At 62.3% G+C, this 51,120-nt stretch carries 43 protein-coding genes and 2 pseudogenes; 19 read left to right on the top strand and 26 right to left on the bottom strand.

What is annotated here, in order from left to right; translation table 11 throughout:
• Positions 1-104 precede the first annotated feature (104 nt).
• Both GSQ89_RS21020 and GSQ89_RS21015 read left to right on the top strand, forming a co-directional pair.
• A complete protein-coding gene (locus tag GSQ89_RS21020; RefSeq protein ID WP_216856306.1) occupies positions 105-1,205 on the top strand; it encodes an amidohydrolase family protein in 1,101 nt (366 codons plus the stop codon).
• Positions 1,202-2,329 (top strand): amidohydrolase family protein, encoded by a 1,128-nt coding sequence (locus GSQ89_RS21015; RefSeq protein WP_158928857.1) that lies wholly within the window; start codon positions 1,202-1,204, stop codon positions 2,327-2,329. The genes GSQ89_RS21020 and GSQ89_RS21015 overlap by 4 nt, the downstream gene beginning before the upstream one ends.
• A 451-nt stretch (positions 2,330-2,780) precedes the next feature.
• On the opposite strand, the gene GSQ89_RS21010 is transcribed toward GSQ89_RS21015, so the two are convergent.
• Both GSQ89_RS21010 and GSQ89_RS21005 read right to left on the bottom strand, forming a co-directional pair.
• On the bottom strand, positions 2,781-3,680 hold the full coding sequence (locus GSQ89_RS21010) for a hypothetical protein (protein WP_158928855.1): 900 nt from the start codon (positions 3,678-3,680) through the stop codon (positions 2,781-2,783).
• Between the two features lie 104 nt (positions 3,681-3,784).
• Complete coding sequence (locus tag GSQ89_RS21005) at positions 3,785-5,455, bottom strand: reverse transcriptase domain-containing protein (RefSeq protein WP_158928853.1); 1,671 nt, start codon at positions 5,453-5,455, stop codon at positions 3,785-3,787.
• Between the two features lie 559 nt (positions 5,456-6,014).
• Here GSQ89_RS21005 and GSQ89_RS21000 point away from each other — a divergent pair.
• The 7 genes from GSQ89_RS21000 to GSQ89_RS20970 all read left to right on the top strand — a co-directional run bounded on the left by GSQ89_RS21000 (position 6,015) and on the right by GSQ89_RS20970 (position 12,366).
• Positions 6,015-6,962, top strand: a complete 948-nt coding sequence (locus GSQ89_RS21000) for a hypothetical protein (protein ID WP_158928851.1) — start codon at positions 6,015-6,017, stop codon at positions 6,960-6,962.
• A gap of 222 nt (positions 6,963-7,184) precedes the next feature.
• A complete protein-coding gene (locus GSQ89_RS20995) occupies positions 7,185-7,640 on the top strand; it encodes a MarR family winged helix-turn-helix transcriptional regulator (protein WP_158928849.1) in 456 nt (151 codons plus the stop codon).
• The gene (locus GSQ89_RS20990) at positions 7,637-9,187 is read left to right on the top strand and encodes a DHA2 family efflux MFS transporter permease subunit (RefSeq protein ID WP_216856305.1); all 1,551 of its coding nucleotides are present in this window, start codon (positions 7,637-7,639) and stop codon (positions 9,185-9,187) included. The genes GSQ89_RS20995 and GSQ89_RS20990 overlap by 4 nt, the downstream gene beginning before the upstream one ends.
• Positions 9,188-9,260: 73 nt before the next feature.
• Positions 9,261-10,190 (top strand): NAD(+) diphosphatase, encoded by a 930-nt coding sequence (nudC, locus tag GSQ89_RS20985; protein WP_158928847.1) that lies wholly within the window; start codon positions 9,261-9,263, stop codon positions 10,188-10,190.
• Positions 10,190-10,633, top strand: coding sequence for a DUF488 family protein (locus GSQ89_RS20980; protein ID WP_158928845.1), 444 nt, complete (start codon positions 10,190-10,192; stop codon positions 10,631-10,633). Before nudC ends, GSQ89_RS20980 begins: the two co-directional genes overlap by 1 nt.
• Before the next feature lie 57 nt (positions 10,634-10,690).
• The gene (locus tag GSQ89_RS20975) at positions 10,691-11,911 is read left to right on the top strand and encodes a Rieske 2Fe-2S domain-containing protein (protein WP_158928843.1); all 1,221 of its coding nucleotides are present in this window, start codon (positions 10,691-10,693) and stop codon (positions 11,909-11,911) included.
• A complete protein-coding gene (locus tag GSQ89_RS20970) occupies positions 11,908-12,366 on the top strand; it encodes a nuclear transport factor 2 family protein (protein WP_158928841.1) in 459 nt (152 codons plus the stop codon). Before GSQ89_RS20975 ends, GSQ89_RS20970 begins: the two co-directional genes overlap by 4 nt.
• Positions 12,367-12,548: 182 nt before the next feature.
• On the opposite strand, the gene GSQ89_RS20965 is transcribed toward GSQ89_RS20970, so the two are convergent.
• The 3 genes and pseudogenes from GSQ89_RS20965 to GSQ89_RS20955 all read right to left on the bottom strand — a co-directional run.
• Positions 12,549-13,454, bottom strand: coding sequence for a hypothetical protein (locus GSQ89_RS20965; RefSeq protein WP_158928839.1), 906 nt, complete (start codon positions 13,452-13,454; stop codon positions 12,549-12,551).
• Between the two features lie 196 nt (positions 13,455-13,650).
• Positions 13,651-15,759: a sodium-translocating pyrophosphatase gene (locus tag GSQ89_RS20960; RefSeq protein ID WP_158928837.1), complete on the bottom strand. Its 2,109-nt coding sequence runs from the start codon at positions 15,757-15,759 to the stop codon at positions 13,651-13,653.
• A gap of 367 nt (positions 15,760-16,126) precedes the next feature.
• Positions 16,127-16,300 (bottom strand): annotated as a pseudogene (locus GSQ89_RS20955) (Rdx family protein); the annotation flags it as partial.
• Positions 16,301-16,438: 138 nt separating this feature from the next.
• On the opposite strand from GSQ89_RS20955, the gene GSQ89_RS20950 reads away from it, so the two are divergent.
• Positions 16,439-17,863 (top strand): mannose-1-phosphate guanylyltransferase/mannose-6-phosphate isomerase, encoded by a 1,425-nt coding sequence (locus GSQ89_RS20950; RefSeq protein ID WP_158928834.1) that lies wholly within the window; start codon positions 16,439-16,441, stop codon positions 17,861-17,863.
• Positions 17,864-18,274: 411 nt separating this feature from the next.
• Complete coding sequence (locus GSQ89_RS20945) at positions 18,275-21,145, top strand: NF038122 family metalloprotease (RefSeq protein ID WP_158928832.1); 2,871 nt, start codon at positions 18,275-18,277, stop codon at positions 21,143-21,145.
• Positions 21,146-21,350: 205 nt separating this feature from the next.
• Here the strand turns inward: GSQ89_RS20945 and ltrA are convergent, their stop codons facing one another.
• Positions 21,351-22,571, bottom strand: coding sequence for a group II intron reverse transcriptase/maturase (gene ltrA / locus GSQ89_RS20940; protein WP_216856304.1), 1,221 nt, complete (start codon positions 22,569-22,571; stop codon positions 21,351-21,353).
• Between the two features lie 643 nt (positions 22,572-23,214).
• Positions 23,215-24,522 carry an amidohydrolase family protein gene (locus GSQ89_RS20935; protein ID WP_158928827.1) on the bottom strand — a complete coding sequence of 436 codons (1,308 nt, stop codon included), beginning with the start codon at positions 24,520-24,522 and terminating at the stop codon, positions 23,215-23,217.
• Positions 24,523-24,862: 340 nt separating this feature from the next.
• On the opposite strand from GSQ89_RS20935, the gene GSQ89_RS20930 reads away from it, so the two are divergent.
• A complete protein-coding gene (locus GSQ89_RS20930; RefSeq protein WP_158928825.1) occupies positions 24,863-25,240 on the top strand; it encodes a cupin domain-containing protein in 378 nt (125 codons plus the stop codon).
• A gap of 13 nt (positions 25,241-25,253) precedes the next feature.
• On the opposite strand, the gene gmk is transcribed toward GSQ89_RS20930, so the two are convergent.
• On the bottom strand, positions 25,254-25,883 hold the full coding sequence (gmk, locus tag GSQ89_RS20925; protein ID WP_158928823.1) for a guanylate kinase: 630 nt from the start codon (positions 25,881-25,883) through the stop codon (positions 25,254-25,256).
• Entirely contained in the window at positions 25,880-26,767 is an 888-nt protein-coding gene (locus GSQ89_RS20920) for a YicC/YloC family endoribonuclease (protein ID WP_254073300.1), read from the bottom strand. Before GSQ89_RS20920 ends, gmk begins: the two co-directional genes overlap by 4 nt.
• Positions 26,768-26,863: 96 nt before the next feature.
• Between GSQ89_RS20920 and GSQ89_RS20915 the strand changes: the two genes are divergently transcribed.
• The 3 genes from GSQ89_RS20915 (at position 26,864) to GSQ89_RS20905 (ending at position 31,508) form a co-directional block, all read left to right on the top strand.
• Positions 26,864-27,484: a ribonuclease HII gene (locus GSQ89_RS20915; protein ID WP_158928821.1), complete on the top strand. Its 621-nt coding sequence runs from the start codon at positions 26,864-26,866 to the stop codon at positions 27,482-27,484.
• Positions 27,485-27,553: 69 nt separating this feature from the next.
• A complete protein-coding gene (locus GSQ89_RS20910) occupies positions 27,554-28,624 on the top strand; it encodes a site-specific DNA-methyltransferase (protein ID WP_158929315.1) in 1,071 nt (356 codons plus the stop codon).
• A gap of 58 nt (positions 28,625-28,682) precedes the next feature.
• Positions 28,683-31,508 carry a type I restriction enzyme HsdR N-terminal domain-containing protein gene (locus GSQ89_RS20905; RefSeq protein ID WP_158928819.1) on the top strand — a complete coding sequence of 942 codons (2,826 nt, stop codon included), beginning with the start codon at positions 28,683-28,685 and terminating at the stop codon, positions 31,506-31,508.
• A gap of 54 nt (positions 31,509-31,562) precedes the next feature.
• On the opposite strand, the gene GSQ89_RS20900 is transcribed toward GSQ89_RS20905, so the two are convergent.
• The 3 genes from GSQ89_RS20900 to GSQ89_RS20890 form a co-directional block, all read right to left on the bottom strand.
• The gene (locus tag GSQ89_RS20900) at positions 31,563-31,928 is read right to left on the bottom strand and encodes a hypothetical protein (RefSeq protein ID WP_158928817.1); all 366 of its coding nucleotides are present in this window, start codon (positions 31,926-31,928) and stop codon (positions 31,563-31,565) included.
• Positions 31,894-32,448: a hypothetical protein gene (locus GSQ89_RS20895; protein ID WP_158928815.1), complete on the bottom strand. Its 555-nt coding sequence runs from the start codon at positions 32,446-32,448 to the stop codon at positions 31,894-31,896. The genes GSQ89_RS20900 and GSQ89_RS20895 overlap by 35 nt, the downstream gene beginning before the upstream one ends.
• Positions 32,449-32,663: 215 nt before the next feature.
• The gene (locus GSQ89_RS20890) at positions 32,664-34,124 is read right to left on the bottom strand and encodes a glycosyltransferase family 9 protein (protein ID WP_158928813.1); all 1,461 of its coding nucleotides are present in this window, start codon (positions 34,122-34,124) and stop codon (positions 32,664-32,666) included.
• Positions 34,125-34,292: 168 nt separating this feature from the next.
• Between GSQ89_RS20890 and GSQ89_RS20885 the strand changes: the two genes are divergently transcribed.
• A complete protein-coding gene (locus GSQ89_RS20885; protein WP_158928811.1) occupies positions 34,293-35,681 on the top strand; it encodes an MFS transporter in 1,389 nt (462 codons plus the stop codon).
• Between the two features lie 20 nt (positions 35,682-35,701).
• On the opposite strand, the gene GSQ89_RS20880 is transcribed toward GSQ89_RS20885, so the two are convergent.
• The 6 genes from GSQ89_RS20880 to GSQ89_RS20855 form a co-directional block, all read right to left on the bottom strand.
• The gene (locus GSQ89_RS20880) at positions 35,702-36,451 is read right to left on the bottom strand and encodes an SDR family NAD(P)-dependent oxidoreductase (RefSeq protein ID WP_158928809.1); all 750 of its coding nucleotides are present in this window, start codon (positions 36,449-36,451) and stop codon (positions 35,702-35,704) included.
• A 95-nt stretch (positions 36,452-36,546) separates the two neighbouring features.
• A complete protein-coding gene (locus tag GSQ89_RS20875; RefSeq protein ID WP_158928807.1) occupies positions 36,547-37,452 on the bottom strand; it encodes a LysR family transcriptional regulator in 906 nt (301 codons plus the stop codon).
• A gap of 25 nt (positions 37,453-37,477) precedes the next feature.
• A complete protein-coding gene (locus GSQ89_RS20870; RefSeq protein ID WP_158928804.1) occupies positions 37,478-38,218 on the bottom strand; it encodes an orotate phosphoribosyltransferase in 741 nt (246 codons plus the stop codon).
• Positions 38,169-38,825, bottom strand: coding sequence for a hypothetical protein (locus GSQ89_RS20865; protein ID WP_158928802.1), 657 nt, complete (start codon positions 38,823-38,825; stop codon positions 38,169-38,171). The genes GSQ89_RS20870 and GSQ89_RS20865 overlap by 50 nt, the downstream gene beginning before the upstream one ends.
• A 20-nt stretch (positions 38,826-38,845) precedes the next feature.
• Complete coding sequence (locus GSQ89_RS20860) at positions 38,846-39,253, bottom strand: hypothetical protein (RefSeq protein ID WP_158928801.1); 408 nt, start codon at positions 39,251-39,253, stop codon at positions 38,846-38,848.
• Positions 39,247-39,537 carry a hypothetical protein gene (locus GSQ89_RS20855; RefSeq protein ID WP_158928799.1) on the bottom strand — a complete coding sequence of 97 codons (291 nt, stop codon included), beginning with the start codon at positions 39,535-39,537 and terminating at the stop codon, positions 39,247-39,249. The genes GSQ89_RS20860 and GSQ89_RS20855 overlap by 7 nt, the downstream gene beginning before the upstream one ends.
• Before the next feature lie 214 nt (positions 39,538-39,751).
• Between GSQ89_RS20855 and GSQ89_RS20850 the strand changes: the two genes are divergently transcribed.
• Positions 39,752-40,036: a DUF2442 domain-containing protein gene (locus GSQ89_RS20850; protein ID WP_158928796.1), complete on the top strand. Its 285-nt coding sequence runs from the start codon at positions 39,752-39,754 to the stop codon at positions 40,034-40,036.
• A gap of 80 nt (positions 40,037-40,116) precedes the next feature.
• Here GSQ89_RS20850 and GSQ89_RS20845 read toward each other — a convergent pair whose 3' ends face one another.
• From GSQ89_RS20845 to GSQ89_RS20815, 7 genes and pseudogenes are all read right to left on the bottom strand, one after another.
• Positions 40,117-40,371: a type II toxin-antitoxin system RelB/DinJ family antitoxin gene (locus GSQ89_RS20845; protein WP_158928794.1), complete on the bottom strand. Its 255-nt coding sequence runs from the start codon at positions 40,369-40,371 to the stop codon at positions 40,117-40,119.
• Between the two features lie 61 nt (positions 40,372-40,432).
• Entirely contained in the window at positions 40,433-42,178 is a 1,746-nt protein-coding gene (locus GSQ89_RS20840; protein ID WP_158928792.1) for an ATP-binding protein, read from the bottom strand.
• On the bottom strand, positions 42,175-43,113 hold the full coding sequence (locus tag GSQ89_RS20835) for an SIR2 family protein (protein ID WP_216856303.1): 939 nt from the start codon (positions 43,111-43,113) through the stop codon (positions 42,175-42,177). Before GSQ89_RS20835 ends, GSQ89_RS20840 begins: the two co-directional genes overlap by 4 nt.
• A gap of 284 nt (positions 43,114-43,397) precedes the next feature.
• Positions 43,398-43,781: pseudogene (locus tag GSQ89_RS20830) on the bottom strand (isocitrate/isopropylmalate family dehydrogenase); the annotation flags it as partial.
• A 56-nt stretch (positions 43,782-43,837) separates the two neighbouring features.
• Positions 43,838-44,116, bottom strand: a complete 279-nt coding sequence (locus GSQ89_RS20825; protein ID WP_158928788.1) for a hypothetical protein — start codon at positions 44,114-44,116, stop codon at positions 43,838-43,840.
• 61 nt (positions 44,117-44,177) lie between these two features.
• Positions 44,178-44,699: a cytochrome P460 family protein gene (locus GSQ89_RS20820; RefSeq protein ID WP_216856302.1), complete on the bottom strand. Its 522-nt coding sequence runs from the start codon at positions 44,697-44,699 to the stop codon at positions 44,178-44,180.
• A gap of 514 nt (positions 44,700-45,213) precedes the next feature.
• Entirely contained in the window at positions 45,214-46,284 is a 1,071-nt protein-coding gene (locus GSQ89_RS20815) for a tartrate dehydrogenase (RefSeq protein WP_158928786.1), read from the bottom strand.
• A gap of 103 nt (positions 46,285-46,387) precedes the next feature.
• Between GSQ89_RS20815 and GSQ89_RS20810 the strand changes: the two genes are divergently transcribed.
• Both GSQ89_RS20810 and GSQ89_RS20805 read left to right on the top strand, forming a co-directional pair.
• The gene (locus tag GSQ89_RS20810; RefSeq protein ID WP_158928784.1) at positions 46,388-47,818 is read left to right on the top strand and encodes a lactate utilization protein B; all 1,431 of its coding nucleotides are present in this window, start codon (positions 46,388-46,390) and stop codon (positions 47,816-47,818) included.
• 14 nt (positions 47,819-47,832) lie between these two features.
• The gene (locus GSQ89_RS20805) at positions 47,833-48,489 is read left to right on the top strand and encodes an LUD domain-containing protein (RefSeq protein WP_254073314.1); all 657 of its coding nucleotides are present in this window, start codon (positions 47,833-47,835) and stop codon (positions 48,487-48,489) included.
• A 200-nt stretch (positions 48,490-48,689) separates the two neighbouring features.
• Here GSQ89_RS20805 and GSQ89_RS20800 read toward each other — a convergent pair whose 3' ends face one another.
• The gene (locus GSQ89_RS20800; RefSeq protein ID WP_158928780.1) at positions 48,690-51,026 is read right to left on the bottom strand and encodes a Hint domain-containing protein; all 2,337 of its coding nucleotides are present in this window, start codon (positions 51,024-51,026) and stop codon (positions 48,690-48,692) included.
• Positions 51,027-51,120 lie beyond the last annotated feature (94 nt).

Raw genomic sequence — 51,120 nt, 5'->3', positions numbered from 1 at the left:
CCATTGTCCTATCGTCATGGCCGGGCGTGTCCCGGCCATCCGCGCTTCGTCCGCCGGTGCGAAGATGGCTGGGACACGCCCGGCCATGACGGTAAGGAAACGGCATGGGCGAGGCCAACGGTGGGGACGATACGGCCATGGTGATCGCCCCCATCGATTGCGACATCCACCCCGTCGTTCCCAGCATCGCCGCCCTGATGCCCTATCTCGACGACCACTGGCGCGAAACCGTCGTGCGGCGCGGCATCGAGGACCTGACCACGATCGCCTACCCCACCCGCAATCCGCTCAGCTTCCGCCAGGACCTCCGCGACGAAACCGGCCGCACCGCCACGGACGTCGCAACGCTGGGCCGCCAGGCGCTGGACCCGTTCGGCACGCGCCTCGCCATCTGCAACTGCCTCTACGGCGTGCAGGCGCAATTCAGCGAGGACCTCGGCGTCGCGATGACCCGAGCATTGAACGACTGGGTGGCGAAGGAGTGGCTGGACCGCGATCCGCGGCTGCGCGCGTCCATCGTCGTTCCCATGCAGAACGCCGAACACGCGGTGGACGAGATCAACCGCTGCGCCCCCGACCGGCGCTTCGTCCAGATCATGCTGCTGGTGGGCAGTGAGAACACGCTGGGCCGGCGGCAATACTGGCCGATCTACGCCGCCGCCGAACGCCACGGCCTGCCCATCGGCATCCACGCCGGCAGCATGTATCGCCATCCGATGACGCCCGTCGGCTGGCCCACCAGCTTCACCGAGGAATACGTCAACCAGGCCACCGCCTTCCAATCTCAGCTCACCAGCCTGATCGCCGAGGGCGTCTTCGCGAAATACCCCGGCCTGACCGTGGTGCTGATGGAATCCGGCGTCACCTGGCTGCCGGCGTACCTGTGGCGATTGACAAAGTTCTGGAAAGGCCTGCGCAGCGAGATCCCCTGGGTCTCCGATCCGCCCGGGTCCATCGTCCGCGACCGCGTGCGGCTGACGTTGCAACCGTTCGATGCGCCGCCCGACCCGTCGTCGGTGATGCGGCTGATCGACCATATCGGGTCGGACGAGATGCTGCTGTTTTCCACCGACTACCCGCACTACCAGTTTGACGGCCAGCAGCCGATCCCCGAGGGCCTCGATCCGGACCTCGCTCGGAAAATCATGGCGGAGAACCCGCTGCGAACCTATGTTCGATTGAACGAAAAGGAGACCGTGCCATGAACGTGGACGTCCTCAACCGCTCCGGCGTCCAGGCTGCTTCGACATCGAAGCTGGCCATCGCCGACTGCGACATTCATCCCCGCCCGGCCGGCGTCGGCATCGGCGGTGTCAGCACGTCGCTGTATCCGTATCTGACCAAGCGCTGGGTGGACCATGTCGAGGAATTCGGCATCCAGTATCGCCAGCCCTGGGAGAAAGGCTCCGCCTACCCGAAAGGCCAGCCCCAGGCGTGCCGGCGGGATGCGTTCCTGCCGGACGGGCGCTCGCCCGGCAGCGACCTGGCGTTCATGGCGCAGCAGCATCTCGACCCGAACAACGTGGCGCTTGGCATCCTGAACCCGCTGACCAGCGGCCAGGGCGCGACCAACCCGCTGCTGTCGGCCGAGATCACCCGCGCGACAAATGAGTGGCAGAAGGCCGAATGGACATCGCAGGACAAGCGCCTGCGCGGGTCCGTCGTGGTGCCTTACGAGGACAGCGCGGCTTCCGTTAAGGAGATCGAGGCACGCGCCGGCGATACCGACTTCGCCCAGGTGCTGCTGTTGAGCCGCACCGCTGAACCGCTGGGGCAGCGCCGTTACTGGCCGATCTACGAAGCCGCCGCGGCGGCCGATCTGGCCGTCGGTATCCACGCCTTCGGCAACGGCGGCTGGCCCAACACCGCCGGCGGCTGGGGCAGCTATTACATCGAGGAAATGGTCGGCCACGCCCAGGCGCAGCAGGCGCTGCTGGTCAGCATGATCCTGGAAGGCGTGTTCGAGCACCTGCCGAACCTGCGCGTCGTGCTGGTCGAAGGCGGCCTGGCCTGGGCCGCGGCGCTCGGTTGGCGCATGGACCGCCAGTGGGCGAAGCTGAAACGGGAATTGCCGCATCTGAAGCGCGCACCGTCGGAGTACATCCGCTCCAACGTCTGGTTCACCACGCAGCCGGTCGAGGAACCCGAACCCCGCAGCCAACTCGCCGAGGCGCTGGAGTGGATCGGCTGGGACCGCATCCTGTTCGCCACCGACTACCCGCACTGGGATTTCGACGACCCCGCACAGGCGCTGCCGATCAAGTTATCCGACATGCAGCGGCAGATGGTGTTCCGGGACAACGCGAGGGCGGTCTACCGGCAGGCCTGATCGGGTTGGGGTGGGTCTGTCAACCCGACCGAATCGACCTGCCGAAACCTCGATCGAGACGCTTGCCGCGTCATGGCTCGGCGCCAGCCCGAGCCATCCGCCGCGGCCAGTAACCCACCACAGGTTTGGACAGGGTGCCGTAGCATTCTTCCCGGCGCCCGGAGCGGCAGTCGGCCGGTCTTGGTCAGAAGAATGGGCCACCGCCGGAAAGACCGCTGTGCGTGGAAAGCAGACGCAGGAAGGACCTAGCCGTGATAGCTGGTTTGCGCACTTCCCGCTCATTCCGCCGAGTTGCAGGGGCTCCCGGAAGCGGACACGAGGAGGTAGGATGATGGTTTAACCTTCCCGCTAATATGGAAAGTTCGTCCCGAGAGCCGATTGTGGCGGCGTGAAGAGCCGCAAGCACTTGGCGCGGGTGGCGGAGGTTGCTTTTTCCATCGACGGGATCGATCTAAGCAGCATGGTAAAAAGAAATCAGGCCCGCGCAAAATAAGGCGTTAGCGGTGCAATTTGCCTCCTTGTTTAGCGATCGAGCCAAAGCTCTGGCTTCGGAGTATGTGGCTTCTTTACCCACTCGAGGTTTCGCTCGCCAGAGATGATAGAAATGGACAAGCTCGAAATTACCGATGAACTGCCTCAAGAGAAGCTCATCTACGGACGCGGCAACCTTGGATATGATGCCGATGTCGTTCAGGAACCTGTTTGCGTGTAACCGAGCCATAGTTCCGGGCGTCATTGCGGATGGTTCCGGTATGATTTCGCTGTCTCGTCCAAAGCCATGTGCGTACATGTTCCGTAGCCGGCGAATCGCTTCAAGCCGCTTCAGATTTGCGGCGATCGCCGCGGGAATGGTTCCGAATAAGGATCGAAAACCCTCAGCCCTACTGCTCCAGTCTCCTACAGTAACTCTTCTGATGTCCTCGTCATAGGGGATCTCTTTGCCGATTTTGAGCAGTTGCGTTCCGTCAACAGCGCTGGCGATACCGTGACGTGCCATCGGAGCGGACATCAGTGCGGACCGTACAACCTGCCGTAGGTACGTTTCCAGATAGGAGGTAGCCGACACAAGAGAGCTGATGCGGAGCCAGTTCTCGAGATCATCTCTGGCATCTAGCCAATCGCCAGCAGTTGTGGGTATTCGAACAGCGTCCGGTCCCGTCGCGTGAAATAGGGTCGCGGTCCGAAAGGTTTTGTCCGAGGAGACCTTTTGCCTTGCCAGGTAGCCCGCATAGTCTGAAATCACTTTGAAGGACCAATAATGCCGATTTATCTCGGTCTCGTGCTGATTGAGCGCCCTAAGGGCGAAGGTCCGCTCCATCCGAGGAACCGTGCGAGAGAACACATTTGTCATGCTGACCGACCGCCCGAGCTCCATTTGATGCAGGCGATATTTTTCCCGGGAATGTCCACGCTGTAAACATGACATAGTTCAGAGGATCGGACGATTGCTCGGGTTTAGTCTGGTGTATCCTCGAGGTAGGATAGCGCGGAAATCGGGATGAGTGCGTTGTTGATGGTTTGCTCGCCCTTATGAGACCCCGTGACAACGACACCGATGACCTGACCATCGGCATTCAGGCCGGGCCCGCCGCTGTTTCCTCCGATAATCGGCGCCGAAACCCTCATTCGCCGAATACCGGAGACCATTGTGAATGAGATGATACGGCTGTCCATGACGGTGATCTCATCACCGAGGCGGAATTCTGGCCATCCCACCACCTGAACAAGATTGTTCCGGCTTGGTGCGGTTGCTGCGATCTGCAGGGGTTCGTATTCTGAAGCTGGAATGTCTGCGGAAATGACAGCAACGTCGACGGTCGGCTGAGATCGGGAAATCTTGAAGGAATAGCGCTTGGATGGGTTGTCAGGCCGGAACAAATACTTGACCTTAGAATTGTCGATGCCATCCCACTCGACGCAGTGCGCGCATGTCACCCAGCCCGTACCTTCGAGGTAGAAGGCCGTTCCCTGCATCAAAGCTCCATCTGATGGTTCGCTATCGGGCGATAGCTTGTCTCCATCGCACTCAATCACCCACACCGCTCGGCGCAGGCGGGCCGTGAATGCTTCGAAGGCGGTCGCCGGAATGATAAGCCATTTCTCTGCGAGCTTGTTGAATCGTGTCGCGAGCCCAGCATAAAGCGTGTCCCTCTGGCCTCGTATATAGGCGATATGTTCGATTCGCCCACGGATGACATCCTCAATCGCCGCGGGTGGCCGGCTGGGATTGGCTGATCGGCGATAGACGTCCTCATACTGCTTCTGCAGATGCAGGGTACCAAGCTTTTCCCATTTGAAAAGTGTCGCTCTGATGTTGCGAATGAAGCGTCTGTCAACGTTCCGCTTGACGTTCACCACAACCCCAGTCACCTCCTGGCGCTGGGTCTTGGTCAGCAGGCGCACCTTGCTTTGGTTGATCGTAAAGCCGTTCGCGGTGACAACGCCGATGATTGCCGCCCCGACGGTGACAGCGGCAACCCCGTCGATCTCTGCGATCGTGGCGAGATCTTTGGGAAACCTAGCCTGATTGGTCGAAAAAGTAATGTCATCTGCATATCGCGTGTAGGAACAGCGATGCGTCATTGCCACTCGGCGTAGCTCGTTGTCGAGATTCCAACAGATAAGATTCGAGAGCACTGGAGAAGTCGGCGCACCTTGCGGCAAGCTTCCCGTGCGGCAGCATATCTGGGCAAGTAGGGTCGCTACATCCTTGTTAAAGTGGAATACTTTCTCAAATAGGCCGATGACACGCCCGATGTGGATGGAGTCAAAGAACTCATTGAGGTCGATCTTCAGGATATAGCGTTTGTCAAGATGTACATTACCGTTGGTGGCGATGCTTCTTTCCAGGGCAAAGCCATGGACAGGGTTACGCGTGCGATAGACCGCACAAAGATATTTGCTGAGCGACCTTTGAATCTTCTTCAATGAAGGATTGGGGGCCGAGATCGTCCGCATTCCGCCACTGCGCTTCTTAATGGCGAAGCTAATGTACGGTTTCGGATGACGGAAGACTTGATAGGCTAGGCTGCGCCTATTAACCCCGAGAAGGGCCGCCACGCCGTCGCGGGTCTTCAAGCCTCTAAACGCCTGTTCGAGCTTGGCCTGTTCGGTAGGATCATTCACAGGAAGTACAGGTCCGCCGGAGTATTCTCATTCCAGAATCATGGCGTTCATCGCGTATATCCATGGACTGCGCAACGTGATCGACGATGGTGCCTCTGTGCGCACCGTTTGAGAAGCCCAGCAGTTACGACCGGGCTAAGGGCAATTCCTCCAAGCGGACCATTTGGGGAAAATGCATGGAACTCCGAGCCAGGGCAACCCCCTGATGGGCTTGTACTGGAAGCCGTTTGAGGTAAGAACGTCTGTGCTCTCAAGGTCCGCTCTCCTGGTCCAGTTGCCCAGATGCGGAACGTTAGTTCTCGGCCAACACAGGTCATGGTGCTGTCAGCGCGAAATGTCCGGTCTCGGTCGCCTGCGGCCATCCGCCCAGGCGCCCGTCCAGACTGCGGCAAAGTCCCAGCAACAAGCGGTTCAACCGATGCACCATTTCTACTTTATGGCTCTGTCCTGACCAATTGGGGTAGACCCATGGCGACGGGGAAACGGCGTCGACCCGAACCGATCATGTCCGCATGCCCTCTTCGGCACGCGATAACCGACGGAAAACCGGGTGCTACCCATGTCCACCCAACAACTCGAACCGGCACAACATCACCAATCCTTGACTTATTTCCTATATGAACTTACAATTCCAGGAATGGAAACCTCCTCTCCGCCACCTCCGGCCATCGATCTTTCCACGCCCCTGTATTACCAACTCGTCCACACCCTAACCGACCTACTACCGCCGCCGCTCGACGACACGCCCGAAGCCCTCCGCGCCAGAAACCACGCCGCCATCGCCAAGGTGGCCGCCCTGCTGCCGGTCAACGCGAACGAAGCCGATCTCGCCGCCCAGTGCATCGCCGCCCGCGCCCAGGCCGAGGACCTATTGCGCCTGCTCCGCCAAAACGCCGGCGACATCCAACTGATGCTACGCCTGAACGCCCAATACAGTTCGATGGTGCGAACCTCGCTGTCCGCCCACGCACGCCTAATGCGGGTGCAAGCCGAGCGCCAGAAACGGGACGCGATCGACGGCGCGGCGAACCAGGACGCGTGGGTTCAGCATATCGCCGAACGGTCGATGCTGGGCGTGATGGATACGGATTCCGGGCCGCGGGACGCGCCGTCGCCCACAGCCACACCCCCGGCACAACCCGAAGCGGCGCCCCCGACCTGGTTCGGAGGGGTGCCGGCGGCGGCGCCCGAAGATATGCACCCAGCGTGGCTCGGAACAACGCCAGCCGAGCCGCCGGCAGCGTCTGAAGACCAAAGAAATGTATCAAAAGCCGAGACAAACTCTCACAACACGGCTTTTGAGACGCAGTTGAGCGCAATACACTGGAACGGGGTGCCCAAAAGATTGGGTAAAACGGGTCCACGCGACGTTATCCACGAATTCTTGGCCAGATCGCGTTTAGCCGCTCGAGAATCGCCCGCAAACGGCCTCGAAATGCTCGGAAGGACGAACGACGGCGCCCATATCGACGGGAAAGTGCCCCAATCCCCCGCTCCGGTGCCCTGAACCCGTCATCCCGAGAGGCTCGGGCGCAGTCCAACACCAAACCGATCAGCCGGCACACCCTTTAGACGACCCCGGCCTGGCCGGCGGCCGTGCCATAAACCTGGGGCACCGGACCCGAAAATGACCTCCACCCCGTAAACCAAGAACCGCCGCCTCCAGCCCACGACTCTTGCGACATTAGATGGTGTACCATATATTGCGTCACCAACTAATGGCCCACCAATGAAAACCCAGCAGCAGCTTCGCGACGGTTTTGGCCGCCTCATCGCCCGCACCGGCCGGCAGTGGCGCCGCGCGGTGGACCGCCGCCTGCAACCCTTCGGCCTCACTGAGGCAACGTGGCTGCCACTCATCTACCTCGCCCGCACCCCCGCCCCGGTGCGTCAGAAAGACCTCGCCGCCTCGCTCGTCCTCGATGGGTCATCCGTCGTGCGCCTGCTGGATGCGCTGGAAGCCGCCGGCCTCATCGAACGCCGCGAGGAAAGCGTCGACCGCCGGGCCAAGATCATCACCGTAACCGATCGAGGATTGTCGATCATCGACCAGGTCGAAGCCGTCTCACGCGACGTCCGCAACGCCACCCTCGTCGGCCTGTCCCCCGACCAAATCGAAATCGCCACAAACGTGCTGGACCTGGTCTGCGAAAACCTCGCGAAACAGCAGGACAGCGAGGTGTGACAGCGTCCAGCGCCGAAACGGCGCCGATGAGCGCCACGAACCGCATCATCATCACGACCTGCACGATCATGGCGACGCTGATGCAGTCGCTCGACAGCACCATCGCCAACGTCGCGCTGCCGTATATGCAAGGGACGATGTCGGCCAGCCAGGAAGAGATCAACTGGGTGCTGACCAGCTATATCGTCGCGGCCGCGATCATGACGACCCCGACCGGTTTCCTCGCCGCCCGCTTCGGCCGCACCCGGCTGTTCGTGACGGCCGTCGTCGGATTCACCGTAGCCTCGGTGCTGTGCGCCCTGGCGGACTCGCTCGATGAAATCGTGGTGTTCCGGGTCCTGCAAGGCATGTGCGGCGCCGCGCTGGTGCCGCTGTCGCAATCGGTGATGTTCGACATCTACCCGGTCGAGCAACGCGGCAAAGCCATGGCGCTATGGACCATGGGGGTCATGGTCGGGCCGATTTTCGGCCCCATCCTGGGTGGCTGGCTGACCGAGAACCACAGTTGGCGCTGGGTCTTCTACATCAACGTCCCGTTCGGGATCGTGACGGCCTTCGGCTTGCTGACATTTCTGAAAGAGTCGCCCTACGGGAAATCGGTCCGGCTGGACTGGATCGGCTTCGGCGCGCTGAGCCTGGCGATCGGCGCATTCCAAACCATGCTCGACCGAGGCGAGACGCTGGATTGGTTCGCCTCACCGGAAATCATCGCGGAGGCATGCCTGGCCGGCGTCGGCCTGTATTTGTTTCTCGTCCAGTTTTCCCTGGCACCCAAACCCTTCCTGTCACCCAGACTGTTCGCCGACCGGAACTTCGTCGTCGGGATCACCCTCTATTTCACCATGGGGCTGATCATGTATGCGACCCTGGCCCTTCTGGCGCCGTATCTGCAGACCTTGATGGGCTATCCCGTGGTAACCGCCGGTATCGTCCTGGCGCCACGGGGAGCCGGCCTGATGCTGGCCGCGCCGCTGGTCGGCCGGTTGGTCAACAAGGTCAGCCCACGCCTGCTGGTCGGCATCGGCTTCGCGACAGGGGCCTTGGCACTCTACGAAATGACCTCCTGGACCCCCGACGTGTCGGAGGGAACCATGATCAGCGTCGGTTTCCTGCAGGGCCTCAGCATCGGCTTCATGACCATTCCGATCAACATCATCACCTACGCGACGCTGCCCGCCACCATGCGGACCGAGGCCGCCGGCATCTACAGCCTGATGCGAAATCTGGGCAGCGCCATCGGCATCTCGGTAACCGGTGCCCTGCTGGAGACGAACACGCAAGTCAATCACGCGCTGATCGCCGGCGGGGTGACTCCGTTCGAGCGCGCCCTGCAAACCGGGGCCGCCCTGCGGTTCTGGAACCCCGGCTCCATCCACGGTGCCGCGATGCTCGACCAGGAGATCACGCGGCAATCCCAGATCATTGCATATATGGACGATTTCAAGCTCATGCTCATCCTCGCCATCGTCGTTGTCCCGCTTCTGCTACTCGCTCGGCCGCCACGGCAGGCCGTGACCCCGGCCGGGTCCCGAGCCGCCGCGGAATGAGGGCGACCGTTGCCCCATCCCCCCACAAGTGGCAGGGTCCGACGCAACAAACCCGAACCTGGAACGCCCTGACGTGACCCTGATCCTGGCCAGCCGCCCCAACGTCTATTCCTCCTCCCCGCTCGACCGCATCGCCACGCGCCGGGAAGATCCGGATTGGATCGCCGCGAAGCTGGCCGACCCCGAGACGTTGTTCGTCCCCGTGTGGCGCACCCGAAACCTCGTCCGCACCACCGACGATGGCACGCCGGAGGCCGTCTACCTGTCCGGCGCCACCGCCCATGCGCTGCGCATGGAACAGGACGGCCCCTGGGCCTTCCTGGGCATCCTGGAAGCCCGTGCCGTGTTTGCCATCGACATTTCCGCGACGGACGATCCCGTGCCGCTACTGCCGGAGACGCTGGGCACCTTTGTCGACCTTCGATCCGTCGGCTGGGGCGTTCCCCGTCCGGAGGCGTCCGTCCTGGCGCATGCCCGCGGGCTGATGCACTGGCGCCAGCGCAGCAAGTTCTGCAGCCTGTGCGGCAACCCGTGCGAGGTCAAAAGCTCCGGCCACATGCTGCTCTGCACGGTCTGCAACACGCAGCATTTCCCCCGTACCGACCCCGCTGTGATCATGCTCGTCCACCGCGGCGACAAGGCCCTGCTCGGGCATTCCACCCGCTTCCCCAGGGCCACCATGTACTCGACGCTGGCCGGGTTCGTGGAACCGGGGGAAACCTTGGAAGAGGCGGTCCGCCGCGAAGTCCTGGAAGAATCCGGCATCCAGGTCGGCGACGTCCACTACCACTCCAGCCAGCCCTGGCCGTTCCCCGGCAACATCATGCTCGGTTTCTACGCCGAGGGGCTGACGGAAGAGATCACCATCGACCCCGAGGAACTGAAAGACGCCCGCTGGTTCAGCCGCGACCAGATGCGCAACTGCGACCAGCATGGCTTCGCCCTGCCACGTGTCGACAGCATCGCCCGCCGCCTGATCGAAGATTGGCTGGCGCACGGCTGATGCCCGACCTCGCCACCATCGGTTATGAGGGCACCACGATCGACGCGGTGGTGGCGACGCTGCGGGATGCCAAGATCGCGCTGCTGGTCGATGTCCGGGCGGTACCGCAGTCGCGGAAGCCTGGTTTCTCCAAACGGCAGCTTGCGGCCGCGCTGGACGAAGTGGGCATCGCCTATGTCCATCTTCAAGCCCTCGGGACCCCCAAGCCCGGGCGGGATGCCGTCCGAGCCGGGCATCCTGAACGGATGGAGGTCATCTTCCGCGAGCACATGACGTCCGACCGGTCGCAGGCCGAGCTGGTCCAGGCCAAGCAGCTCGTGCGGGAACGTCCCGCCTGCCTGCTGTGCTTCGAGCGGGACCACACGACCTGCCATCGGAGCCTGGTCGCCGAGATGATCGTCGCCGAAACCGGCCAGCCTGTCGTGCACTTGGCCACGCCCTGACGATTTGTCGGGCTGGTCGCCATCCGCTAACCTTTCGTCAAACAAAGGGAGGTTCGCATGGATCAAGTGTCGATCGGCGGCGGGCAGACCCTTACCCGGGTGCCGTTCAGCGATTACCAGGACCCTGCCCTGCTGGACCAGGAACAGCGGTTGTTGTTCGAGGGGCCGGTATGGAACTATCTCTGCCTCGAAACCGATATTCCTAACGCCGGGGATTGGCGCACCACGTTCATCGGCCGCATGCCGGTCGTTGTCGTACGCACCGAAGCGGGCGGCATCGCGGCGTTCGAGAACCGCTGCCTGCATCGCGGTTCGCTGATCTGCCTGGATAACGCGGGGCACGCCAAGGATTTCACCTGCGTCTATCACGCCTGGCGCTATGACCTGAGCGGCAACCTGAAATCGATCGCCTTCAGCCGGGGCGTCAACGGCAAGGGCGGCATGCCCGAAAGTTTCAACCCGGACGATCATGCGACGCGGAAGCCTCGGATCGAGACGATCGCCGGGCTCGTGTTCGGCACGTTCTCCGATGCCACGCCTGACATCGAAACGTTCATCGGTCCCGAGGTGTCCGCCGCCCTGCACCGCATCGCCAGCCGCGAGTTGAAGGTAATCGGACGCTTTACCGAAGTGCTGCCGAACAACTGGAAGCTGTACGCCGAGAACGTTCGCGATTCCTACCATGCCAGCCTGTTGCATGTGTTTTTTGCTACGTTCCGGATCAACCGGCTCAGCCAGGGTGGCGGCATCGATGTCAGCGACAACGGCGGTTGCGCGGTGTCCACCACTCACGCACCGACGCAGGAAACCGATACTGCCTATGACGGCATCCGCTCCGTCGATGACGGGCTGCATCTGTCCGACCCAAGCATGCTGGACGCGGAAAATGAGCACGGCGACACCGTCCGCCAGCAGATTCTGTCGGTGTTCCCCGGCTTCGCGATGCAGCGCACCTACAACGTGATGGCGATCCGGCAGTTCGTGCCGACCGGCGTGGGCAGGACCAATCTGAACTGGATCTATCTCGGATATGCCGACGATACGCCACGATTGCGGCGACGGCGGCTGAAACAACTCAACCTGGCCGGGCCGGCCGGTTTCGTTTCGATGGAAGATGGTTGCATCGGAAATTTTGTTGAGCGTGGCGCGGTGGCGGCCCGGAACGGCGTTTCACTGCTGGAAATGGGCGGAAACGGGGTGGAAAGCCAGGAAACTCGGGCGACGGAAACGGCGATCCGGGGGTTTTGGAAAATGTGGCGCCGGATCATGGGCCAATGAACGGCGATCTGTTGTTTCGGATTACGGCTTTAAATGCCGACTATGCGGCTGCGATCGACGATGACCGGCTGGAGGATTGGCCTGGTTTCTTCGTGGACGATTGCCTCTACAAAATCACCTCCGCCGACAATATCCGGGATGGCAACGAAGCCGGTATCGTCTATGCCGACAGCCGGTCCATGTTGACCGATCGGATTCTGGCTTTGCGCCGGGCCAACATCTATGAACGGCAGACCTACCGGCACATCATCGGCACTCCGCGCCTGACCGGCCCGGATTCGGTGGAGACGCCGTTCCTGGTGGTGCGAACAATGCGGGATGGACGGATGGATTTGTTTGTCGCGGGGCGGTACCAGGACCGGTTGCAGGACGATGCGGGCAGGCTTCGTTTCGTGGAGCGCATCGTGATCTGCGATTCGTCGCATTTCGATACGCTGGTGGCTATCCCGCTTTAGCAACGCAGGTGGCCGGCGCGGCATCGCCTCGCCGACAAGGGCATCGACGGCCAATTCTGTTGCTAGAGCGTTTTCACCCTGACTGTGCAGGGTGAAAACGCTCTAGCTCTTTGTTTGATCGCATGATTCACGCGCTCTGGACGTCCCGCCCAGCGCGATCATGCTCTAGAAACGAAGGGTTATCACACGGTCTTCTTCAGTTCCACGTGCAGACCCAGGCCGCAGTGGTCGGTGATCGTGACCGCGCTGGATGACTGAGAGACGTAGGCGGTCCCTTTCTTCAGTTCCACCACGTCAGAGCGATAGACGGCGATATCGTACATCTTGGTGCCGGTGGCGTTGGTGCCCTTCTCCGTCACGTTCCAGTTGTCGATCTTCTCAACGCTGCTGTTATTGCTGGCGTTCACGTAAGCGGTGGTGTTGAAGGCGATGTTGAGGCAAGCGGTGGTGAAGTTGAAGCTGGGCTGGTTCGTGTCACCGAGCACGACGTGGATGACGGCCCCGTGGGAATTCACATAGCTGGCGATATCGAAATAGAACTGCTCGACGGCACTCTTGCTGGTGGCGATCTTGTTCGGGACATGCACGAAGCAGACGATAAGGTCGCCGACCATGTAGAGGACAAAGCCTTCTCCGGATTTGATGAAGAGCAGCTTCGAGGCGACGGTGGACTGGCTGACGGCCGTGAAAGACTGGCACGCCATCTTCGCGGGGTGCGGCGTAAGGGCGACTTTGGGGTCGGTGACAACGCTGGAGAAGTCCGAATTGGACGAGTCCATCTCGCCGCAGACCATGATGTCGGGCATTGCACCGAACACGCGGTAGAAGTTCTGCCACAGCAGCGCGATCTGGGTGCCGAAGACCGAGACCGGCTGCTTGTCGGAGAGGACCTCGATCGGCTTGAGCTGCGCGGGCCCCTCGATAGGCGTTGAGATGTCCATTGTGTCGGAAGGCGGCACAAGGGCCTGGTGGCCGTGGGAGGTGGCGTGTTTGTTCGCCTCCTTAGTGAAACGCTGCAGCGCGAGCGCGCTGAGGCCGTGGTTCTTGCTGGAGTTAGCGTTGAACGACTGGTAGGCAATGACTGGCATCTACATGCCCCCATGCTTGCGTGAAACGAACCTTAGCATGAACGAACCTCAGCGTGCAGGTATCTGCTGATAATTTCAAACGCTCACGCATTGAGCGATCTCGGAAAGCAGTCTCGCTTTCGGCACTGTGCTTCAAATAAAGAAACGGCCCCGAAGTCACCCCCGGGGCCGTTTCCTCAACCAAGATCGAACCGTTTTACCTCAGCCACCCCGCCAGCACCGCCAGCATCAGCAGCGCCACGATGTTGGTGATCTTGATCATCGGGTTCACCGCTGGGCCGGCGGTGTCCTTGTACGGGTCACCCACGGTATCGCCGGTCACTGCCGCCTTGTGCGCGTCGGAGCCTTTGCCGCCGTGATTCCCCTCCTCGATATACTTCTTCGCGTTATCCCACGCGCCACCGCCCGAGGTCATCGAAATCGCCACGAACAGGCCTGTCACGATCGTCCCCAGCAGCATCGCCCCCAGCGAGGCGAACGCCGCAGAACGCCCGGCGATGACATCGATCACGAACCACAGCACGATCGGCGCCCCGATCGGCAGCAGTGACGGCACCAGCATCTCCTTGATCGCCGCCTTGGTCAGCATGTCGACCGCCTTGCCGTATTCCGGCTTGGCGGTGCCCTCCATGATGCCCGGAATCTCCCGGAACTGGCGCCGCACTTCCACCACGACCGATCCGGCCGCACGACCCACCGCCGTCATGCCCATCGCACCGAACAGGTACGGCAGCATGCCGCCGATAAACAACCCGATCACCACGAACGGGTTCTGCAACGCGAAATCCACGTGCAGCGACGGAAAGTAATGCGTCAAATCCTGGGTGTAAGCAGCAAACAGCACCAGCGATGCCAGCCCCGCCGACCCGATCGCGTACCCCTTGGTCACCGCCTTGGTGGTATTGCCGACGGCGTCCAGGGCGTCGGTGGTGACACGGACTTCCGGAGGCAGGTCGGCCATCTCGGCGATGCCGCCGGCGTTGTCGGTGACCGGACCATAAGCGTCCAAGGCCACGATCATGCCGGCCAGCGACAGCATCGTCGTCGCCGCCACCGCGATGCCGAACAGGCCGGCCACCATGTAGGTGAAGATGATGCCGATGCTGATCACGATCACCGGCAGCGCCGTCGCCTCCATGGAGATCGCCAGCCCCTGGATCACGTTGGTGCCGTGACCGGTCGTGGAGCTTTGCGCGATCGACTTGACCGGGCGGTATTCGGTGGAGGTGTAATACTCGGTGATCACCACGATCAGCCCGGTGACGACCAGCCCGGCGATGGCGCAGACGAACAGGTCCCAGCCGGTCACCGATGCGCCGCCAACCATGTCCAGCGGCGTCGAGAAGCCGCAGGTAACCATGATGATGACCGCGATGCCGACAACGGACAGCCCGCCAGTCACCAGCAGCCCCTTGTACAGCGCCCACATGATCCCGTTATCGGCGCCCAGCTTGACGAAATAGGTGCCGACGACGGAGGTCAGGATGCAGATCGCGCAAATACCGAGCGGCAGCATCAGCATCGCGTCGCGAACCGCGCCGGTGAAGAAGATCCCCGCCAGCAGCATGGTGGCCACGATGGTCACCGCATAGGTTTCGAACAAGTCCGCCGCCATGCCGGCGCAGTCGCCGACGTTGTCGCCCACGTTGTCGGCGATCACGGCGGGGTTGCGGGGGTCATCCTCGGGGATGCCGGCTTCGACCTTGCCCACCAGGTCGGCGCCGACGTCGGCACCCTTGGTGAAGATACCGCCGCCCAGGCGGGCGAAGATGGAGATCAGCGAGCCGCCGAAGCCCAGCGCGACCATCGCCTCCAGCACCTTGCGAAGCTGGTCGTCACTCATCGGGCCGGTCACGCTGCCGCGCAGCACGAAATAATAGCCGGCGACGCCCAGCAGACCCAGCCCGACCACCAGCATGCCGGTGATCGCACCCGCCTTGAACGCGACATCCAACCCGGCCGCCAGCCCAGCGCGCGACGCCTGCGCGGTGCGTACGTTGGCCCGCACCGAGACATTCATGCCGATGAATCCGGCGGCGGCCGACAGTATCGCACCGATCGCGAAGCCGATCGCCGTGTGGATCCCCAGGACCAGGCCGAGGAAAATCAGGATGACCACGCCGACCATCCCGATCGTGGTGTATTGCCGGTTCAGGTAGGCTCGGGCGCCCTCCTGAACGGCAGCCGAGATTTCCTGCATGCGGGCCGTTCCGGCATCCGCGGCAAGGACTTGCCGGCTGGTGATGAAACCATAGACCAAGGCCGCCAGGCCGCAGGCTATGATCAGCAGTTGCGCCGCACTCATTGGGGTTGTCCCCTCCTCGATTGTTTCGTTCTGGCGCAACCGCCGAATCCGGACACAGGCGGCGCCGTGGCCGCGGCGTATGCCAGAACCACACGCATCCGGCAAATCCGTGATTAACTTCTGTTTATTATGATGGGCTATGATTGGCTGCGCCCGTTGCCTGGACGCCACGGTCGCCTCGATCCGCGGCAATCGCGCCAAACAGGCGCGCATCGCAGTTACACGCGCCGTTCCGTCCCGGCGGATGACCAGCGCGGGCATCCGCCCACGGCCTGAGCGTCCGGCAAACGCCGGACCTTTCAATCCGCCATGTCAGGCCGCCGTCACGCGGCAGGCACCGCGGCGACCGTGGCGGGAAACCGGTGGTTCAGCCCAGGGCCGAAACCACCTCCTGCTCCGTCGGGAAACGCCCAACCGCCTTCTTGGAGAAGGCAAGCCGCGCATCGATGGTGATTTCGAAAACACCGCCACCGCTTTTGCGCAGCGTCACCTTGGCGGCCGGGTTGGTCTTCAGGATCAGGGTCCGCGCCGCAATCGCCCGCGGCTCATAGCCTCACATGCCGCAGTATTCGATCTCGATTTGCATCTTTTGTACGTTCCTCCACCAGATTGGTGCCTAGACAGCTTGGCAGCGACCGGCAGTGTAGGCAAGAAAGACACGATCGCAGGATTCCAGTCCATGACCGAACACCGTATCGTTCCCGTTATCCTCTCCGGCGGCTCCGGCACACGGCTGTGGCCGGTGTCGCGCGAAAGCTTCCCCAAGCAGCTTTGGCCGCTGGTATCGGACCGGACGATGATGCAGGAAACCGTGCTGCGTGCCGTGGACCCGGGTTTTGCGCCGCCGATCGTGGTCTGCAATCAGGAGCACCGGTTCCTGATCGCTGAACAGTTACGCGAAGCCGGCATCGCCGACGCTCGCATCGTGCTGGAACCGGTCGGCCGCAACAGCGCCCCAGCCATTGCAGCCGCCGCCGTGCTGGTGGCCAAGGACGATCCCGACACCGTGCTGTGGATGATGGCGGCGGACGCCTCCATCGCCGACAACGCCGCCCTGCAAACCGCGCTTCAGGCCGCCGCCAAGGCCGCCCGGGCCGGCCGGATCGTGACCTTCGGCATGAAACCCACCGCACCGGAAACCGGCTATGGGTATATCGAGATCGGCGATCCGCTGCCCGATACCGATGGTGTCCATGCCGTGGCACGCTTCCTGGAAAAGCCCGATGCCGCGACGGCGGAACGCTTCGTCGCCGACGGCCGCCATCTGTGGAACTCCGGCATGTTCGTCTTTACCGCCCGCACCTTGCTGGAGGAACTGGAACGCCACGCCCCCGCCGTGCTGCCCGCGGTGCGCCAAGCAGTCGCCGATCGCAAGGCCGACCTCGACTTCATCCGCCTTGGCGTCGAGGCGTTCACCGCATGCCCGTCGATCAGCATCGACTATGCCGTCGCCGAACGGACGTCACGAGCGGCCGTGGTGCCGGCTGATTTGGGGTGGTCCGATGTCGGAAGCTGGAGCGCTCTGTGGGACCTCGGCATCAAGGACGCCGACGGCAATGTCGCCCTCGGCGACGTGGTGCTGGAAAGCGCCGAGAACTGCTACGTCCGTAGCGACGGCATGCTCGCCGCCGTGGTCGGCCTGAAGGATGCGGTCGTCGTGGTGACCGAGGACGCCGTCCTGGCGATGCATCGCAACCAGGCTCAGGACGTGAAAAAGATCGTGGAGCGCCTGAAGGCGGCCGGGCGTTCGGAAGCGGTGGCGCATAACCGCAGCTATCGCCCCTGGGGCTATTACGAGAGCCTGATCCAGGGCGACCGCTTCCAGGTGAAGCGCATCGTCGTCACCCCGGGCCGGCAATTGTCGCTGCAAAGCCACTTCCACCGCGCCGAACACTGGGTCGTGGTGAACGGCACCGCCAAGGTCACCCGTGACGCTGAAACCCTGATCGTCCGCGAAAATGAGAGCGTCTACCTGCCGCTGGGTTGCGTCCACCGGCTGGAAAATCCCGGCCGCATCCCGCTGACGCTGATCGAGGTCCAATCGGGCGCCTATTTGGGCGAGGACGATATCGTCCGCCTGGAAGACACCTACGGCCGGGCCTGAAAAGGCAACCAGCGGCGCCGGCGTTTTGTGACCGGTATTCAGGCGCGTTCCGAGCCACTTGGCGCGGCACGTGTTGGAAGCGGTGGCACTCGCACGCCGGGCAGGACCAGGGACGGGAGTTAGACGTTCCCGGGCACCACCGAGACGTTTAATACCGAATCCGCAAGGAAATTGTAACCTTATTAGGCACACTATCCGCATCCCGCCGGATGGATATCATGACTCAAAATCATACTATTGTACTGAAATATGATTTAACTCGTTATATCATACAGTTTTGTATATCAGGACCGCTAAAAAACTCTCTCCGATGGACATGGAATTTCTCGAAAACATGATAGCGTCGCGCTCAGGCGCTGACCCGTCACCAGCCCCACGAAACGCCCAGGCATCAGCATGAGTGATAACAGGATGGCAAGAAACGCCCCCAACACGTCCAAGGCGACAAAGCCGACCACATCGACGCCGGCCGGATCTGTCGGCACGGCCGCGCAGGCTGCCTCGCTGCAGGCCAGTGCAACGGTCATCGCCTTCACCGTCAGCGACACCGCGGCCAATATCGGCGCCGCGTTCGACGCGTTGAACGCCGACACCAAATTGACCGGCATCACCGTGACCAACGGCCTGCCGATCCCGCTGAGCTACACGCAATACATCACCGACACGACCGCCCTCGCCCTGCTGCCGGCGGGCACGACCTTTACGCTCAGCGCCGTCCCCGAAGCCGATACCGCCGCGATCCAGGCCGCCACCGCTGTCATGTCGTTCTCGGTCACCGATACGACAGCCAACGTGCTGGCCGGCCTGGCTACCCTGGCCACCGCCGCGAAATTGTCCGGCATCACGCTGTCCGGTGCGACCTCGTTGCCGGTCACGTACGCCCAGTATCAGAGTTACGCATCCACGCTCGACAAACTCACCGCCGGCGACACGATGACAGTGTCGGCCGCCACGGCGGCGGCCGCCGGAAAATTGCAGGCCGATGGACATGTCGCCGCGTTCACCGTCACCGATACGGCGGCGGACATCACCGCCGGCCTGACCGCGCTTGGCACCGCCACCAAGCTGACCGGCATCACCGTCAGCGGCGGCACCACGGTGCAGGTGACCTACCCCCAATACACCTCCTACGCGAAAACCCTGGCCCTGATCGCCGACCCCGCGACCCTTGTGGTATCCGTCGTCCCGGTCGCCAACGCCCCCACGATCCAGGCCGCGGCCAAGGTCAGCGCGTTCTCCATCAGCGATACCTCGACCAATATCGCCGCCGGCCTCGCCACGTTCGGCACCCAGACCAAACTGTCCGCCATCGCGGTGAGCAACGGCACCGCGCTGTCGATCACCTATACGCAATACGCCGATTACAAGGCGGCGTTGGGGCTGCTGGTGGCGGCCACATCGCTGACGATCACCGGCGCGACGATCAGCGACGCCGCAACGCTGCAGAGCACCGCCAAGGTCACTGCCTTCACCGTCACCGACACCACGGCCAACGTGCTCGCCAACCTCGCCACCCTGGCGGCCGACACCAAATTGTCGGCGATCGCGCTGAGCGGGGCCACCACGCTGGCCGTCACCGACACCCAGTATCTCGCCAACACCGCGACATTGGACAAGCTGGCCGCCGGCGACACGCTGACGGTCTCGGCCGCCACCGTGGCCGGTGCCGCTTCGTTGCAGGCCGACACCCATGTCGGATCATTCGCTATCGCCGATACGGCGGCGAATGTCGGCAACGCCATTGCGAGCCTCGGCCACGATACCAAGCTGTCGTCGATCGCCCTGACCGGGGGCACGTCGATTACCGTCACCTATGCCGCGTATACCGCCGATGCCGCCGCATTGGCCACGCTGGCAGCCGGCGACACGATGACCGTCACCGGCGTGACCGCCGCTGCCGCGGCGACCGTCGCCGCCAACAGCCACGTCAAGACCCTGACCGTCAGCGACACGCTGGCCGATATCGGCACCTCGATCGGTTCGCTGGAAACCCTTGCCGCCAGCGGCCAGTTGACCGGGATCGTGGTCACCGATTCCGGCCAGAACCTGTCGCTGACCGCGGCGCAGTACACCGCCGACCAGGCCGCGATCAAACTGATGACCGGCAGCTTCACCGTCACCCATCCGGTGATCAACCTGATCTGGGATGCCAGCGTTGCCAACGCCCCCGCCGGCTTCGTCGCTGCGGTGGAAGACGCCGCAGCCTATTTCGACGCCCTGATCACCAATCCGATCACCGTCAACATCGACGTCGGTTACGGCGAGTACGATGGCAAGGCGTTGCCCGCCGGCGTGCTGGGCGACACGCAGATACTGAACAGCGACTACATCACCACCGCGCAGTTCAAGACCGACCTGTCCAAACTCCCCGGCACATCAACCGTTCAATCAGCCCTGGCCAGCCTGTCTTCGCCGGGCGAACCCACGTCGGTGTGGGTGGAAGGCGGGGACGCCAAGGCGGTCGGCGCGACGGCGGCCTACGGCACCGAGACCGATGCCGCCATCGGGTTCGCGCTGGATCCTACCGGACGGATGTTCAACTACAGCCCGACCGGCCCCGCCGTTCTGGGTGAGGTCGATTTCATCGGCGTCGCCGAAGCCGAAATCGGCCACGCCCTGGGCCGTGTCTCCACGCTGGGTATCTCGACGTCCCTGGATCTGTATCGCTATTCGTCACCCGGCACGATCGGCGTGCCCGGCGCGTCGCCCACCTACTTCTCTGTTAACGGGGGCACCACGAACCTCGACAATTTCGCGACGTCACTGGACTACGGCGACTGGGCCGCCAGCGCCGGCGACGACGCGGTGGCCGCGGTCATACCCACCGGCACGGAGAACCTGTTCACCGCGACCGACGTCACCGAACTGAATGCGCTGGGTTACGGGATCGCCGCCAACGCACCATCGAGCGCCGGGGTCATCCCCGCCAGCGTCGCCAGCGGCTTGAACGCCACCAGCCTGACTTTCATCGGATCGCCGCTGGTCGTGACCATGGGCAGCGGGACCACGACCGCCTCCGCCGCCATCCCGCCGGCCGCCGGCATCGAGGAAATCGCCGGCTTCACCTACGGCACCGACAAACTGACTCTTAGTCTGAGCGACCTGTCGGGCTCGCTGGAGGCTTTCAACACCACCGTCAACGGCGTGCATGCCATCGCCCTGGCCGGCAGCAACGATCTGACCAACGGCATCGTTCTGGTGGGCATGCCAACCGCCGATACGGCCGCCAACCTGCTGTCCGGCCATCTGACCCTCTCGGGTAGCACCGCGACGATCACGTAGGGGGTGGAGGAGGGCCGGGCTCTGCCCGGACCCGCAAAGGGGCACGGCCCCTTTGATCCCGATTATTTAGGGCTCGCCGGGGAATAAGCGAATTGTCCGGCGAACGCCGCCGGCCTCTCATCGATAGGGGTCGGGAAGTTTCCTCCCCGCCCTCCGAACCGTGCGTGCGGTTTTCCCGCACACGGCTCTCCAGTCGCTGGTTTCCTCATCGGGGGTGTCTCGCGTCTTCACAGGCTGTAACCAGGGTGAACAGCCCCTGACCCGCGAAGAAGGCATTGGTCCACTGCATGTGGTCCGCTTTGCTGCGCCCCATCGACGGTCGCCGATCCTGCTTGCGCAGGACAGCGCGTAGCCGCCGCCGAACGAAGCCATCGAGTATTCGGAACACGTATGGTCTGGCGTGTTTGAAGTAGCCAAACCACCCCCGCATCAGCGGGTTGAGATCCGCAACGATCCGCCCCAGGCTATCCCCCCGGCTGCGACCCGTCTTCGCCCTCACCTTGTCCTTGAACGCCATCAGGCTCCTGTCGCGCACGAACCGCTGACCCGCCTCGAACCGGTAGCCAAGGAACTCGAACCCCTGGCCCGGTTGCAGGCAGTCGCCGATCCGTGTCTTGTCGGGATGAAGGGTCAGGCCATTGGCATGCACCCACGCCGTTACCTGACGCAGTGCCGCCGCCGCCTCAGCTTCCGATGCACACAGGATCACAAAGTCATCGGCATAGCGCACCATCCGCCAGCCGCCCTGCTCCATGAGTCGATCGAGCGGGTGCAGATACAGATTGGCCAGCAGTGGCGACAGCACCGCCCCTTGGGGCGTCCCTGTCGTCGGCTGCCAGTGCGCCATCTCCGACATGATCTCCTGCTGCAGGAAGCCATCGATCAGTGCCAGAACCCGGCTATCGCTGATCGAACCCTCCACCAACACCATCAGCCTGTCGTGTGGGATCGTGTCGAAGTAGCTTTTCAGGTCGGCGTCCACCACGTGGGTGTAACCTTCCTTCAGCAGCCGATCGACTTCCCGCAGCGCGTCCTTGCAGCCTCGTCCCGGCCGGAAGCCGAAGCTGCCGGGCCGGAACTGAACTTCAAAGATTGGCTCGATGACCATCTTCAATGCGGTTTGCACAATCCGGTCCTTCACCGTCGGTATCCCCAGAGGCCGGGTCTTGCCATCCCCTTTGGGTATCTCCACCCGTTTGACCGGGTTCGGCCGATAGCCGCCGTCCACCAGGCTGGCCTGGAGTTCGGCTAAGTACCGTTCCGATTGGTGGAAGAACCTCTCGATACTCTGGCCGTCCACGCCCGCCGCCCCTTTGTTCCGCGCGACACGCTGCCACGCGATGTCCAGGGTCGCCGGTCGGATGACCTTATCGATCAGGCTGAACCATTTGCCCCCTCTGACGCCGTTACCCAGCGCCGACACCATGCGGTCCGTCCATATGGATGCTTCCGCCCACCACAAGCCGTGGGACTCCCCACAGGTGGCATCTCTCCCTTGCTTAGCCTTGACGGCACTTCCGGGATTCTCTTGCTCCATACCGAACTTCTCACATCCAGCTTCCTGCCTCCCTTCCCTCGGAACGGTTTTGCTACCCGCCCCTTTCCACCGCTCGCAGCGGCCTCGGTACTATGAAGGCTCTGACTCCCGACGGTCTCACCCAGACCGCCAGGTCTCTCCGCTTACGCCGCTCTGCCGTCCCGACATTCCGTCCTCAACCACGTGATCCGCCCGACGGTCGCTTTGAGTATCAGTCGCTTCAGCGCCATCGGTTGTTCCAGGCTTCGCCATACATGAGCAGGCTCGCCACGAGATCCCGCCGAAACAGGTTCGTCATCCTACGGACTATCAGTTCACCTCCGGTTGCTCTCCACCCCGCCTCGCGGCGACGCAGTTACCTTTGATTTCTGGGATTGCGACCATCCCAGGCACGGACTCGCACCGTGCTGACAAAGCGCCCTCACGGACGCACTCATGCCGACGAAGGTCGGCATCCACGCCTTTCACCTGAAAAAACAAAGGCATGGATGGCGGTCTTTCACCCGCCATGACGGTTGCACAATGGATGCCCCTACTCAGCAGCCTGCCGCACAGGCGTCTGCCCCAACAAAGCCCTGGCCTCTTTCGCGACATGGGTGCCGTCAAAGAAGTTTGGATTCTGCGTGCCCCACAAACGCACCGAATTCCCGAACACGAAGTCACGGAAATTATCGTTCGTAATGAAACCGTCTTCGACCAGTTCATACGCCTCCGGCAGCGGGTCCCGCATGTCGATGACATCGAAATGCCCGACATCGGAACTGTAGATCGCATTCAGTTTGGCACCGAACGGATTCGTCTTGCCGAAAGCAATCGCGTTCATGCGATCATCGGCCTCACAGCCGAAGTAAAACGGGGTGCTGAACAGATCCACCCAGTCTTCCTTGCGCGTGAACTTGCACCGGGAGAAGTCATCCAGGTCGTCCAACCCCCCGGTCCCATGCACCTCAGGATCGGGCGTGCCCCCGCGCGTCTTCAGCGCTGACAGCATGTCCTCATACCCGTATTTCTCCACCAGGCCCATCAGCTTCGCCCGGTCGAGCTTATCCGGCTTCATGTTCTCCAGCGCCCTGATGTTGCGACGCTCCCAATGCTCGATCAGATCACCGAACAGTTGAGACGCCCAGCCCACGCCCCCTTCAAGGAACGCCCAGCGCAATTCCGGGAACCGCCGGGTGATGCCGCCCAGGAAAACGCCTTTGCAAGCGGCGTGACCGGCATCGGCAAAGTGACCGATATGGTTGTAAACGAAATTGGTTGGCGAGTTCCGCAGCGCCTGGTTGCTGCCGGTGCTGTGGAATGTCGGCGCGATCTTCAGTTTCCGGCATGTTGCCCAGACGGGATCGTAATCGTAAGGACTGTCGATGCCGAAGACCTCATACCAGACGGCAAACCGGTCGGCCTCGGGGTCCTGCTTAACCGAGTCCACCTGCCGCGGGAAGGCGCTGCCGAACATCGCGGCCTTTGTGCCAAGCTGGCTGGTCGCGAATTCCAATTCCGCGATCGCTTCCTCCGGATGGTGCATCGGAATGATGGCCGCCGGAGTCATCCGGTCCGAGAGTTTTGCGAAATAATCAGCAGAAACAACGTTGTAAGCATGAATGACCGCCCGACGCGTCGCGTCATCCTTAATTCGCGGCAGCCGCAGACCGGCGGTCGGGTAAATGACCGCAAAATCAGTGCCAAACTCATCCATCCGGTCATAAAACAACCGCGGCATCATCGCCGTTGCTCTGTCCAGCGTGTTACCGGTCTGCCGCGTCCAAAACCCCGGCATCGCGACCCGGCGCCGCTGACGCTCCGCCACCGGCATATCAAGCGCGGTCTTCGTGGCGTTCATTGCTGCAAGAAAACCATCCGCTGCGAGGTCCCCACCGACCTTTCGCATTTGTTCCGCGAAGACGGGATCGTATTCAACCCAGTGGCCATCACCGTCAATCACCGGATGACCTAGGCTCGCACGAATCTGTGCGGGCGTCTGTTGCGCGTGACCAGTCATTGCAGCCTCCCTCCGTTTTACTGTGATCTTGATGTCCAGTAGACTTCACGAAGCGCAGCACCAACCGCCACCCGTGTCAACGCCGCCGTCATTCACGTCCAAGATGGCAAAGGCCAGTTGACGGTTCGGCCCAGCAGCGGGACAGTTCCGACGCCTTAATCAAGACAAGGGAGAAATCGAAATGAAAGTCGTCACGTTAAAGGACATCCCCGTACTTCCCGCACCTGGTGCGGCCGAACCCACGGACGGATATTCCGGCCCCGTGCATCGCACCCGCCAGACCATCATCGAGCCGGGGCAGTCCGAAAACTTCAATTGCAGTATCGTGAATTTTAGCGAGGGCTGCAACACCGGCTGGCACGTTCACGATTGCGACCAGATCCTGATCGTCACCTCTGGCAGCGGCTGGGTCGCAACGGAAACCGAACGACAAGAGATCAAGGTCGGTGACGTCGCCCACGTCAAAGCGGGAGAACGCCACTGGCACGGCGCCAAAGCCAATACCACGATGGGCCACATCACCATCACCCTGGCGAGTGGCAAGGCCGTCTGGGGCTAAACCCAACGAGCGCCTACCGCAACCCCGCGACAAACGCCGGCAGCCCGGTCAGCCGCCGGCTCGCGCTTCTTGCGCCATGCAGCACCGAACGCACCACCTCGGTCGCCACCGCCAGGTCTTCGTTCACCACCACGTGGTCGAATTCCACCCAATGGCGGATTTCCTCAGTCGCCACCCGCATCCGCCGATCGATCTCCGCGCCATGATCCCCCGCTCGGCCTACCAGCCGGGACCGTAGCGCCGCCAAATCCGGAGGCAGAACGAACACGCTCACAACATCCGCCGGCAATTTCGCCCGCAACTGCTGATGCCCCTGCCAGTCGATGTCGAACACCACGTCACGCCCCGCGGCCAACGCTGTCTCCACCGGCGCCCGCGGCGTTCCATAAGCATGCGTGCCCTGTAAAACGCGAGCCCATTCCAGCAGCGAATCGTCACGCAAAGCCTGCTGAAATCCGTCCTCGGTCAGAAAATGATAATGAACACCATCGACTTCCTGCGGCCGCCGCTCCCGCGTGGTCACGCTGATCGACCGTTCCAGCAGCGGTTCGCTCGCCAGCAGCGCATCCGCGATCGCCGTCTTGCCGGCCCCCGACGGTGCCGACAGAACCAGGCAGACCCCGCGGCGTGCGATTTCGATCATTCGATGTTCTGCACCTGCTCGCGCAACTGCTCGATCGCGGCCTTCAGCTTCAGCCCGGTCGAGGTCAGCGCCGGCGTCGCCGACTTGCTGCACAGGGTGTTCGCCTCGCGATTGAATTCCTGGATCAGGAAATCCAGCTTGCGTCCGATATTCACCGCTTCGCCCATTAGGTCGTGCGCCGCGGCGATGTGGCTGGTCAGCCGGTCCAACTCCTCCCGCACATCCGACCGGCTGGCCAGGATGGCGACTTCCTGAGCCACTCGTTCCTCCGGCAGATTCGGAGTCTCCCGCAACAGCGTCTGCAAATTCTCCAACATCCGGGCTCGCTGCGCCGCCGGCTGTCCCGCGGCTTGTTCGGCGGCGGTCGCACACAACGACGCAATCTCCGCCAACTGCCGGTTCAGCACCGCCGCCAGCCGATCACCTTCCGCCTGCCGGGACGTCACCAGGTCGGCCAGCGCGGCCACAAACCCCGCCTGCACATCCACGGCGGCCGCCGCCTTTTCCTCCTGCTGATCCGCCTGCGCCTGCCGCAGCACGCCGGGCAGCGACAACAGCGCCTCGGCTGACGGCGGCGGACTGCCGGGAATCCGTCGATGCAGGTCGGTGGCAATCGTCAGCACCTGCTCCAGTGCCGTCGGGTCCAACTCCAGCCGAGTCTCCGACTGCCGCTTGATCGTCAGGTTGGCGCTGACATTGCCGCGCTTCAGCGCCTTGCCGGCCAGGTCCCGCCACCCGGCTTCCAGGCTGTCCCACCCGTTCGGCAGCCGAAACCGCAGTTCCAGCGTGCGGCCGTTAACGCTGCGCAACTCCCACGCCCAGGCGATGGTATCGACGCTGCCCTCAGTGCGGGCAAATCCGGTCATGGAGGCAATGGCGCTCATGCCGGCGCTTCTAACAGCGGTCGCGCCGGTTGCGAAGCCGCCACACCCTACACCGACCGCTTCCGCGACTCGGGCCGCCCCTGCTACGTCAGGCTAATGCCCGACCTGACCATGGAACTGGCCGCCGGAGGGCGCGTCGCCGGGGTGGACGAAGCTGGCCGAGGTCCCCTCGCCGGCCCCGTTGTTGCGGCCGCCGTCATCCTGCCCGCCGACACCGCGTCCGGCCTGGCGGCGCTGCTGGACGATTCCAAGAAACTGACCGCTGAACAGCGCCTGGCCGCGTTCCTCGCCCTGCGTGCCTCCACCGCCGAAATCGGCATCGGCGCCGCGTCCGTCACCGAGATCCTGAAGCTGAACATCCTGCACGCATCCATGCTGGCGATGCGCCGAGCCGTGTCCCGCCTGCGGATCGCACCCGACCTGGCGCTGGTGGACGGCAACTATCCCCCCAAACTCGGCTGCCCGATCCGCTGCGTGGTGGGCGGCGACGCGCTGTGCCTATCGATCGCCGCCGCGTCGATCGTCGCCAAGGTCGTCCGCGACACCGCGATGACCCGCCTGGCCGCCCGCTTCCCCGGCTACGGCTGGCACGCCAACGCCGGCTACGCCACCGCCCTGCACCGCGACGCCCTGCGCCGCCTGGGCGCGACCCACCACCACCGAGCGGCCTTCGGCACCGTGGCGCAACTGCGGCTGGAACTGACGATTGCGGATTGACCCGGCTTCGGCGCGCCCGTCACGATACGGCAAGGACATTGATAAGGTTGGAATCAGGTCTTGGACCGCATGCTCGAGTTGCCCTTAGACCAGATTTTACGCGGCGACTGCGTGCCGTTGATGCGGATGCTGCCGTCCGCCTCGATCGACTGCGTGTTCGCCGATCCGCCGTACAACCTGCAACTGCGGGGCGAACTGCGGCGCCCCGACGACAGCCTTGTGGACGGCGTGGATGACGACTGGGACAAATTCTCCGACTTCGCGTCCTATGACGCCTTCACCCGCGACTGGTTGGCCGAGTGCCACCGCCTGCTGCGCAAGGACGGCACGCTGTGGGTGATCGGCGCCTACCACAACATCTTCCGGATTGGCGCGATCCTGCAGGATCTGGGGTTTTGGATCCTGAACGACGTGATCTGGCGCAAATCCAACCCCATGCCGAACTTCCGCGGCCGCCGCTTCACCAACGCGCATGAGACGCTGATCTGGGCGGCGCGCGGTCGGGACTCGCGCTATCGCTTCAACTATCAGGCGATGAAGTCGCTGAACGACGACATCCAGATGCGCAGCGACTGGTTCATCCCGCTGTGTACCGGTCAGGAACGCTTGCAGAATGAGCACGGGCTGAAACTGCACCCCACCCAAAAACCCGAGGCGCTGCTGCATCGCGTGCTGCTGGCCAGCACCAACCAGGACGACATCGTTCTGGACCCGTTCACCGGCACCGGCACCACGCCGGTGGTGGCCAAACGCCTGCGCCGGCATTGGATCGGCATCGAACGCCACCCCGCCTATGTCGAAGCCGCGATGGTCCGTTTGTTGCGGACCAAGGCGACCTCGGTCGAGGGCGCCACGTCGCAGCCCACCAAGCGCGACATCCCGCGCATCCCCTTCGGCAGCCTGGTGGAGCAAGGCCTGATCGCGCCCGGCACCACCGTGTTCGACCGCCAACGCCGAGTCAGCGCGATGGTCGGGCCGGACGGATCGCTGAGTGCCGGCGACATCCGCGGGTCCATCCACAAGGTCGGGGCGCTGTTGCAGAACGCCCCGAGCTGCAATGGCTGGACGTTCTGGCACTTCGAACGGAATGGGGATCTGGTGCCGCTGGACGTGCTGCGCACTGCGCAGCCGGTGGGGTGAGGGGTGGGCAGGCAAGACGCGTGATTGCCTATGAACACAATTTGGATTTCTCTTTCATATGACCGATTTCTGGAACGACATACCGACGATAGACGAACTGAAGAGTGAAGACGATGTAAAGCTTCGTGTCGTCATTCCGCTACTACTTGCCCTCGGCTATGAGCGTAGAGATATACGGTCCGAGTATCCGGTTACCTTCCGGGAAGGTCGGCGAGGACGTAGGCCAGCAGCGGACTTCGTTTGTTTCTCTGGGTCATCGCAAGATCGCGATACATCGCTGCTCGTCGTGGAGGCAAAAGCGCCGGGCAAGGTACTCAAAAACGGTAAGGCACAAGGAGAATCCTATGCCAACAACGTGAGTGCGCCTCTTCTTCTGTTGACGAACGGGGAACATCTCGAAGTTTGGCAGTTGCAGGCGACGAGGGAAAGTGAGCGCGTCCTGGCGATTTCAGTGGCATCAATGGCGGCCGAGCGCGGAAAGGTTGAGCGGCTTCTCGGTAAAGCGGCAATCTCTGATTACTGCAAGCAGTTTAATATCAAAACGATACTGGAAACATCGGGGGATTATAGTAGGTATGAAACAGCCGAACTCCAACGTTCAGCGATGTACGAATTCTCAATTAGTCGGACATTGCGACGCAAGGCGGATGCGGAGCAACCACTAAGCATCAAGATGGACCGTCTACTTGTTGAGTATCAAGCTGGTGCTGTCGTCCTTGCGCCCTCAGGATATGGCAAAACTACATTGTCTCGTTGCCTTTTTCGTCAGGCAATCGAGGGGCGCCGGAGAGGGAACCCCCAGCGCCTGCCGATTGATGTTCCGTTGCCTGACCTCGAGCAAACACAGGTATCTATTCTAGAGTTTATACATCAAAGGATATCACCGCACTGTCCGGGAGTGACGCCGGCATTCCTCGCAACGACGTTGAAGGATGTCGGTGCAACAATTTTTTGTGATGGATTCGATCGAACGACAGCGTCGTTCCGGACGAAGATAGTCACGGAATTCACGAACCTGATTCGTGACTATCAACTTGTGCAGCTATTTGTTTTTTCGCGGTCCGCCCCAAAGTGGGAAATTTCCCCACCATTGTTAGATTTGGAACCACTCTCTGACGTACAAATTCGCGAATTTGAACGGCTCGTACTGAACGGTAACCCGTCTTTTTCCATCACCAATATGATGTCAACCTCTTTGCGTACGCTTTGTACAAATCCCCTTCTATTGAGGTTAACGCTAGAATATTGGAAACGAGAGAGGGATTTTCCGAAGAAGATTGAGGTACTATTCCGGTCGTGGCTTGAGAAGCTTCTTGAGACCGAACCGCATGACTACGTTGCGACGGTGCAGCGTGAGAAGGCGTTAACGCTAATTTCCCAGGCAACCAATGATTCCCCTATAGAGGCCTTTAAGGCGATCGCTGCATTGAAGAGGTTCGATATTCCCTCGACAACCCTCGATGAACTGATTGGTTGCGATGCGATTCGTGCTAGCGGTCCATCTCTTGAAATCCAACACGAAGCACTTGCCGACTACCTACGTGCCAAGGCGGTGTCGGCAATGGAAGAAGATGTGTTCCTTTCTTACCTGCCAAACCTATCGATGCCGGACGACTCGTTTTTCCCGGTCTTGCTCATGGCGCAGCTTCGCACTTATCGACTCCAGTCCGCTTTATGGCGGCGTCTATCCAAATCGAACTTGAGCATATATTTCGATGCCTTGCGTTATCGGTTTGACGTCTCGAACGAGTTGGAGCGTTCAAGTGCTGATGAGTTGTCTGAAAAATACCTGCAGGAGTTGATCGGAGGAATTGAAGAGCCGCTCATCGGTTTTTTTCCACAGCTGCGAGAAGCCGTCGTTGACAACATTACTCGCAGCGAGAAAAAGATGCTGGCCATTACCGGCCGGGCCAAGACCCATCCTGGCATTCTCAGTTATAAGATTCACGGACGAGATCCCGGAGAGCCTCGTGTCAACGTTGCTGCACCGACTTTTCCGGGCATCCTACGGGCCGTAGATCTCAATTTGGCGCGTTACCGGATTGACAGTGCGCGGCTTTTAGGAATGACCTTTCTTAAGGAGGCGGTATTCGACAGTGTAAAAAATCTACAACTTAAGGGCGGCTCTCTCTGGGCTGCCGAACGCCTAATTGGACGAGTGCGCTATCTGGCAAGGAAATTTGCCGCGGATGTGGGTGTTCATGAAAATTTCGACAGACTTGAAGCATTTCTTAAACCACAGATCGGGGTATGGGTAGAAGACGGCCCATTTTTCGGGAGTGAGCGGTTTTCAATACAGTCGCTTCTCGATGATATTGCTGCGTTGCGTGCGGCCGATCAAATCGCACTAGACCCGTGGTGGCTGCGTGTCGGCTGGGACGAGGGTGTGATGATACAGGATGAAGAGGTCATCCGACGCGTGTTGGATGAAGAATATCGGCGTGTGCAAATGATATATGCGGAGATAGTCCGGACGACCTTCCCGGGCTTACTCGACCGGATAGGTTTTTTCACCGCACTGCCGATTCGCTGGAAGCTGACCGTTGTAAAAAGTGACCAAACTAAAAACCGTTATGCCGTTGTTTTTCGTTGGCTCCCGGTCGAATCTTGGGATGAAGCTGGCGCGGACGTCATTTTCTCAGATGACTATGAACCTTTTCCAGGTCCGGATGAGACGCGTAATGCGTTGGCAAAGCTAAATCGACCGAATTCGATCATCCGTCGCAACGGAGGCTTCACGCCACTCTCCTCCTATAACGGTTACCAATGGGACGGCGGGTATTTCGACGGCGGGACGCCCGTTACGCACCAGGTTCGTAGCTTGCTTATGGCTGAACTTCGAGACATATTTGATTCCCTGCCGGGTGGCGACGGAGCATTTTAGACTGTCTGATCGTGGGTCGTTGCGAAAAAACTATATCTTGACCAGTACAAATGCTCACCCGACTTTATCTACCCCATACCCAACCCTCAAATAATGCACCAACGGATTATCCTCCTCCGGCCGCATCATCTCCACAAACCCCCGGCTCGGTCGCCCCAGATGCGCCCGTCGATACCTCCCCGCATCGAACCCATCCGACGGATCGATATCCCGAGCCATCCCCGCCAGCAGATAATGCGCGAACGGATCGCCATTCCGCCCCAACCCGCCGCTCGCCACCGAGACATACCGCCGCACATCGAACAGCGGCGTCGGGCTGAACATCTGCGTCCGCCGGTTCACCAGATAATGCCCCAGCGCCGACTGCCCATCCGAAACCCGGTATTCATTCCGGTACCAACCAGGATCGAAATACGCCACCGGTCGCCGCCCCCCCCGGCTCCCCAACCAGAATATAGTGCACCAGCGGATTGACCCCCAACCGGGCAACCTCCGGGTTGGTCAACAAATACCAATCGGGGTCGAAATAGATATTCGGGCGCCGATTCTCCCGCCAGCCATAACGGCAATAATGATCCGAAGGATCGAGGTTGGCCTGAAGCACATCCGTCCCATGGATCAAATAGAAATTCTCATCCACCAGCCCAGACCCCCGAACCACACCCGGATCAGGAAACGCCTCCAACCCATCCGCCGCAACATCATCGAGATAATGCGCCACCGGATCGACGCCAATCGCCGGATCGTCTCGATAAGGCACCATCCACGGCACCGCAAACAACCCCGCATTCGGAACGACTAGCCCGGACCCACGATTGGCCAGATAATGCCCCAACGCAATCCATTCGGCCGGCACATCATAAACCGACCGGTACCACGCCGGATCGAACACCGGGTGCGGCCGGCGCCCCAATTGCTCCCCATGACGAATGCAGTGCAACAACAAATCCGGACCCGCATCCGGATTCTCCGCCTGGTACCACCCCGGATCAAAGTATGGATTGGGCCATCGCCCTTCGGCCCGCCCGTAATCGATAAAATGCCGCCACGGGTTCAACCCGCCGCCGCGACATCACCGTTCCGTTCCAGATACCAAACGCCGTCGAACAGCCCCGAGTCCACCAGCTCTCCCGGCGCCTCGGTCATGACACGCCGTCAGTCCCCAGCCTCGGCGAGCGACCCGGCCAACAACGCCTGCAAAGCCGAACGAAGCCGGCCCATCGGTTCATCCCACGCCCCCGGTTTCTGCTGGCGGAACAAACGGATGGACGGATACCAAGGGCTGTCCTCCCGATCCAGCATCCAGCGCCAGTCAGCGGCTTTCGGAATCAGGATCCACGCCGGCTTGCCCAACGCGCCGGCCAGATGCCCCATGGAGGTATCAACCGTAACCACCAGATCCAGGTTCTCGATCAGCGCCGCGGTTTCCCCGAAATCCTTCATATCTTCCGACAGATCGACCATGCCGGGAAACCGTCTCATCGTCTCCAAATCCCTGGCGGGCATCGGCTTTTGCAACGAAATGAACGCCGCCGGCCCCGCATCGGCGAACGATGCCAACGCCGACAGCGGCAGCGACCGCCGCCGATCGTTCGGATGGGTCGGCCGCCCGGTCCAGGCCAGCCCGATCCGCTTCACCCCGGCTGGCAACATCGCCGCCAACCGGTCGCGCCAGAATGCGATACGCGCGGGATCGGCCTTCAGATAAGGAATACCCGTCGGAATCGAATCCAACTGTGTCCGAAACAAATACGGCAGGCTGGACAGCCGGCAATGCGCCGCGTGGCCAGGAACGTCAGTCCAACGATGACAATATTGCGACACACCCGGAATGTTCGTCAGCAGCGGCCCCATCTCGGCGCTGCACCCCACGATCACTTCCTGGCAACGTTCGGCCGCCATAGGGATATACCGGGCAAACTGGATGGTATCGCCATAACCCTGGTCGCCCACCAGCAGCAGCTTGCCGTTCGGGATACGCATGCCGTTCCAGTGCGCCGAGGTCATCGCCGGCATCGTCGCCTTGCCCGCCTCGGTCTGGTTGCGCCATTCGTATTCCATCCAGCCCGGATCGAAATCGCCCATCGCCAGTAGGTTCTGCGCCATCGCCAGATGCCCGTCGGCATGGTCGTGCTTCAATCCCAGCGCCCGCAACAGACAGGCCATCGCTCGGTCCCGGTCGTCCACGTCGACGAAAATCAGCGACAGATTGACCAGATGTTCCGGATTGTTCGGATCGAGCCGTATCGATTCCTGGCCCGCCGCCAACGCCTCATCCATCCGATAGGTGCTGCGGCACAACGAACTCAGATGCGCATACCACGTCGCATTCCCCGGCCGGATCTGGATCGCTCGGCGCAGCAGCGCGACGCCCCGATCCGGATCGCCCGACATGGCGGAAACGATACCCTGCAACGCCAAAGCCGCCGGATGATCCGGCGCCGCGGCCAGCACGTCGGAGCATATTCCACTCGCCTCATTCAGCCGCTTCGCCTGTGCAGCGGCCTGGGCCCGAGCCAAGGCCTGCTCGACGGTTTCCCCATTGACGGTGGGACGCGGCGCCGCGGCCGGTGCCTGAGTCCCAGCCGTTTGCTGGACAGTATTGTTTCCGCTCATGATCGATAAATGCCCTGGAGACCCCTGTGGCCGCAAGCGCTTTCGCCTGCCCTTCAACAACCCTACGAAATAATCCCGCGATGTAAAATAGTCCTGCCCGGCAATTGCCGATCGGCCCTGGACGGTCCAGTTAGGATGAGAAGATGCGCTCAGGATGCCTTGCTGCCGATGGATAGACCAAAGCTGACCGACCCGATCGACGGACTGCCGCCGGATCGGCGCTTGCTGGCCATGGTGTCGCTGGGGATCGTCGTCTGCATGGCGGTGCTGGATGGCTCGATCGCCAATGTCGCCCTGCCCACCATCGCCAGGCAGCTCCACGCCACCCCCGCCGAGTCGATCTGGGTGGTGAATTCCTACCAACTCGCGGTGACCATCAGCCTGCTGCCATTGGCGTCGCTGGGCGACGTACACGGTCACCGCCGGATCTTCTGCTGGGGCCTGGTGCTCTACACCATCGCCTCGATAGGCTGCGCCGAGGCAACAACGCTGCCCCAGCTTGTCATGGGCCGCGTGCTGCAAGGTTGCGGCGGCGCCGGGATCATGAGCGTCAACGGCGCCCTGGTCCGCTTCATCTTCCCGCGGTCGCAGTTGGGCCGAGGCATCGGCTACAACGTGCTGGTGGTGGCGACGTCGTCCGCCGCCGGTCCGTCGGTGGCGGCGGCGATCATGGCGGTGGCGTCGTGGCCGTGGCTGTTCGCCATCCAGGTGCCGTTCGGGATCGCGTCGCTGCTGATGTCGATGCGGTTCCTGCCGCGCTCGCCCTTGACGTCGCATGCGTTCGATGTGCGCAGCGCGGTGATGAATGCGGTAACGCTGGGCCTGTTCATCACCGGCCTGGACGGGATCGGCCATGGCGAACGCCTGCCGCTGATCGTGGCGGAGCTGGGTGGCAGCCTGGTGATGGGCATCATCTTCGTGCGGCGGCAATTGACCCTGCGGCCGCCGCTGCTGCCGGTGGACCTGCTGATCCAGCGGCCGATCTTCGCACTGTCGGCGGCGACGGCGGTGTGTTCGCACGCGGCGCAGATCATCGCCCTGGTGGTGCTGCCGTTCTACTTCCAGTACGCGGGCGGCCTGTCGCCGTACGACATCGGGGTGCTGATGACTCCGTGGCCATTGGCGGTGGTGGTGATCGCGCCGATCGCCGGGCGGCTGGCGGACAAGTACTCCGCCGGCATCCTGGGCGGGCTGGGGTTGGCTTTGATGACCAGCGGCCTGGTGCTGACGATGCTGATGCCTGCGACCGCCGCGTGGCCGGATATTGCCTGGCGGTTTGCCATGTGCGGCGCCGGGTTCGGGTTCTTCCAGGCACCCAACAACCGGCTGCTGATCGGCAGCGCGCCGCCGGACAGGGCCGGGGCGGGCAGCGGGATGCTGTCGACATCCCGCCTGGTCGGGCAGACCACCGGCAGCGCGCTGGTGGCCGTGGTGCTGGGGCTGACCCATGGCGGGCCGGATTCGATCGTGCACGCCACGCATATCGCCCTGGGGATAGCGGCCGTATTCGCCGCCTCCGCCATGGGGTTGAGTTGGCTGCGCGTCATCCCGCGATAGGCTGTAGGCGCGTGCCAATCCTACACCTGGGTCAGTCCGCCATCGGCGACGAGGTCGATGCCGGTGCTGTAGCTGCTGTCGTCCGACGCGAGGAACAGGATCGCCGACGCCATCTCCTCCGGCCGGCCAATCCGGCCGATCGGCGTGATCTGGCTGAACGCTGTGCGGGCGTTGTCGGCTTCTTCCTTCGTCTTGAACTGGCCGTCGATGATGGGGGTATCGATCGCACCCGGGCTGAGGGTGTTGACGCGGATGCCTCGGTCCTTCAGCTCCATCGCCCAGGTGCGGGCGAAGGACCGCAGCGCGGCCTTGGTGGCCGAATAGGTGCCGTGCGCCGGAAAGCCCTTCAGGTGCAGGCCGGAGGACACCAGGACGATCGACCCACCCCGCGTCATCAGCGGCAACGCCTTCTGGACGGTGAAGAAGACACCACGAGCGTTGATGCCGAAGGTCTTGTCGAAATGCTCGGGTGTGGCGGTTTCGATCGTGTGGTGTTCGACGAAGCCGGCGCTGGCGACGACGATGTCGACCACGCCCTTTTCGGCCCGCACCTGGGCGAACAGGCGGTCCAGGTCGTCCAGGTTGGCGACGTCGCCCTGGACGGTGGTGACGTTGCGGCCGATCGCCGCCTTGGCCTTGTCCAGCTCCGCCTGGCGGCGGCCGGTGATGAAGACATAGGCGCCCTCATCGACCATCCGCTTCGCCGCGGCGAGGCCGATCCCACTGCTGCCACCAGTGATGACAGCGACTTTTCCATTCAACTTCGACATGTTCCGAACCTTTTGCATCTGGCGGTGAGATGCGCTTGGGCCGGACGGTCCGGAAGAATGTGCGGCGGCATAGTTTCCATTCCGTGGGGGAATGGTCATCGGATGCGGAGGTACGGGTCTTGCGCGCACACCTCGGCGAGGAAGTCGATGAAGACGCGGACCCGGCCGGGGATGCGCCGACCCCCCGGGCAGACGGCATGGATCGGCGTGGGGTTGGGGGCGTATTCGGTCAGCAGGGGTATCAGTGTTCCGGCGGTGAGGTCGGCCGCATGGAGCCAACTCGCATTGTGGCCGATCCCGATGCCGGTTCGGACAGCGGCGCGCAGGTGTTCGGCGTCGTTGGTGCGGATTTTCCCCTTGGGCTCGACTGTGATCGGGCCGGCGGGACCGTTGAAGTTCCATGGCTGTGGTTCGCCGTGGAACAGGAAGGCGATGCAGTCGTGATGTGCCAGATCGGCTGGGGTTTTGGGTTCGCCGGCGCGTTGCAGGTAGGAAGGCGTTGCGACGGTGGCGGCGACGCTGCTGCCGACCCGGCGGGCGATCAGGGTGGAATCGGCGAGATGACCGATGCGGAGGGCGACGTCGATGCCGTCCTCGATCAGGCTGACATGGCGTTCGGAGACGTCGAGGTCGACGGTGACGTCGGGGAATTGCTCGAAGAACGCGGGCAAGCGGGGCACGAAATAGAGGCGGCCGATGCCGGCGGAGATGGCGACACGGATCCGGCCGGCGGGGGTGGATTGGCCGCGGCCGACTCGGGCCTCGGCTTCTTCCAGGTCGGCGAGCAGGCGGCGGGTTGAGTCGTAAAAATCCTGGCCGGCGGCGGTGAGGCTGAGGCCGCGGGAGGTGCGGTTGACCAGTTGGGCGCCCAACCGGTCTTCCAACGCGGCGATCTGCTTGCTGACGGCGGGCTGGCCGATGCCTTCAAGCCGAGCGGCTTGGGAGAAACTAGCGGTTTCGACGACGCGGAGGAAGAGGCGCATGGTTTCCAGACGGTCCATGCGGCCTATTCCATGCCGGAATGAGTCAGGCTTCGGAGGCTTTGCGGGCGAGGGCTTCCTCGGCCGAGGCGATGCCGCCGTGGGCGGCGGACCAGGCGACGGGGTTTTCCAGGAAGCGGCGGACTTCCGACAGGGCCTCGTCGGAGAAGTAGGGGCGGTCCTTGCAGGCTTCCAGCACGTCCCACCAGGTGCACAGGCTGTGCAGGGTGATGTCCATGTTGGCCAAGGTTTCGAACGCGCCGGGGAAGACGCCGTAGAAGAACACCACGAAGGTGTGGTTGACGATGGCGCCGGCTTCTCGCAGGGCGTTGACGAAGCGGATTTTCGATCCGCCGTCGGTGGTGAGGTCTTCCACCAGCAAGGTGCGCTTGCCGACGGGGACATCGCCCTCGATCAGGGCGTTCTGGCCGAAGCCCTTGGGCTTCTTGCGAACGTAGGACATCGGCGCGGCCATGCGGTCGGCGATCCAGGCGGCGAAGGGGATGCCCGCGGTTTCGCCGCCGGCCACCGTCTCGATCGTTTCGTAGCCGATGTGACGGTCGATCTTCTGCACCGCCAGGTCGCAGATCTTCGCGCGTGCCCGGGGGAAGTAGATGATGCGCCGGCAGTCGATATAGACCGGGGATTTCCAGCCGGAGGTGAAGGTGTACGGCTCGTCGGGGCGGAAGTTGATGGCTTGGATTTCCAGCAGGATGCGCGCTGTGGTCAGGGCGGCGTCACGATCCCACTCGGTCGCGGTGGTGGAGACGTGGGCGGGTTTGGCCATCGGGGTCGGTCCTGTCATGGGGGGCGGTTTTGCGGGTGATAGCGGATATGTCGGGCTGGTGACAGGGGAGATCGGTGGCCAGGGTGGTCGTTTGCAGCAGGGCGGCCCGCTTTTTCGGCGGGGTGATGTCTCGGGCGACGGTTTTCAGCGTGTCGATCCACAGGGCGTTGACGCTGTGCTGGGTAGTCGCGGCGGGCGGCGGGTTTTGGCCGAGTTTCTCGGCGACGCGGGTCATTGTGCCGGCCCAATCGGGGTTGGCGGGCGGCGGCGGTTCGGGGGTGTGCCAGGCCGGGTGTGGCGGTTTGGCCTCCAGGAGGCGGGTATTGTCCCTGGCGGATCGGTTCAGGCCGTTGGCGTTGGCTCGGAGTTTCAGTTTCATCGATGGGGATACGTCTTCGGGGGCGGATAGGCGCAGGGACTCCAGGGCGGTCAGGGCGAAGGCGAGGATCTGGCCGGTGGCGAGCAATTCGTGGGTGGTTTGGGGCTGGTAGGCGTCGATGGCCTGTTGCGCCGCCTTGCGGGCGAGGGCGGGGTCGTTGAGGGCGGGTGTCATGACGGCGGCGAGGACGGTCAGCAGGTAGTCCAGCAGGGGGTGATCGGCGGGCATTGCGGTGGGGTCCTGGTTGGTCAGGGAATGAGGTCGCCGGGGCGAGTCGGGCGGATGCGGATGGGGGTGGTGATGCCGTTGCGGCGGTTTTCCGCTTGCTCACGCACGTAGAGCAGCAGCAGGCGGCGTTCCATGTACGCCACCTGCGCCGGGGTGGGGTTCCAGGGCACGATCATGCTGCCGTCGGGCAGGATTCCGGGCGTGTTGGCGATGTCGAGGCCCTGGTTGGGGTCTTGCAGCCATTGCTGGCCCTTGGCGGCCCAGGCGGTGATGAGTTCGTCGTCGTCCATCTGGTCCGGGTGGGCTGGGTCTTCGGGTTCAGGGGATTGGACAGCGGGCAGGTCGGGGGGCGGCCAGGTTTGTGGGGGTGGGCGGCCGATGGGGATGGAGAGCGGCTTGGCTTGGCGGCGTTCGAGTGCCCTCAGCATGGAATCGAAGGCTCGGGCCGCGCTGGCGGCGGCGGTGACGTGGCGGCGTGGTAGGCGCTGAGGGCCTGGACACCGAGCATGAGTTCGGGCGGGTTGCGGGGGTGGAGGGCGGCCAGGGCGCGCAGGGCGGCGTACATGCGGCGGGCGGTGGCGGTGGGGGTGTCGGATGGGTCTGGTTCGATGCCGGACATGATAGTGTGGACGGCTTCCTCCATGACGGTTGGGTCTAGGGGGCCGTTGGGGTCGTAGATGGCTTCGGGATCGTAGGCGTCGGGGTTGGGCAATGGGGTGTCGTTCGATGTTTGTTCTATAATCTGGGGGAGGTGGGGGTGTGGGGCGGTGGGACAAGGTGGGGTGTGGGGTATTTTTGGGGATGAGGTTGCTTGCTGGACCGTCGGTGCCGGCCCAAGCTGTAGTTTGCTCCAGCTTTTGCCCACGATCTGGGTGCTATTCTGCGACCAGTCCGCGACTATCAACCTGAGCTGTTGGAGGCATGGCGTGAGTTCTTCGGCACTGGTTGGGGGAACAGATATCCGGGTCCGAGACGTTACGGTCAGCGACGACGAGCTGATCGTGGCGCTGATGGATGGGCGCACGATTGCCGTTCCCTTGGCGTGGTATCCGAGGCTCGTCGACGCCACGCCGGCCCAACGCGCGCACTGGGAAATGGCCGGTGCCGGCTATGGTATCCACTGGCCGGAGTTGGATGAGGATATCAGCACGGAAGGTCTGTTGGCTGGCGCGCGGGCACCGCGCGGATCGGCCACTTGGCGGTCATCGTAACCGGGGGGTGGCGGTTGCTTTCTTGGGACCGAGTGGCCCGATGTCGTGTGTTGATTGAGCGCTTGAATTGGCCGGTGAGCTCAAGCGAGCGTGTTCTTGAGCTCTTCGATGCTGTTGGCGCGTGGCAGATTTCCGGCTTGAGCTTCCCTCATGGCGGCAACGGTGGTGGCGTTGGGGATCAGAGGATCGAATGGGAGTGCATGCTCGATCGCGACTCGGGTCAGCATGAGGCGTATGGCGTCGGACACAGTCAGGCCTATCTCGGCGAGGACGGCGGCGGCCTCAGCTTTGGTGGTGCTGTCTATGTGGGTTTGTAAGAGTTCGTTTCCGGCCATTGATGCGTCCGTCGGTGGGATGAATGACATTGAGCCTGGGAGAACTTGTCTTTGCCACCAGTCAGTTACGCGACTGGCTCCTGAGGCGTTCGATGGCTGACAATATCGCGGCCGGTTGTGGCTGGTTGGTGCCCCACTCCCTCCAGAAGTCCCGTGTCGCACTGTCCGGTGGGATTTTGGGAATGTCGAGTTTAATACGGGTCGGTAGCAGGACGGCATCACCCAGAAGTAGCGCCTCGCCTGTATCGAGCAAAGGTAGGACGCTAGTCAGGCCGGCCAGTGAGTCCGGCATGAGCCGTTTGATGACACCTTGGTCGGTTTCGTTGGTCAAACGCAATGCCAGAAAATTGTTACATTGGCTGAGGATCGTTCGACTGACATCTGAGGGGCGTTGGCTCACTACCAGAAGGGAAAAGCCGTATTTACGACCCTCCTTGGCGATGCGTTCGAAGGACCCGAGAGCTTGGCGCTGTACCGCGTCGGCGTCGTCGCGCACAGGTAGATAAAGATGAGCTTCATCGCAGAGTAGCGTCACAGGTGTCCGCGTGTTGGAGTCCATCCAAAACTGGACATCATAGAGAAGCCGCGCGAGCGTGCCCGTAACGACCGGGAGCACATCCGCCGGAACCTCCGAAAAGTCTACGATCTTGATACCCGAGCCACCGTCCGATCCCAAGAGCTTGAGCACTTGGGTGGCCAGCCACCCATACGCAATTGCTACTGTGGGAGGCTGGAACATGAAGCCATATCGGCGATCTTCAAGCTTTGCTTCTAGGCGCGACAGAAAGCGGGTCAGTTTATCTTCCCACTCGCCCTTAACGGGGCCGGTTTTGCCAACTCCCTTGGTCGTATTGTCTGTCTCCAGCAGCTTAAACAGCTTGTTCACACTATAAGGAATTGGCGAATCCACCGTGAAAGTCTTCTTCACCGTATGCTGCTTTTCGGCGTCGAGTCTCTCACCCTTCAGCGTGCGGACGTGCAACGTGAACCGTGAGGCTTGGTTCGGGGCGTTCTGATCGCTCCGGTCCAAAATCATCGATAACATTTCGTCGCGATTTAGCAGCCAATATGGTAAAAATAACACATCTTCGCCCGGATTTTCCAGATCGCCAGGGCCTGCGATGCGAAACCGCTGGGCGAAGCCTCCGAGTGCCCTGTTGGCGAGCGGTGCATATTCACCGTGCATGTCAAAAACGATGATATTCGGAAATTTCAGCTTGGCGGCTCGCTCCAAAATAAGTGCGACCGCCCAGCTTTTACCCGAGCCGGTACTCCCCAAAACGGCAGCATGGCGCTGAAAAAATTTGTCGCCACTAGCAATTGCATCCGCCGAACGGTCTGCGACGAATTTACCAAGTTTTAATCGCTCGTCTTCGCTAACGCCGGCGCCGAGTATTCCCATAAAACGCTGGAGATTGACGCCTTCAATAACGAAGCATTCTCGGTCGATCTGCGGAAAGCTGTCTGCCCCGCGCTTGAAGGTATTTGCTTTGGCCCCCTCGATCGTTCGGAACGTACCGATGAGAATCGCCTGCATAAGGTCCGTCGGAACCGTGCGCAAGACTGCGCCCCCCTCTCCGACATCGTCGAGGTTCGGTAACTCTTCGCGCATGCTCCGCGTCACACGTTCGGTCATCGCGATGAGATATTCTCGCTCAGTGGCGCCGCGAATGGCGATGAGCTGGCCAATTCCGATGCGGGTCAAAAGAATCGAATTCGTCACATCTATCGTGACGCAGCTCGTGTCGACTGAGGCAACCCGGCCGACCTTATCGTGATCAACAAATTGAAGCGCGGCGTCTGTCATGGTTCGAGGACCTCCGGAACGAAAACACTAAGATCCCAAAGGGCGAGATCGGGGATAAAGGACTCCGTTGCATTAATGAAAACCCACGAACCGTCCTTGCCTCCATCAAATCCGTGCTGAATGGCCATGATGTTGGAATGCTGACGTGTGAGCTTCAGCGCGTTGTGTGAAAGCGTGTGTGTGAGCAGTAGGCTCGGAATGCCGCTCTTGATTCGCGGCGTCAGGTGTGTTTCGAGGTGATCGTCGTTGAACCCATAACCCAACACGAGAAAGCGGCTTGCGGCGTCAATTGCTCTGTTCGCGCGTTCGCGGTGTCGATCAAACGGGCTCTCGTATCCGTTTCGGAATTTGTTGAGGCCGGGCGTGATAATCAACCGTGGCAATGGGAGTTCGCCAGCGTAGCGAACCGGCTTCCCCTCACGAAAGTACCAATCCAAACTGCCATGTGGTTTGAAAACATTCACCCGTTTCTGATAACGATATTGGATACGGCGCCTCTGTGTTAACGAAACGTCTCGGCAGAAACTCAGCTGGCTTTCTCGCTCATTTAGCTGTCCGGCGAATTGACCGACGAAAAGGGTGTCGGCACCAAGACCGGCTTCTTCTGCGGCGATTTCAATCAGGCGATCATAATTTGTAGTGATGACTGGCATGCCTGCTTCAGGTTTCAGGAGGTATTTCACCAGACGGGTAAATCGTAGAATTCGGGTCTTCGCGAACACCTCCGCTACGATTTCGCGCTCACGCTGGGCAATAAGTTCGACCGTCTTTGCGACAATGGCCGCTTCCAAGGTAGGTGTGGGTGGCTTTAGTAGTAACGCAGCCTCTAGGCCGTTTGACATTATCAAGGGTGATATCTCGCTCCAGCGAGCCTTGTCGATCATTGAAAGATCTGGCTCGATCGTCGTTTGAAGATGGTCCGCAAGGGCTCCCATTCCCGGGAGCCCCTCGGCACACGACAAGCCCGAACCAACAACAGTGACCAACCCATCAGTGAGGTGGTCCTGAAGCAGTGATTTTAGGTCGTGAAGTTCCAAAATTCCTCTGGTGGTTACGATCCAAGGTTGCAGTCTTCAATTCCTACACATTTCGTCATTATCATGCAACCATTTGGATGACCACGGAATCGCTAATCGGGGCAATGCGCGTATTTCGCGTGTGAGGCCGACCGAGGGTCAGATTTTTGCCAAGTTGGCACTACTGCGGTATGGCTTTTTCTTTACCGAAACGCCGGAAACTCGTGGCTGGCTGGACCAAACCCGCCGGTAATGATAGGTAGAGAACTGTCGGGCTGGATCAGCGGTGGCTTATCCGTAGTGGCCAGGCATATCTGGCTCTCTTTTCTCTGGCCGACGAAGCGCAGATGGCCGGGACACGCCCGGCCCTGACAGTACAGGTATGCCGGCAGGCTACATCGAGGGGAATTTGCGTTCGGGTTGATGTTGGTGCTGGCGGTGATGCCGATGGAGCCGGTGACGGCGGGGTCCAAGTCGGACGGGATGGCGCCGACCAGGTTGGAGCCGACGACGACCTCCAACCAATCCGGGTACGGCACGAGTTGCACGCGCAGGATGTTGACGTGGTACTGGCGGGTGCGGATCGGGGGGTAGCTGGCTTCTACTCAATCGAAGCGACAAACGCTATACCACGCAATGCGAATCATTGCGATTTGGGTGTAAACAACTGGCACCAACCGTTTGGACTGATATCGCCCTGAACGAATTTGCAGGTGTTCGGTGGTTGGAAGTTGAGGCAGACCTCGCAGTGATCGTTGCCTTTCGGCGTACCCTGGTAGTTTGCGAGTGTCTGCGTGACCTTCTGCTGCGCTGCCGCCTGGCGGGCTACCGTCGCGGCCGTCGCGGCGCCGAGTGCAAGCGCCGTTCGCGTGAGTGCCGCGCGGCGTGATATGCGCTGGCGATCGTTTTCGTGCTCCGTCATGCTCGACCCATCCATCGTGACGATGTTCGATGTTCCGTCCCCGTCGAAGGCAGCGGCGCCCTCAGCGTTTTGGGTAGGCGGTGAAAACGTAGTCCTTTGCGGCTGCGATCGTGTGGCATGCGAATCCGCACTTGGCATCGTGCGCCTGCGGCGGCTTGTCGGTTAAGTCGCCGGGCCTGAACGTGTCGGTCGCGGCATCATACTCGAACACGCCAAATCCCCAGCCGCCACTGTCGGCGAACCGCTTGCTGTCCTTCGCCATGAAGTCGACGTCATCCAGGGCACCCGGCACGGTGGGATCACCGGGCTCCGCGGTGTTCTTGACCGCCTTCCAATGGATTTTCGCCATTTTGGCGCCGTCGGGGAAAGGCTTGCCGTTGCCGGGGATGCCCGCCTTGAAGGCTTCGATCATCGCGGGATTGCCGACGATCGTGTCGATTAATGCCCCGTTTTGGCTGACGGCTATGGTCTGCCATTGGTCGTAACCCCTGAACTCGGAGAAGGCGAGACCGCCCGGCACCTGCAAGGTGTACCTGTCCTGTGCGGCGAGAGCGACGCCGCCAAGCGCGGCCACCAGCGCCACGGCGGCGACGGTTGGGGGGATGCGGATGCGCTGCATGTTCATCTTTTCCCTTTCGGAACCGGCACCGATGCGATTGATCACTTCCGCGGGGCTTCCTCAGCGTCGAGGCTGAGCGGTTCTGGGTGCGGCGGAATATCACTCAAACGTTTCGGCAGGCTGTTCAACGGCCGGCACGGTAATCTGACGGCTCTGGCCGGATATTTTATGTTTGTGCCGTTTTTTGGCGATTCCGACTACGCTTGGCGAGGCCGCGTTTGACCTGGCGGTTTTGTCGCGGGGTTGGCCGACCGAACCGATTGGCTTGCGCGGGCATTGAGAGCCGCCAGTTCAGATGCTGTTGCGGCGGACAGCGGTGTGGCGACGGAGGGCGTATCCGTGCTTTTTATTCGCAAAACAAAGGCGTGGATGGCGGGCCTACGCCCGCCATGACGGTTGCGCGGCGATGCCGGAGGCTCAGCGACAATGCCGGTCCGCCCGCCGATGCGACGCGTCAGGGTTGCCCCTGAGTTTGTGCCTACCGCGCCGCCACCAGTTCCGCGATCGCGGTGCCCACATCCGCGGTGCCGGCCTGGCCGCCCATGTCCCGGGTTTTGGGGCCGCTTTCGCGCAGCAGGGTTTCGATGGCGTCGACGATGGTCTTGGCGGCTTCCGCCTCGCCCAGGTGCTCCAGCATCAGTGCGGCGGACCAGATCTGGCCGATCGGGTTGCAGATGAATTTTCCCGCAATATCGGGAGCGGAGCCGTGCACGGGCTCGAACATCGAGGGGAATTTGCGTTCGGGGTTGATGTTGCCGCCGGCGGCGATACCGATGGACCCGGCGACGGCGGGGCCCAGGTCGGACAGGATGTCGCCGAACAGGTTGGAGCCGACAACGACATCGAACCAATCCGGGTGCTGCACGAAGTGAGCGCACAGGATGTCGATGTGGTACTGGTCGGTGCGGATCTCGGGGTAGTTCTTGGCCATGGCGGCGAAGCGTTCGTCCCAGTACGGCATGGTGATGGCGATGCCGTTCGACTTGGTGGCCGAGGTGACGTGCTTCTTCGGGCGGGTCATGGCCAGCTCGAACGCGTATTTCAGGATGCGGTCGGTGCCGACGCGCGACAGAACGGTCTGCTGGGAGACGAATTCGCGGTCGGTGCCCTCGAACATGCGGCCGCCGACGGATGAGTATTCGCCTTCGGTGTTTTCGCGGACGACGAAGAAGTCGATATCGGCCTCGGTGCGGCCGGCCAGCGGGGTGCGGACGCCGGGCATCAGCTTGCAGGGGCGGACGTTGGCATACTGGTCGAAGCCGCGGCGGATGGGGATCAGCAGGCCCCACAGGGAAATGTGGTCGGGCACGCCGGGCCAGCCGACGGCGCCCAGCAGGATGGAGTCGGATTTCCCGAGCTGGTCCAGACCGTCCGGCGGCATCATCATGCCGGTGTCTTTGTAGGTCTCGCAGGACCAGTCGTAGTGGGTCAGGTTGAGGTCGAAGCCGAAGCGGCGCGCGGCGGCGTCCAGCACTTTCAGCGACTCGGGCACGGTTTCCTTGCCGATTCCGTCGCCGGGGAGAACCGCGATGTTGTGGGTGCGCGTCATGGGCCTGTTTCCTCGGTGGGCTGCGTTGGGGAAGGGATAACGGAGCGGGGCGTGCGCGCCAAGGGCCATGGCGTTTGGTGGGGGCGGGCGGTATCTTGGGGGCATGCACATCTCGACATCCCCGGCTTTCAAGGAAAACGCGCATCAGGCGCTGGCGAACGCTGGCTTGCAGCGGGCGTTGGCTCGGAGCGGGCCGAGTTTCATCGCTCGGCGGGCGGCGGCGGTGGCGGCGTTGCCGGAGTTTGAGACGCTGCGGGATACCGCGCGCGACATCAAGAACCATGCGCTGGCGAATCTGGATTTTTATCTGGAGGCGTATGAGGCGAAGGTCCAGGCGGCCGGCGGGGTGGTGCACTGGTGTTCGGATGCGGATGAGGCCAGGGCGGCGGTGCTGGCGATTTGCCAGCGGGTGGGAGCGAAGACCGTTACCAAGGGGAAGTCGATGATCGGCGAAGAGATCGCGATCAATGACCATCTGGAGCGGCATGGGATTACGCCGGTTGAGACCGATCTGGGCGAGTATATCATTCAGTTGCGGCATGAATTACCGAGCCACATTATTGCGCCGGCATTTCATTTGAATATGGAGGATTGGGAGGAGGCGTTTCGGAAGGCTCATACCGATTTGCCGGCGGACCGGACGTTTGCTGAGCGGCGGGATGTGCTGGTGGAGGCTCGGACGAAGCTGCGGTCGAAGTTTTTGGCGGCGGATGTAGGGATTACCGGGGCGAATTTCCTGATCGCCGAGACGGGCAGCAGCGTGATCGTTACGAATGAGGGGAATGGGGACCTGACGCAGACGTTGCCTCGGGTGCATATCGTGCTGGCTAGTATTGAGAAGTGTGTGCCTACGCTGGAGGATGCGACTTCGCTGCTGCGGGTGTTGGCTCGGTCGGCTACGGGACAGGACTTTTCGGTTTATACGACATTTTCCACTGGGGTGCGGCGGCCGGGGGATTTGGATGGGCCGGAGGAATATCATGTGGTGCTGATCGACAATGGGCGGTCGGCGATGTTCGGGACGGATTTCCAGGAGATGCTGCGGTGTATTCGTTGCGCGGCGTGCATGAATCATTGTCCGGTTTATGGGGCTGTCGGCGGGCATGCGTATGGGTGGGTTTATCCGGGGCCGATGGGGGCGGTGCTGACGCCTAGTCTGATCGGGGTGGAGAAGGCTGGGCATTTGCCGAATGCGTCCACGTTCTGTGGGAAGTGCGAGAGTGTTTGCCCGGTGCGGATTCCGCTGCCGAAGCTGATGCGGCATTGGCGCGAGCGGGAGTTTGAGCGGCATCTGACTCCGGGGGCGATGCGTCGCGGGTTGGCGTTCTGGGGGTTTTTTGCGCGGCGGCCGGGGTTGTATCGGTTGGCGACTCGGGTGGCGGCTTTTGGGTTGGGGTTGTTGGGGCGCCGGAAGGGACGGTTTGGGCGGTTGCCGTTGGCGGGTGGATGGACCGAGGGGCGGGATATGCCGGCACCGGAAGGCGAAACGTTCTTTGCCCGATACGCGAAGGCTCAACGGGCGGGGTTGGTCTGATGGGGCGGGAGGCGGTGTTGAACGCCATTCGGCGGGGGTTGCGGCGGGGGGCGTTGCCGGCGGATCAGGTGGCGATGCTGTGGGGGCGGATGGCGGCGCATCCTCGGCATTTGGTGCCGGCGCGGTCTCGGTTGCCGCACGCTGAGCAGGTGGATTTGTTTGTGCGGAATGTGGAGAAGGAGTTCGGCACCGTCGTGCGGGTGGCGGATCTGGACGCGGTGCCGGGGGCGGTGGCGGATTACCTGGCGGCGTTGAATTTGCCGGGGTCGCTGGTGATGGCGCCTCACCCGGAGTTGCAGGCGATTCCGTGGTCGGCGCGACCGTTGCTGGATATTCGGGAAGGGCGGGCGCAGGGGACGGACGCGGTCAGCGTGCAGCACGGATTCGCGGGGATCGCGGAGACGGGGACGCTGATGTTTCCTAGTGCTCCGGAGCGGCCGGTGACGCTGAATTTGCTGGCGGATACGGCGGTGGTGGTGCTGCGGGCGTCGGCCGTGGTGGGGGCGTATGAGGAGGCGTGGGACCGGCTGCGGGCGGAGATCGGCGGGATGCCGCGGAATGTGATGCTGGTGACGGGGCCGTCTCGGTCGGCAGATATCGAGCAGGCATTGGAGTTGGGGGCACATGGGCCGCGGCGGCTGCATGTGGTGCTGGTGGAAGATGGGGCGTAAAGACCGGCTCATTGCCACGGACGCTATGTCTGTCCCGCCGACCGCAATCGCCCGGAGCCAGACATGTACGGTCCCGCCGAATGATGCGATGGAAAGATCATTAGGCTTTCTTCAGATAAGGCAGGCCTTGGCCGCGGATGTGTGATTGCCTTCTCGGCTTTATTGGACTGCGTATTTACAACCAATGCGCGGCGCGGTTGCTATGCCGCGGCGCGTCCTGGACGATGATATTGGGTTGCGCCCGTCAGGTACAGGATGACCTCAGCGCCTGAGTCGAATTGGGCGAATGCCTCGATCGGCAGGTGTGCATGGCCATCGGTCCAGCGCAGGCGGTTGGATGGCTCGTAATCGTGGAAGCCGGCGGTCAGCCGGTCATCATCGGCGTCGAGGAACATGAATTTCCAGCTTTGGCATATTTCCACGCGCCGCAGTGCGACACCGAGCGGCCGGGGATCGCGGGCGATGCCGAGTTCGGAGGGGATGCCGGACCGGGAGGCGACGGTTACGCTTGTCGGGGCGGAGGGGAGGCGGAAGATGTAGGCGCCGTTCCGCTTGCCTTGCGCGTTCACGCGCGTGCCGTTGACGATCAGGTGCAGATCGGGGTCGTTCGTTAACGAGAACGTGTCACGCGGGCCGGCGCGATCGAGCAGCCGTCGCCAGGCCGCATCGACGATCGGACCGCCGGTCAGCACCGGTGCGCATGGAGGCTGCGGCGGCAGGTGCCAGCCGCTGTTGGCGTTGTGGAACAGCCAGCGGTTGCCGTCGTCGCGGTAGGTTTCGGCCGGGGCACCGTTGGCGATCAGCACGTCGTGGCTTTCCAGTTCCACGTGGTACAGCTCGACTTCCTGGGCGCGGTCGTCCCAGACGATCGTCCGGTGGTTGACCAGGAATTCGACCGGGATCAGAACTTTGTCGATATAAAGCGCGTGCGCCCTGGTCACGTGCAGGTCCCGGTTCGGCACGTTAGGTGCCAGGGCGTCCTTGCGGACGATCACCGGGGTTGCCGCGGTGCGGCGGCCGCGTGTTGCCAGGACCCGGCCGGTGCCGATCCAGACGACGGGGCGGGCCTGGCCGCCGGCGGTTAGCACGAGGTCGCCCGGCTTGAGGTGTTCGACGGGTTGTTCACCATCAGGCGTGGCGATGGCGGTGCCGGTGCGGAAGCATAGCGGTGTGACCTCGGTGCCGTTGCTGCCGTCGTTGGTCGCCTGCCAGACGACGCCGGTGTAGTTCTGGTTGCCGAGGTGCAACTGGACAGAGCCGTTGTCGCCGGTGACCGTCAGCACGTTGGTCAGGGTGTCGAAGCTGGTGGTGGCGTTGTTGTCGATGTCGCTCAGCGATGTGAGGTCGATGGCGTCGTGAGGGCCGGTGAAGCCGGCGATGGTGCCGGTGATGGCGGTGCCTGATGCTTCCACGACCAGCAGATTGTCGCCGGTTCCGAATGAAATCGGCTTGGTGCCGGCGATCACGCCGGAGTCGAAGATGGTGCCGCCGCCCAACTGGATGCCGTAGTTGGTGGACGAGATCGTGCCGTAGTTTGCAACGGTGCCGGCGACGGTCAGGGCGCCCAGGGCCGTCAGGTCGATGCCGGTGCCCAGCGTGACGTTGCCGTCGAAGGTCCATTGCGCGCCCGATGCGATGGACCCTTGGGTGAAGTTGGTGAAGTCTGCCGCTCGGCCGGTCAGCGTGCCGGCGCCTGACGCGAAGTCCAGCGTGTTGGTGCCGCCCCCGCCATCGACCAAGCCTTGGATCGTGACGCTGGCCGAAGGGTCGAAGCGCAGCAGGTCATTGCCGGACCCAAACAGAACCGCACCGCCGTTCGGGGCGTCGTTGCCGATGATGGTGCCGGTGTCGATCAGAGTGTTGTTGTAGTTGCCGAATTGGACGCCGATATACCCGGACATGGTTCCGGCGTTGGTGACCGAACCGGCGGCGGATGAGACGGCTACCGCCGCGTAAAGGCCATCGACCGAGATCAAGCCGGTGCTGGCGTTGCTGACCGAACCGCCCGTGATGCCCACGGCGGGGTTGTAGCTGGTGATGGTGCCGGAGTTGTCGACCGTTCCGATGCCGCCGCTGATGCCGACGCCCTGGGCTCCGGTGATCAGGTTGGTGTTGGTGACGATCCCGCCGGCTTCCAGGACGATCCCCTGCGAGGCTGCCGAGATCGTGCCGGTGTTCGTAACGGTGGTCAGGCCGCGGCTGGTGATGCCCCAGCGTCCGCCGTAAATGAAGCCGCTGTTGACGACGGTGCCGGTCGTTTGGAGCAATACGGCATTGCCGGTCGACGACGTGATCGTGCCATGGTTGTTGACATAACCGCTGAAGAGATAGACGCCCGCATACCCGTAGCCGGCGCCGGGGGCGCTTCCGGTCGCGATGATCTGGCCGTCGTTCACGACGGTCTCAGTGCCGCCGAAAATAGCCCTGCCGCTGCCGTTGTTGTTGACGACCCCGGTTGAGGTGATCGTCAGCGGCGAGACGTAACCGGACGTGCCGAACGTTATGCCGTGGTTGAGGTGCGTGGTGACTGTCGACATTTGACCTCCGGCAATTCAGGAGATCCGATGTCTCCGGAGGCTATTCATTACCTTCGGCGGGCGGTTTTGTCATCAGGTCGGGCGTGATGCGGCG

The organism is Acidisphaera sp. S103, assembly GCF_009765975.1.
Classification (GTDB): domain Bacteria; phylum Pseudomonadota; class Alphaproteobacteria; order Acetobacterales; family Acetobacteraceae; genus Rhodopila.
This window is presented reverse-complemented; position numbering and strand designations above follow the sequence as displayed.

Excerpts from the sequence above, each read along its gene's own strand:
- GSQ89_RS21020 (WP_216856306.1), top strand. The coding sequence starts at position 105 with ATGGGCGAGGCCAACGGTGGGGACGATACGGCCATGGTGATCGCCCCC.
- GSQ89_RS21015 (WP_158928857.1), top strand. The coding sequence starts at position 1,202 with ATGAACGTGGACGTCCTCAACCGCTCCGGCGTCCAGGCTGCTTCGACA.
- GSQ89_RS21010 (WP_158928855.1), bottom strand. The coding sequence starts at position 3,680 with ATGACAAATGTGTTCTCTCGCACGGTTCCTCGGATGGAGCGGACCTTC.
- GSQ89_RS21000 (WP_158928851.1), top strand. The coding sequence starts at position 6,015 with ATGTCCACCCAACAACTCGAACCGGCACAACATCACCAATCCTTGACT.
- GSQ89_RS20995 (WP_158928849.1), top strand. The coding sequence starts at position 7,185 with ATGAAAACCCAGCAGCAGCTTCGCGACGGTTTTGGCCGCCTCATCGCC.
- GSQ89_RS20980 (WP_158928845.1), top strand. The coding sequence starts at position 10,190 with ATGCCCGACCTCGCCACCATCGGTTATGAGGGCACCACGATCGACGCG.
- GSQ89_RS20975 (WP_158928843.1), top strand. The coding sequence starts at position 10,691 with ATGGATCAAGTGTCGATCGGCGGCGGGCAGACCCTTACCCGGGTGCCG.
- GSQ89_RS20970 (WP_158928841.1), top strand. The coding sequence starts at position 11,908 with ATGAACGGCGATCTGTTGTTTCGGATTACGGCTTTAAATGCCGACTAT.
- GSQ89_RS20965 (WP_158928839.1), bottom strand. The coding sequence starts at position 13,454 with ATGCCAGTCATTGCCTACCAGTCGTTCAACGCTAACTCCAGCAAGAAC.
- GSQ89_RS20960 (WP_158928837.1), bottom strand. The coding sequence starts at position 15,759 with ATGAGTGCGGCGCAACTGCTGATCATAGCCTGCGGCCTGGCGGCCTTG.
- GSQ89_RS20950 (WP_158928834.1), top strand. The coding sequence starts at position 16,439 with ATGACCGAACACCGTATCGTTCCCGTTATCCTCTCCGGCGGCTCCGGC.
- GSQ89_RS20945 (WP_158928832.1), top strand. The coding sequence starts at position 18,275 with ATGGCAAGAAACGCCCCCAACACGTCCAAGGCGACAAAGCCGACCACA.
- ltrA (WP_216856304.1), bottom strand. The coding sequence starts at position 22,571 with ATGGTGTCGGCGCTGGGTAACGGCGTCAGAGGGGGCAAATGGTTCAGC.
- GSQ89_RS20935 (WP_158928827.1), bottom strand. The coding sequence starts at position 24,522 with ATGAACGCCACGAAGACCGCGCTTGATATGCCGGTGGCGGAGCGTCAG.
- GSQ89_RS20930 (WP_158928825.1), top strand. The coding sequence starts at position 24,863 with ATGAAAGTCGTCACGTTAAAGGACATCCCCGTACTTCCCGCACCTGGT.
- gmk (WP_158928823.1), bottom strand. The coding sequence starts at position 25,883 with ATGATCGAAATCGCACGCCGCGGGGTCTGCCTGGTTCTGTCGGCACCG.
- GSQ89_RS20920 (WP_254073300.1), bottom strand. The coding sequence starts at position 26,767 with ATGAGCGCCATTGCCTCCATGACCGGATTTGCCCGCACTGAGGGCAGC.
- GSQ89_RS20915 (WP_158928821.1), top strand. The coding sequence starts at position 26,864 with ATGCCCGACCTGACCATGGAACTGGCCGCCGGAGGGCGCGTCGCCGGG.
- GSQ89_RS20910 (WP_158929315.1), top strand. The coding sequence starts at position 27,554 with ATGCTCGAGTTGCCCTTAGACCAGATTTTACGCGGCGACTGCGTGCCG.
- GSQ89_RS20905 (WP_158928819.1), top strand. The coding sequence starts at position 28,683 with ATGACCGATTTCTGGAACGACATACCGACGATAGACGAACTGAAGAGT.
- GSQ89_RS20890 (WP_158928813.1), bottom strand. The coding sequence starts at position 34,124 with ATGAGCGGAAACAATACTGTCCAGCAAACGGCTGGGACTCAGGCACCG.
- GSQ89_RS20885 (WP_158928811.1), top strand. The coding sequence starts at position 34,293 with ATGGATAGACCAAAGCTGACCGACCCGATCGACGGACTGCCGCCGGAT.
- GSQ89_RS20880 (WP_158928809.1), bottom strand. The coding sequence starts at position 36,451 with ATGTCGAAGTTGAATGGAAAAGTCGCTGTCATCACTGGTGGCAGCAGT.
- GSQ89_RS20875 (WP_158928807.1), bottom strand. The coding sequence starts at position 37,452 with ATGGACCGTCTGGAAACCATGCGCCTCTTCCTCCGCGTCGTCGAAACC.
- GSQ89_RS20870 (WP_158928804.1), bottom strand. The coding sequence starts at position 38,218 with ATGGCCAAACCCGCCCACGTCTCCACCACCGCGACCGAGTGGGATCGT.
- GSQ89_RS20865 (WP_158928802.1), bottom strand. The coding sequence starts at position 38,825 with ATGCCCGCCGATCACCCCCTGCTGGACTACCTGCTGACCGTCCTCGCC.
- GSQ89_RS20860 (WP_158928801.1), bottom strand. The coding sequence starts at position 39,253 with ATGCTGAGGGCACTCGAACGCCGCCAAGCCAAGCCGCTCTCCATCCCC.
- GSQ89_RS20845 (WP_158928794.1), bottom strand. The coding sequence starts at position 40,371 with ATGGCCGGAAACGAACTCTTACAAACCCACATAGACAGCACCACCAAA.
- GSQ89_RS20840 (WP_158928792.1), bottom strand. The coding sequence starts at position 42,178 with ATGACAGACGCCGCGCTTCAATTTGTTGATCACGATAAGGTCGGCCGG.
- GSQ89_RS20835 (WP_216856303.1), bottom strand. The coding sequence starts at position 43,113 with ATGGGAGCCCTTGCGGACCATCTTCAAACGACGATCGAGCCAGATCTT.
- GSQ89_RS20825 (WP_158928788.1), bottom strand. The coding sequence starts at position 44,116 with ATGACGGAGCACGAAAACGATCGCCAGCGCATATCACGCCGCGCGGCA.
- GSQ89_RS20815 (WP_158928786.1), bottom strand. The coding sequence starts at position 46,284 with ATGACGCGCACCCACAACATCGCGGTTCTCCCCGGCGACGGAATCGGC.
- GSQ89_RS20810 (WP_158928784.1), top strand. The coding sequence starts at position 46,388 with ATGCACATCTCGACATCCCCGGCTTTCAAGGAAAACGCGCATCAGGCG.
- GSQ89_RS20800 (WP_158928780.1), bottom strand. The coding sequence starts at position 51,026 with ATGTCGACAGTCACCACGCACCTCAACCACGGCATAACGTTCGGCACG.